Origin of the sequence: Sphaerimonospora cavernae (assembly GCF_042435035.1) — a bacterium.
Taxonomy (GTDB): domain Bacteria; phylum Actinomycetota; class Actinomycetes; order Streptosporangiales; family Streptosporangiaceae; genus Sphaerimonospora; species Sphaerimonospora cavernae.
Genome location: NZ_JBHMQT010000009.1, coordinates 56,640 through 114,310, shown reverse-complemented (window position 1 = coordinate 114,310; position 57,671 = coordinate 56,640). Strand labels below are relative to the sequence as shown.

At 69.0% G+C, this 57,671-nt stretch carries 49 protein-coding genes and 1 tRNA gene (2 of these 50 cut by a window edge); 24 read left to right on the top strand and 26 right to left on the bottom strand.

Features of this window, described 5'->3' with window-relative positions:
* The 4 genes from ACFHYQ_RS06865 to ACFHYQ_RS06850 all read left to right on the top strand — a co-directional run.
* Positions 1–967 carry the 3' portion of a helix-turn-helix domain-containing protein gene (locus tag ACFHYQ_RS06865; RefSeq protein ID WP_394300227.1) on the top strand. It extends 248 nt beyond the left edge of the window, so the window shows 967 of its 1,215 coding nt (coding positions 249–1,215); its start codon lies beyond the left edge, outside the window; the stop codon is at positions 965–967.
* Positions 968–1,122: 155 nt separating this feature from the next.
* Entirely contained in the window at positions 1,123–1,383 is a 261-nt protein-coding gene (locus ACFHYQ_RS06860) for a hypothetical protein (RefSeq protein WP_204013351.1), read from the top strand.
* On the top strand, positions 1,380–1,895 hold the full coding sequence (locus tag ACFHYQ_RS06855) for a hypothetical protein (protein WP_204013349.1): 516 nt from the start codon (positions 1,380–1,382) through the stop codon (positions 1,893–1,895). The genes ACFHYQ_RS06860 and ACFHYQ_RS06855 overlap by 4 nt, the downstream gene beginning before the upstream one ends.
* Positions 1,896–2,775: 880 nt before the next feature.
* Positions 2,776–4,350: a PEP-utilizing enzyme gene (locus ACFHYQ_RS06850; RefSeq protein WP_394300226.1), complete on the top strand. Its 1,575-nt coding sequence runs from the start codon at positions 2,776–2,778 to the stop codon at positions 4,348–4,350.
* Between the two features lie 44 nt (positions 4,351–4,394).
* Here ACFHYQ_RS06850 and ACFHYQ_RS06845 read toward each other — a convergent pair whose 3' ends face one another.
* From ACFHYQ_RS06845 to ACFHYQ_RS06835, 3 genes are all read right to left on the bottom strand, one after another.
* On the bottom strand, positions 4,395–5,792 hold the full coding sequence (locus tag ACFHYQ_RS06845) for a class II fumarate hydratase (protein WP_394300225.1): 1,398 nt from the start codon (positions 5,790–5,792) through the stop codon (positions 4,395–4,397).
* Positions 5,793–5,870: 78 nt separating this feature from the next.
* On the bottom strand, positions 5,871–7,877 hold the full coding sequence (locus ACFHYQ_RS06840; RefSeq protein WP_394300224.1) for a glycosyltransferase family 2 protein: 2,007 nt from the start codon (positions 7,875–7,877) through the stop codon (positions 5,871–5,873).
* 345 nt (positions 7,878–8,222) lie between these two features.
* Positions 8,223–8,828 (bottom strand): aggregation-promoting factor C-terminal-like domain-containing protein, encoded by a 606-nt coding sequence (locus tag ACFHYQ_RS06835; protein WP_394300223.1) that lies wholly within the window; start codon positions 8,826–8,828, stop codon positions 8,223–8,225.
* A 418-nt stretch (positions 8,829–9,246) separates the two neighbouring features.
* Between ACFHYQ_RS06835 and ACFHYQ_RS06830 the strand changes: the two genes are divergently transcribed.
* From ACFHYQ_RS06830 to ACFHYQ_RS06820, 3 genes are read left to right on the top strand one after another with little or no spacing between them, the layout of a single operon-like run.
* The gene (locus ACFHYQ_RS06830) at positions 9,247–9,921 is read left to right on the top strand and encodes a response regulator (protein ID WP_394300222.1); all 675 of its coding nucleotides are present in this window, start codon (positions 9,247–9,249) and stop codon (positions 9,919–9,921) included.
* Entirely contained in the window at positions 9,918–11,363 is a 1,446-nt protein-coding gene (locus tag ACFHYQ_RS06825) for a sensor histidine kinase (RefSeq protein WP_394300221.1), read from the top strand. Before ACFHYQ_RS06830 ends, ACFHYQ_RS06825 begins: the two co-directional genes overlap by 4 nt.
* The gene (locus ACFHYQ_RS06820; RefSeq protein WP_394300220.1) at positions 11,360–11,923 is read left to right on the top strand and encodes a hypothetical protein; all 564 of its coding nucleotides are present in this window, start codon (positions 11,360–11,362) and stop codon (positions 11,921–11,923) included. The genes ACFHYQ_RS06825 and ACFHYQ_RS06820 overlap by 4 nt, the downstream gene beginning before the upstream one ends.
* 28 nt (positions 11,924–11,951) lie before the next feature.
* On the opposite strand, the gene phoH2 is transcribed toward ACFHYQ_RS06820, so the two are convergent.
* The 4 genes from phoH2 to abmR all read right to left on the bottom strand — a co-directional run bounded on the left by phoH2 (position 11,952) and on the right by abmR (position 17,079).
* Positions 11,952–13,262, bottom strand: a complete 1,311-nt coding sequence (gene phoH2 / locus ACFHYQ_RS06815; protein WP_394300219.1) for an RNA 5'-3' helicase PhoH2 — start codon at positions 13,260–13,262, stop codon at positions 11,952–11,954.
* Between the two features lie 245 nt (positions 13,263–13,507).
* Positions 13,508–14,269, bottom strand: a complete 762-nt coding sequence (locus ACFHYQ_RS06810) for an isoprenyl transferase (RefSeq protein ID WP_204013324.1) — start codon at positions 14,267–14,269, stop codon at positions 13,508–13,510.
* Positions 14,270–14,436: 167 nt separating this feature from the next.
* Positions 14,437–16,242, bottom strand: coding sequence for a phosphoenolpyruvate carboxykinase (GTP) (locus ACFHYQ_RS06805; RefSeq protein ID WP_394300218.1), 1,806 nt, complete (start codon positions 16,240–16,242; stop codon positions 14,437–14,439).
* A gap of 300 nt (positions 16,243–16,542) precedes the next feature.
* Positions 16,543–17,079: an ATP-binding transcription factor AbmR gene (abmR, locus tag ACFHYQ_RS06800; RefSeq protein WP_394300217.1), complete on the bottom strand. Its 537-nt coding sequence runs from the start codon at positions 17,077–17,079 to the stop codon at positions 16,543–16,545.
* 122 nt (positions 17,080–17,201) lie between these two features.
* Between abmR and ACFHYQ_RS06795 the strand changes: the two genes are divergently transcribed.
* Positions 17,202–18,779 (top strand): ABC transporter substrate-binding protein, encoded by a 1,578-nt coding sequence (locus ACFHYQ_RS06795; protein WP_394300216.1) that lies wholly within the window; start codon positions 17,202–17,204, stop codon positions 18,777–18,779.
* A 27-nt stretch (positions 18,780–18,806) separates the two neighbouring features.
* Here ACFHYQ_RS06795 and ACFHYQ_RS06790 read toward each other — a convergent pair whose 3' ends face one another.
* From ACFHYQ_RS06790 to ACFHYQ_RS06780, 3 genes are all read right to left on the bottom strand, one after another.
* Positions 18,807–20,135 (bottom strand): C40 family peptidase, encoded by a 1,329-nt coding sequence (locus ACFHYQ_RS06790; RefSeq protein WP_394300215.1) that lies wholly within the window; start codon positions 20,133–20,135, stop codon positions 18,807–18,809.
* A 153-nt stretch (positions 20,136–20,288) separates the two neighbouring features.
* Positions 20,289–20,789, bottom strand: a complete 501-nt coding sequence (gene greA / locus ACFHYQ_RS06785) for a transcription elongation factor GreA (RefSeq protein ID WP_204013318.1) — start codon at positions 20,787–20,789, stop codon at positions 20,289–20,291.
* Positions 20,790–20,887: 98 nt separating this feature from the next.
* The gene (locus tag ACFHYQ_RS06780) at positions 20,888–21,343 is read right to left on the bottom strand and encodes a DUF4307 domain-containing protein (RefSeq protein WP_394300214.1); all 456 of its coding nucleotides are present in this window, start codon (positions 21,341–21,343) and stop codon (positions 20,888–20,890) included.
* Positions 21,344–21,493: 150 nt separating this feature from the next.
* Between ACFHYQ_RS06780 and mca the strand changes: the two genes are divergently transcribed.
* From mca to ACFHYQ_RS06765, 3 genes are read left to right on the top strand one after another with little or no spacing between them, the layout of a single operon-like run.
* Positions 21,494–22,375: a mycothiol conjugate amidase Mca gene (mca, locus tag ACFHYQ_RS06775; RefSeq protein ID WP_394300213.1), complete on the top strand. Its 882-nt coding sequence runs from the start codon at positions 21,494–21,496 to the stop codon at positions 22,373–22,375.
* A 9-nt stretch (positions 22,376–22,384) separates the two neighbouring features.
* Positions 22,385–22,552 carry a hypothetical protein gene (locus tag ACFHYQ_RS06770; protein ID WP_394300212.1) on the top strand — a complete coding sequence of 56 codons (168 nt, stop codon included), beginning with the start codon at positions 22,385–22,387 and terminating at the stop codon, positions 22,550–22,552.
* Positions 22,549–22,848, top strand: coding sequence for a GNAT family N-acetyltransferase (locus ACFHYQ_RS06765; protein WP_394300211.1), 300 nt, complete (start codon positions 22,549–22,551; stop codon positions 22,846–22,848). Before ACFHYQ_RS06770 ends, ACFHYQ_RS06765 begins: the two co-directional genes overlap by 4 nt.
* 17 nt (positions 22,849–22,865) lie before the next feature.
* Here ACFHYQ_RS06765 and ACFHYQ_RS06760 read toward each other — a convergent pair whose 3' ends face one another.
* Positions 22,866–24,044, bottom strand: coding sequence for a hypothetical protein (locus ACFHYQ_RS06760; RefSeq protein ID WP_394300210.1), 1,179 nt, complete (start codon positions 24,042–24,044; stop codon positions 22,866–22,868).
* A gap of 153 nt (positions 24,045–24,197) precedes the next feature.
* Here ACFHYQ_RS06760 and ACFHYQ_RS06755 point away from each other — a divergent pair, with 153 nt between their 5' ends.
* Together ACFHYQ_RS06755 and ACFHYQ_RS06750 are read left to right on the top strand one after the other, a co-directional pair.
* The gene (locus ACFHYQ_RS06755; RefSeq protein ID WP_394300209.1) at positions 24,198–26,261 is read left to right on the top strand and encodes a thioredoxin domain-containing protein; all 2,064 of its coding nucleotides are present in this window, start codon (positions 24,198–24,200) and stop codon (positions 26,259–26,261) included.
* Between the two features lie 80 nt (positions 26,262–26,341).
* A complete protein-coding gene (locus tag ACFHYQ_RS06750) occupies positions 26,342–27,268 on the top strand; it encodes an RpnC/YadD family protein (RefSeq protein WP_394300208.1) in 927 nt (308 codons plus the stop codon).
* Positions 27,269–27,314: 46 nt separating this feature from the next.
* Here ACFHYQ_RS06750 and ACFHYQ_RS06745 read toward each other — a convergent pair whose 3' ends face one another.
* From ACFHYQ_RS06745 to ACFHYQ_RS06735, 3 genes are all read right to left on the bottom strand, one after another.
* Complete coding sequence (locus ACFHYQ_RS06745; protein ID WP_394300207.1) at positions 27,315–28,085, bottom strand: Fic family protein; 771 nt, start codon at positions 28,083–28,085, stop codon at positions 27,315–27,317.
* A 216-nt stretch (positions 28,086–28,301) separates the two neighbouring features.
* Positions 28,302–30,683, bottom strand: a complete 2,382-nt coding sequence (locus tag ACFHYQ_RS06740; RefSeq protein ID WP_394300206.1) for a transglycosylase domain-containing protein — start codon at positions 30,681–30,683, stop codon at positions 28,302–28,304.
* 111 nt (positions 30,684–30,794) lie between these two features.
* On the bottom strand, positions 30,795–31,262 hold the full coding sequence (locus tag ACFHYQ_RS06735) for an Lrp/AsnC family transcriptional regulator (protein ID WP_204018586.1): 468 nt from the start codon (positions 31,260–31,262) through the stop codon (positions 30,795–30,797).
* 96 nt (positions 31,263–31,358) lie between these two features.
* On the opposite strand from ACFHYQ_RS06735, the gene hppD reads away from it, so the two are divergent.
* Both hppD and ACFHYQ_RS06725 read left to right on the top strand, forming a co-directional pair.
* Positions 31,359–32,462 (top strand): 4-hydroxyphenylpyruvate dioxygenase, encoded by a 1,104-nt coding sequence (gene hppD, locus ACFHYQ_RS06730; RefSeq protein WP_394300205.1) that lies wholly within the window; start codon positions 31,359–31,361, stop codon positions 32,460–32,462.
* 181 nt (positions 32,463–32,643) lie between these two features.
* Positions 32,644–34,134, top strand: coding sequence for a M1 family metallopeptidase (locus ACFHYQ_RS06725; RefSeq protein ID WP_394300204.1), 1,491 nt, complete (start codon positions 32,644–32,646; stop codon positions 34,132–34,134).
* 17 nt (positions 34,135–34,151) lie between these two features.
* On the opposite strand, the gene ilvA is transcribed toward ACFHYQ_RS06725, so the two are convergent.
* Positions 34,152–35,366 (bottom strand): threonine ammonia-lyase, encoded by a 1,215-nt coding sequence (gene ilvA / locus ACFHYQ_RS06720; protein ID WP_394300203.1) that lies wholly within the window; start codon positions 35,364–35,366, stop codon positions 34,152–34,154.
* A 203-nt stretch (positions 35,367–35,569) separates the two neighbouring features.
* Between ilvA and ACFHYQ_RS06715 the strand changes: the two genes are divergently transcribed.
* Complete coding sequence (locus ACFHYQ_RS06715) at positions 35,570–36,451, top strand: hypothetical protein (protein ID WP_394300202.1); 882 nt, start codon at positions 35,570–35,572, stop codon at positions 36,449–36,451.
* An 85-nt stretch (positions 36,452–36,536) separates the two neighbouring features.
* Here ACFHYQ_RS06715 and ACFHYQ_RS06710 read toward each other — a convergent pair whose 3' ends face one another.
* Positions 36,537–37,586, bottom strand: a complete 1,050-nt coding sequence (locus ACFHYQ_RS06710; protein WP_394300201.1) for an ROK family protein — start codon at positions 37,584–37,586, stop codon at positions 36,537–36,539.
* Between the two features lie 75 nt (positions 37,587–37,661).
* Positions 37,662–38,858 (bottom strand): FIST signal transduction protein, encoded by a 1,197-nt coding sequence (locus tag ACFHYQ_RS06705; protein ID WP_394300200.1) that lies wholly within the window; start codon positions 38,856–38,858, stop codon positions 37,662–37,664.
* A 138-nt stretch (positions 38,859–38,996) separates the two neighbouring features.
* On the opposite strand from ACFHYQ_RS06705, the gene ACFHYQ_RS06700 reads away from it, so the two are divergent.
* The 4 genes from ACFHYQ_RS06700 (at position 38,997) to ACFHYQ_RS06685 (ending at position 44,236) form a co-directional block, all read left to right on the top strand.
* Positions 38,997–40,406, top strand: a complete 1,410-nt coding sequence (locus ACFHYQ_RS06700) for a sigma 54-interacting transcriptional regulator (RefSeq protein ID WP_394300199.1) — start codon at positions 38,997–38,999, stop codon at positions 40,404–40,406.
* The gene (locus ACFHYQ_RS06695) at positions 40,403–42,346 is read left to right on the top strand and encodes a vWA domain-containing protein (protein WP_394300198.1); all 1,944 of its coding nucleotides are present in this window, start codon (positions 40,403–40,405) and stop codon (positions 42,344–42,346) included. Before ACFHYQ_RS06700 ends, ACFHYQ_RS06695 begins: the two co-directional genes overlap by 4 nt.
* A gap of 176 nt (positions 42,347–42,522) precedes the next feature.
* Positions 42,523–42,951: a hypothetical protein gene (locus ACFHYQ_RS06690; protein WP_394300197.1), complete on the top strand. Its 429-nt coding sequence runs from the start codon at positions 42,523–42,525 to the stop codon at positions 42,949–42,951.
* 67 nt (positions 42,952–43,018) lie between these two features.
* On the top strand, positions 43,019–44,236 hold the full coding sequence (locus tag ACFHYQ_RS06685) for an MFS transporter (RefSeq protein WP_394300196.1): 1,218 nt from the start codon (positions 43,019–43,021) through the stop codon (positions 44,234–44,236).
* A 12-nt stretch (positions 44,237–44,248) separates the two neighbouring features.
* Here ACFHYQ_RS06685 and ACFHYQ_RS06680 read toward each other — a convergent pair whose 3' ends face one another.
* Together ACFHYQ_RS06680 and ACFHYQ_RS06675 are read right to left on the bottom strand one after the other, a co-directional pair.
* Positions 44,249–45,388: a cystathionine gamma-synthase gene (locus ACFHYQ_RS06680; protein WP_394300195.1), complete on the bottom strand. Its 1,140-nt coding sequence runs from the start codon at positions 45,386–45,388 to the stop codon at positions 44,249–44,251.
* Between the two features lie 265 nt (positions 45,389–45,653).
* Positions 45,654–47,024 carry a cystathionine beta-synthase gene (locus ACFHYQ_RS06675; RefSeq protein ID WP_394300194.1) on the bottom strand — a complete coding sequence of 457 codons (1,371 nt, stop codon included), beginning with the start codon at positions 47,022–47,024 and terminating at the stop codon, positions 45,654–45,656.
* 120 nt (positions 47,025–47,144) lie between these two features.
* Between ACFHYQ_RS06675 and ACFHYQ_RS06670 the strand changes: the two genes are divergently transcribed.
* The 3 genes from ACFHYQ_RS06670 to ACFHYQ_RS06660 all read left to right on the top strand — a co-directional run bounded on the left by ACFHYQ_RS06670 (position 47,145) and on the right by ACFHYQ_RS06660 (position 50,882).
* Complete coding sequence (locus ACFHYQ_RS06670; RefSeq protein WP_394300193.1) at positions 47,145–48,128, top strand: SGNH/GDSL hydrolase family protein; 984 nt, start codon at positions 47,145–47,147, stop codon at positions 48,126–48,128.
* Positions 48,129–48,188: 60 nt separating this feature from the next.
* Positions 48,189–49,574, top strand: a complete 1,386-nt coding sequence (locus ACFHYQ_RS06665; protein ID WP_394300192.1) for a PQQ-binding-like beta-propeller repeat protein — start codon at positions 48,189–48,191, stop codon at positions 49,572–49,574.
* An 87-nt stretch (positions 49,575–49,661) separates the two neighbouring features.
* Positions 49,662–50,882, top strand: a complete 1,221-nt coding sequence (locus ACFHYQ_RS06660; RefSeq protein ID WP_394300191.1) for an acetyl-CoA C-acetyltransferase — start codon at positions 49,662–49,664, stop codon at positions 50,880–50,882.
* 11 nt (positions 50,883–50,893) lie between these two features.
* Here the strand turns inward: ACFHYQ_RS06660 and ACFHYQ_RS06655 are convergent, their stop codons facing one another.
* The 3 genes from ACFHYQ_RS06655 to ACFHYQ_RS06645 all read right to left on the bottom strand — a co-directional run bounded on the left by ACFHYQ_RS06655 (position 50,894) and on the right by ACFHYQ_RS06645 (position 52,558).
* Positions 50,894–51,304, bottom strand: coding sequence for a PPOX class F420-dependent oxidoreductase (locus ACFHYQ_RS06655; RefSeq protein ID WP_394300190.1), 411 nt, complete (start codon positions 51,302–51,304; stop codon positions 50,894–50,896).
* 81 nt (positions 51,305–51,385) lie between these two features.
* Positions 51,386–51,604, bottom strand: coding sequence for a DUF4287 domain-containing protein (locus ACFHYQ_RS06650; RefSeq protein WP_204018609.1), 219 nt, complete (start codon positions 51,602–51,604; stop codon positions 51,386–51,388).
* Positions 51,605–51,769: 165 nt separating this feature from the next.
* Positions 51,770–52,558 (bottom strand): Bax inhibitor-1/YccA family protein, encoded by a 789-nt coding sequence (locus ACFHYQ_RS06645; protein WP_394300189.1) that lies wholly within the window; start codon positions 52,556–52,558, stop codon positions 51,770–51,772.
* 622 nt (positions 52,559–53,180) lie between these two features.
* On the opposite strand from ACFHYQ_RS06645, the gene ACFHYQ_RS06640 reads away from it, so the two are divergent.
* The gene (locus tag ACFHYQ_RS06640; RefSeq protein WP_394300188.1) at positions 53,181–54,299 is read left to right on the top strand and encodes a sensor histidine kinase; all 1,119 of its coding nucleotides are present in this window, start codon (positions 53,181–53,183) and stop codon (positions 54,297–54,299) included.
* A 92-nt stretch (positions 54,300–54,391) separates the two neighbouring features.
* On the opposite strand, the gene ACFHYQ_RS06635 is transcribed toward ACFHYQ_RS06640, so the two are convergent.
* The 4 genes from ACFHYQ_RS06635 to ACFHYQ_RS06620 all read right to left on the bottom strand — a co-directional run.
* Positions 54,392–54,464: transfer RNA gene (locus ACFHYQ_RS06635), tRNA-Leu, on the bottom strand.
* 158 nt (positions 54,465–54,622) lie between these two features.
* A complete protein-coding gene (locus tag ACFHYQ_RS06630; protein WP_394300187.1) occupies positions 54,623–55,975 on the bottom strand; it encodes an NAD(P)/FAD-dependent oxidoreductase in 1,353 nt (450 codons plus the stop codon).
* A 178-nt stretch (positions 55,976–56,153) separates the two neighbouring features.
* Positions 56,154–56,960, bottom strand: coding sequence for a uracil-DNA glycosylase (locus ACFHYQ_RS06625; protein ID WP_394300186.1), 807 nt, complete (start codon positions 56,958–56,960; stop codon positions 56,154–56,156).
* A 56-nt stretch (positions 56,961–57,016) separates the two neighbouring features.
* A protein-coding gene (locus ACFHYQ_RS06620) for an ATP-binding protein (RefSeq protein WP_394300185.1) crosses the window boundary here: on the bottom strand, positions 57,017–57,671 show its 3' portion. 593 nt of this gene lie beyond the right edge of the window; 655 of the gene's 1,248 nt are visible here — the last part of the coding sequence; the start codon falls outside the window, past its right edge — the gene reads right to left on this strand; the stop codon is at positions 57,017–57,019.

Sequence of the window (57,671 nt, the reverse complement as noted above, 5' to 3'; positions counted from 1 at the left end):
CCGGCGGGCGATGATGGGCTATGACGGCCTTGCCTCATTGATCGACCCGCGCCATGTGGAAGGTGCGCCGGAAAGCCTCGCATGGCTTCGCCACGAGGTCCGTAAGGTCAACTGGCTCTACCAGGCCACGCGGTACGACGAGACAGGCAGGCGACTGCCGCGGCTTATCGTCGCGACCGAACTGGGCAGCCGTCACGCACCCGCCGCGCGACGAAGGGCATATCACACGCTCCGCGCGCTGACCTACCATTGCACTGCCACGACCTTGCGAAGGGTTGGGGAGGCCGAACTCGCCTGGATGGCCGCCGACCGCTCCCTGTCAGCCGCCCAAGACGCCGAACGATCGCTCCTAGCCGCCGTCAGCGCCTACCGGCTCGGTTATGTGTTCGTCCGGCTCGGCGAGGCGGATAAGGCGATGCACTTGGTCCAACGAGCGGCAGACGCCCTCGGACTTTCGACCAAGAAGTCGGACCCACGGGCCTTGTCGATCATCGGGGCGCTTCACCTGGGAGCCGTCACCGCTGCCGCCTCCCGATACGACCACGCGGCGGTGGCGTCCTTCCTGGCAAAGGCCCGCAATATCGCCGCAATCATCGGGGACGATCGCAACGACTTCTGGACGGCCTTCGGGCCAGCCAACGTCATCATCCACGAGGTGTCGGCAGCCGTGGAGTACGGCGACGCGCGACAGGCTATCAGCAGAGGCGAGAGTCTCAACATCGCCGTTCTCGCGCCCGGCCTGGTCGGGCGCCGCGCCCAAATCCATCTCGATATGGCGCGGGCGTACGCATTGCAGCGCAAAGACGCCGCCTCGGTCAACATGCTGCTCCAAGCTGAGCGGCTCTCCTCCCAGCTCGTGCGGTACGGCGCACGGCCTCGCGATCTGCTGACGCAGCTTCTCAAACGCGAGCATCGGGCGAGCACCCCCGAACTCCGGGGCCTGGCCCGCCGGGCCGGGATCACCTGACCCGCATTCCAGTACGGGTTCTTTACCTTCACAGCCGTACGGCACCCGCGTTCGCAAACTTCCTACGGTTCCCCTTGCTGTCATCAGCAGTTCCGCTGGCGGGAAGGGGAATCCAAGCGATGCCAGGCAACGTGACGGTCGGCAGGAGTGCCGCGGTGAGTGCTGAGACGTTCGGCTCTCCTGGTTCTGAGGCGGGGAGCGGCGGACAGAGCCGATCCGCCGACACGACGCCGCCCTGCCAGGAAGGGTGGAAGGTCTGGCACAGCGATGCCGGTCGGCTGTGGGCGACGCGCACACGCCCCTTCAGACCGGACGAGGAGCGGGCCGGGGCCTACCGAACCGTCGATGCCGACACCGACGAGCAGTTGGCCGCGCTGATCACCGAGCAAGAGCGTCGTGCGGAGTCGGTCCAGTGAGCCGACTGATGATCGGCCCACTGAGCGGCGAGATCCTCGGTCGACCCGGTCTGGAGGCGGGGGAACGGCGGGCGGAGGCGATCCAGTGCATCCTGGCCGGGACGACGATAGCCGAGGTGCGCACGGCGCTCGGTCTGGACGCCGCCGACGAGCGCGCGGTGGCCGATCATGTGCGGAAGGCGAGCCCGTGGATGGCGGTGGTCACGCTCGACCCCGGTGATCCCGACGACTGGGGCGACTGCCCCGGCATCTCCCCACATCCCGGCCCGCCGCTGCCGGGCCGTACCGAACTGTTCTGGTGCGGTGAGGTCCCCGGGCTGGGGCGGGTGGTGGAGCACACCTGCCTCTGCATCATGACCGAATACGAACTGCTTTCCTACGGCGGCACCTACCGCATCCGCCGCACCACCATCCCTCGGGCCGGGGTGCCGACGGTGTCGTTTACCGGCGGATGGCGGCGGCCGGAGGCCTACGAGTGGTGGTTCCGCCTGCTGACCGGGCAGGCCCGATGAGCCGCCCTGCCGGTTGTCGTTGGCCACGGCCGGCAGGGGCAGGCGGGCCACCCACCCGGCACCGAGGCTTGACGGCACGCACCGCATAACCCGGGTGCCTGCCTGCCTTCCCCGTCAGACTGGCAACAGGTAAGGAGAGTAGTGCTGATGAAATTGAGTGATCTTCTCGCCGGATACGGCACCGGGTGCTGCAAGGCGACCCAAGGTCGGCCGACATCAGAGCCGGCATCGCGTATGACTCGCGGCGTACCACTGGACGCCGTGGCCGCCACCCTCCGTGAACTTGTCCAACTCACCGGCCGGTCAGCGCTGGACGTGGAGTTCGCCGTCAGCGCAGGGCGGCTGTATCTACTCCAGGTCCGCCCCCTGTCAGGTGTCGCACGCGACCATTCCGACGTTGACGCCCGAGCGGCCGCCGAGATCGCCGAGGTCAAGGACTTCCTTCGGGTACGCAATCGTCCCCGTCATGGCCTCCACGGTTCCTACAGCGTTTACAGCAACATGGCGGACTGGAACCGTTCCTCAAGACTGTGTATGAATGACATTCACAGCCGCACGCCCCGAACGGTGCTGGGCGCACTGGTCGGCCGCTTTCGCAACCGGGCGGCGACGCGGATCACGTCCGCGGTCCAGTCCCGGAAGGGCGGCGTCCCTCACGACCCGCCCGCCGGAGAGCGGTCAAAGGGCGACGGGGAGGCCCTGAACCATCGCTCTGGTGGAGCAGGGGCCCCGCATACCCGGCACCACTTCCCGGCGTCACGGAACGTACAGGAATGGTAACCGAATGGCTGTGGGTGTGCAATCCGTACGGCAGGCCACACGAACACGGTGATGCACACTCATGCGATCTCACCTCCCAACAGTTGAGAACCCCGCTGAGATGATCGGCGCTCACCCCCGCCCCCTGGCGCTGTCCCTATACCAACGACTGATCACCCGTGACGTGTGGCGCGACGCGCGGCGGCGTCTCGGCTACCGCGACCCCGCCCCGCACCACCTCATGGTCACCCTGGCGGGCCGACCGTATGTGGACCTTCGGTCGGACTTCAACTCTTATCTCCCCGCAGACCTGGACGATCAGCTCTGCCATAAGCTGGTCGACTGCTACCTTGATCTGCTCAGTCGTCGCCCTGAGGCACATGACAAGGTCGAGTTCCTCATCTGTCCCAGCGCCCTGGCCTTCGATTTTCCGCAACACACTGACGCTCTGGCCGCCGCCGGGCTCACCCCTGGCGAGATCGACCAGCTACGCGCCAGCCTGTTGCGCCTGACCCGGAGCGTGGTGCTCGACCACGAAGGCCAGCTCGCCCGGATGCACCAGCGCATCAGTCAACTCCCTATCAGCCGTGCCCGTCTCCTGGCCCGCGCGCATGAAGAACATCCACTGTTCCTCGCCGATGCCCTGTTGGACGATGCGCTCCATCACGGCACCCTCCCGTTCGCCGTCGCCGTACGCGCCACGTTCATCGGCACCGCCCTGTGGCGATCCCTGCTTATCACCGGTGTCATCGACCGCGCTCAACACGATGCGTTTCTCGCCGGTATCCAGACCGTGGCCACCCGATTCGCCGGCGATCTGACGGCGTACCAGCGCGGCAAGATGCCTCACGAGGACTTCCTCGCCCGCTATGGACATCTCAGGCCAGGCACCTATGACATCACAACACCCAGTTACGCCTTGGCGCCCCACCTGTATCTTGACCGCTCCCGCGTCAGTCCAATGCGGCGACTCCCCTTCGCCGCGCAGAACCTTCCCGTCAGCACCATACGGGCCATCGACGCCCAGCTCACCCGCATCGGCCTTGACTTCACTGGCCAAGATCTATTGGATTTCATTCGCGTGACCCAGGCTCGCCGTGAGGCGTACAAGTTCGAGTTCACCGCGAACATCAGCCACGCGCTCGACTTCATTGCGGCCTTCGGCCGACGCCATGGACTGGACACCGAGTGCCTGTCCTATCTCACTGCGGAAGACCTGCTCGCCTACACCGATGCCACCATCACGATCCACGACATCGACCGGCTCCGGCATCTGGCAGAAGACCGACGGCGAACGTACACGGCCCAAGCCTGTGTGCACCTGCCCGACGTGATCATCAACACCCATGACATCGACATCATCACCAGTCAGCACACAGCGAACTTCATCACCGACCAGAAGGTCACAGCCCCCGCCGTCCACGTCACCCGGTCTCAGCCAGCCGGATCCATCGACCTGGCCGGGCGCATCGTCCTGACTACGAACGCCGATCCGGGCTTCGAGTACCTGTTCTGCCGGGGCATCGCCGGTCTCGTTACCCAATACGGCGGAATAGCCTCTCACATGTCGATCAGGTGCATGGAAACGGGCACCCCGGCGGCGATCGGGTGCGGGCCGGACACGTTCGCCCACCTGTCCCGCGCACACACCATCACCCTCGACTGCGCACAGCAATTGATCACCCCCGTAGGCTGAGGTCGGCCATGACCTGAGACCGGCCAGTGTGGATCCCCTCCCGCTCATGTGGGCCGGGGCCTGGTCATGGACAGCACATTGAGGATCTCGTCGAGTTGCTCCTCGGTCAGCGTGCCGTCGGCGACGTGACCTCGCTCAATCACAACCTCCTTGATCGTCTTCCGCTCGCGCAGCGCCTGCTTGGCGATTTCCGCCGCCTCCTCGTAGCCCACATAACGGTTCAACGGGGTGACGATGGCCGGCGACGACTCCGCGTACTCCCGCATCCGGTCCTCATTGGCCGTGACCCCGGCCACGCATCTGTCGGCGAGCAGCCGAGAGACGTTCGCCAGCAGCCGGATCGACTCCAGCAGGTTGCGCGCCATCACCGGCAGCATCACGTTGAGCTCGAACGCGCCGCCCGCCCCAGCCATGGTGATCGCCGCATCATTGCCCACCACCTGCGCGACCACCATCGTGACGGCCTCCGGGATCACCGGGTTGACCTTTCCCGGCATGATCGACGACCCCGGCTGGAGGTCGGGGAGGTTGATCTCGGCGAGCCCGGCGCGCGGCCCCGACCCCATCCACCGTAGATCATTAGCGATCTTGTTCATCGACACCGCGATCACCTTCAGCATCCCGGACAGCTCCACCAGGCCGTCTCGCGCGCCCTGCGCCTCGAAGTGGTCGCGCGCCTCGGTGAACGGCAGGCCGGTCGTGCGGCTCAGCTCCGCCACGACCGCCGCCGCCCAGTCTGGCCCCGGCACGTTGACGCCCGTGCCCACGGCCGTACCGCCCAGCGGCAGTTCGGCCAGGCGCGGCAGCGCCGCCTGGAGCCGTTCGATGCCCAGTTCGATCTGCGCGGCGTACCCGCCGAACTCCTGGCCCAGTGTGACGGGCGTCGCGTCCATCAGGTGGGTCCGGCCCGCCTTGACCACGTCGGCGAAATCGGAGGCCTTCTCCGCCAGCGTGGTCGCCAGGTGTTCGAGCGCGGGGGTGAGATCGTGCGTGACCGCCAACGTGGCCGCCACGTGAATCGAGGATGGGAACACATCGTTGGACGACTGGGCGGCGTTGACGTGATCGTTCGGGTGGACCGGGCGGCCGAGCCGTTCCTCGGCGAGCGTCGCGATCACCTCGTTGACGTTCATGTTGGACGAGGTGCCCGAGCCCGTCTGGAAGACGTCCACCGGGAACTGGTCGTCCCACCGCCCCTCGACGATCTCGCCGGCGGCGTCCCGTACGGCCCGGGCCAGCTCGGCGTCGATGACGCCGTAGTCGGCGTTGACCTTCGCGCAGGCGGCCTTGATCCGGGCGAGGGCGGCGATGTGCGCGGGTTCCAGTCCCCGGCCGGACACCGGGAAGTTCTCCACCGCCCGCTGGGTCTGCGCCCGCCACTTGGCGCGGGCGGGAACCCGCACCTCGCCCATGGAGTCATGTTCAACACGGAATTCGCCCATGAACCACTCCTATCAAGAGCCGACGCCGAGGACACCGACGCCCGGCCCGAATGGGGCACGACCCGAGGAAGGTCTGTCTCAGTGCCGACGGGTGGCGACCACCCGGCGAAGCCGTACCGCGAGCCGCCTGAGCTTCGACGGCGCGGCGCCGCGAACGTGCCCGGCGCGGAGCACGTCCACCTGACCTGCGCGGCTCACCGCCAGGCAGAACCGCAGGTCCGCCTCCTTCTGGTCGATCCGCAGGCTGGGCCGCCAGGCCCCGGGCCCGAGGCAGTCCTCACCCCCGACCCGGCTCACGGGCACCTTCGCGATGAGCTGGCCGGCGACCCGCCCCGGGATCCCGGGCTCGACGAGCGCGGGCACCGCCATGGTCCGGCCACGTCCGTCCTGCTCGTGGAGGACCAACTCCACCGTGGGCCCTCCGCTCGGCGGCACGTACGGCACGGGCACGACCACGAAGGCATGCCCGCCCTGCCGCGCCACCGCCGCCCTGGACGAGACCAGCGCGACGGACTCGGAGAACGAACCCGGTTGCACGCGGACGCCCAACTCGCCCCGTTCGGACCAGCATGGCGTCACCAACCTCCTGGGCTCGTCGGCGAGCACGCCCGCGCAGGTCATCACCGCGTCGGGGCGGGCGATCCGGGCGCGGCCGGGATGGACGCCGCGCATCCGCACGTGAACCTCCCACATGCCCGGCGGCAGCGGCCGACCCATGGCGGCCGACCCCACGTCGAGCCGCGCCTCCCCACTCGCCCAGACCCGCGCCCGGCCCTTGACCGAAGCACGCCCGACCGTGCTCGCCGCCGGAAGGAGGTACGTCACGCCGGTCTCGGGGTCGCGGATGTAGACCTCCATGCGGACCCTGCCCACCGCCCCGGTGACGTCCACGAGGTCGGGAGCGGTCAGCCCCTTGATCGGCGCCGGAGGCGTCCACAGCAGGCGGTCATCCTGCTCACGGAACCACATGGGGCCGCCGTCGGCCTGGAGGATCTCCACGCTCAGGTCGAGCACGAGCGTGCCGCGGTCCCAGCGCAGGTCCCGCAGCTCGGCGCTCAGCCGGGTGCCATGCGATGCCTCGGCGAGTTCGACGAGCGACTCCGGCCGGTCCTGGCGCAGCAGCGCCACCCGTGCCCGCGGACGCACCGGCAGATGCGCGTCGAGGTTCTCCGGGATCCGGTCCAGGGTCAGGCGCCGCAGGAACGAGAACAGGATCGCCCGCTCGTCCGGGGCGGCGGTGAGGAAGCGGGTCCCGCCGAGGCGGCGCAGCCCCAGCACGCGGTACCAGTGCGCGTAGATCCGGTCACGCTGCGCCCCCGGCTCGGTGTGTGCGTCGACGACGTCGAAGACCGCGTTGAGGCCTTCGAACAGCGCCTCGGCGTCCAGCGTCTCCTCCTCGGCGGGGTCCACGTGGCAGCAGACCTCTTCGGCGAGCACCGCGATCACCTTCGCCGACAGGTAGGCCCTGGTCGTGAAGAGCTGATCCGACAGCGGCCGGTCGAGGAAGCGCAGTTGCTGGGATTCCAGGAATTCACGACTGAGCAGCTTGTGCGCCGTCGGCAGCGCGAGGAGATGGTCGCGCAGGATGTCGGCACGCAACCGGTTCGCCGCGAAAGCCGACTGCGGCGGACGGTCGCGCGAGCCGTTGCGCGGGGCGTTGCCTGGGTCGCCGCGTAGGGCGTTGCGTGGGGCGTTGCGTGGGGCGTCGGCCAGCCTGCCGATCAGCACATCGGCGTCGGCGTCCACCGCCATGTCGTGCATCCGCTCCAGCGCGTACGGCTCCAGCCTGTCGCACTGGTTCATCAGGTAGACGTACTCGCCCCGCGCGACTGACAGTCCCACGTTGCGGCCCCGTACGGGCGAGCCGCTGTGATCGAGGTGCAGGACGCGGACGTTCGACCGGTGCTCGGCGACCGCGTCCAGCCGCCGCCGTGTCCCGTCCGTGGAACCGTCGTCCGCGAAGATCACCTCATAGTCTTCCGGCGGCAGCGACTGCTCCAGGAGCGAACGCACGCACGCGCCGAAGGCGTCGTTCTCGAGCCCGGGATTGGACACGGGCACTACCACGCTGACCTTCACACCCATGAGGCCAAGCGTGCAGTGCGGACCGCTGAGATCCTGTCAGCTTGCCGAAAGGACGAACAACCCTGACCAGAGTTTCGCGCGCCAGCCCATACCCCGTGATCTTGTAGTTTCTCGCAAGCCGTCCCCCTGACCTGCGTGAATCCCATTCGTGATCTTGTAGATAATCGCAGAAGTGCCATCTGACCTGCACTTTACATGTTCATGATCTTGCAGTCGTGAATGCAAGATCATGAACAGTGTTTTCGCTGCTCAGAGTACGCATCTGCAAGAAACTGCAAGATCATAAAATGTAAACAAGCTGGTGAGACGGGTCGCCTGCGAGAATTCGCAAGATCACGTCGGGGGTTAGTACCAGCCGACGCGCTGGGAGTGGGCCCAGGCTCCGCAGGGCGTCTTGTAGCGACCGGCGATGTAGCCGAGGCCCCATTTGATCTGGGTGGCGGCACTTGTCTGCCAGTCCGACCCGGCGCTGGCCATCTTGCTGCCGGGGAGCGCCTGGGGGATGCCGTACGCACCGCTGTAGCGGTTCATCGCCCGCTCGTTCCAGTGGCTCTCCCTGTCCCAGAGCTTCTCCAGGCAGCCCCACTCGCCGCCCCATCCGCGGGCCTCGACCAGTTGCCGGCCGAGCGCCTTGTTGCTGCCCGGGTCCGGAGTCGAGCCGGGCGGGAAGTCCGCCGGCTCGAATCCCCCTCCGCCCGGCGCCTTCGGCGCGATCTTCACGGGGTCGAGGCCGCCGTCGGTGTGCTCGCTCCGCAGTTCCTTCTGCCGTTGCTTTCTGAGCGCCTGTGCGGCCGCCGCCTTGAGCGCGTCGTTCTCCGGGTTGGGCGCATAGGGGTCGGCGGCCAGGAGGTCCTGGGGGGTGAGCGGCGTATGGGGGGCGTTGGCGTTCTCGATGGCCGTACGGACGAGGAAGACGGTGCCGCCGGTGACGCACGCGACCGTGAGACCCATGATGATCAGCCGTTTGGGGGTGAGCCAGCTCCCACCCGAGCCACTGGAACGTCCGCCACGGCCCAGGCCGTCGGAGCCGCCCCTCCGGCCTGCCGCACGCCGCGAACGGGCGCGAGACGGTCGGGTGGGTTCCTTCAGGCGCTGACCAGAGCTCACGGCCTATGAGCTTGCCCTGTCTTGGGAGGTGTCGCGACCCGAACCTGGTAACCGTTTGGTGTTTCCTTGACCCTGTCCCCGCCTTACATGGACTTTCGGGAAACTGTGAGATTCCTCACATCACCGGCACACGCCCCAGCTCCGGTCGTTGGCCACACTCCCGACAACAGCGTGGTCCATGTTCGTACCGTTGGTATACAGACTGCTTTACAAGTTCGGGACAACTTGGGAAAAACAACCCCAAGCGCACCATAATGACCGCGTGGCAGGCATCCTCCTGGTCGAAGACGACCCCTCGGTCCGAGCCGGGCTCGAGCTGGCGCTCACCCGGCAGGGGCACTCGATCACCGCGTACGCCACGGGCGAGGAGGCGCTCGAGCACATCCGGGCCCGGCGGCCCGAAATCGTCATCCTCGACGTCATGCTGCCGGGCATCGACGGCGTCGAGGTCTGCCGCCGGATCCGGCGGATCGACTCCTTGCCGGTCATCCTGCTCACCGCGCGGGGCGACGATCTCGACGTGGTCGTGGGCCTGGAGGCGGGCGCCGACGACTACGTCGTCAAACCGGTGGAACCGCGGGTCCTGGACGCCCGCATCCGGGCGGTGCTGCGCCGTCTGGAGTTCGCCTCCGCCGACCGGGTCAGCTTCGGCGACCTCGTGATCGACCGCGGGGCGCTCAAGGTGAGCCTGGCCGGACGGGAGGTCCACCTCACCCCGACCGAGCTGCGCCTACTGCTCGAACTCGTCCGCCATCCCGGCCAGGTGCTGAGCCGGCGTTACCTACTGCGCGCGGTGTGGGATCACACGCACGTGGGCGACTCGCGGCTGGTGGACGCCTGCGTCCAACGGGTACGCGCCAAGATCGAGCCCGTACCGGCCGATCCCGTCTTCATCCACACCGCACGCGGCTTCGGATACCGCTTCAGCCCGCCGTGACCTGGCTGCCGACCGGTCTCCGCGCCCGATTGGTGATCACTTTCACCCTGGTGGCGGTCACGGCCTCCTTCATGGTCGCGGGGCTCGGATATCAGCTCGTCCGGCGCGAGATCCTCGACCGGGCCGAGCGCGTCGCCGTGGCCGGGGTGCGTGAGACGCTCTCCAAGACCACGCTGGTCGGCATCGGCGACGTCGTATGGCCGGACGGGCCCTCCGTGACCGGCGACGACCTGGCCGATCTGGTGTCCGCGCTGGCGGTCCCCGACCGTACGGCGATCATCACCTACGGCGCCCTGCGCCGCTCAAGCCCCGGCGCCCGGTTCACCATGGCCGACATGCCCGGCCCTTTGATCATGCAGGCCACCCAGCGGATGGCCCACCAGCGGGTCCGGCTGCGGAACGAACCCTGGTTGATCATCGCCACCCAGCTCCAGCGGACCGGCCACAGCGGGGTCCCGTGGCCGACCGGGCTGACGGCCTACGTGTTCGTGCCGCTGGCCGACGAGGAGGGCACGCTGCTGCGTCTGCGCACGGCCCTCGCCCAGGCCGGGGGCATCACGCTGACCATCGCGCTGACCGTGGCGCTGCTGTCGGCGCGGGGAGTGCTGCGCCCGGTGCGCAGGCTGGGCGAGGCCGCCAGGGCGCTGGGAGCCGGTGACCTGCGTGTGCGACTTCCCGTACGGGGCGCGGACGAGTTGGCGGAACTGACCGCGACGTTCAACGAGACCGCCGCGGCGCTGGAACAGACCGTCTCGGAACTACGGACGCTGGAGTCGATGTCGAGACGGTTCGTCGCCGACGTCTCCCACGAGCTGCGCACTCCGCTGACCGCCATGACCGCGGTGACCGGGATGCTCGCCGAGGACGCCGACGATCTCCCTGACGACGTCGGCGAGGCCGTACGTATCATCATCCGCGAGACCAACCGGCTGCGCGTGATGGTCGAGCACCTGATCGAGATCAGCCGCTTCGACGCCGGCGCGGCGGTGCTCCGGCGGGAGACCGTGAACGTGGGCGACACGCTGGCCGACTGCCTCGAGGTTCGGGGCTGGACCGACCGGGTGCAGCTCACCGTGCCCGCCGGTCTCGCCTTCTCTCTGGACGCTCGGAGGTTCGACGTGATCGTGGCCAACCTGGCCGGGAACGCGCTGCGCCACGGCGCACCCCCGGTGCTGGTGAACGCCCGCCTCGTGCGGAGCACGCTGGAGATCACGATACGCGATCACGGCGCCGGCATCCCCGAAGAGGCGCTCCCCCACGTGTTCGACCGTTTCTTCAAGGCCGGAGCCGGCCGATCCAGGAGCGACGGCAGCGGACTCGGGCTGGCCATCGCCAAGGCCAACACGGAGCTGCACGACGGCACGATCACGGTGGAGCGATGCGACCCCGGCACGCGTTTCACGGTACGGATACCCCGGCCGCCGAGACCGGTCGTCACATGAGGCGCCTGCGCACCCGGCGGCGTGCCGTCGCCGCCCTGCTCTCGGCACTGCTCACAGCGCCGGTGGCCGCCTGCGGCGTGGAGCCCACGGAAGTCATCGACGCGGGGCCCGCACCCGTGATCAGCAACATGCCCGCCGCCGCCACGATCTACCTGATCCGCGACGGCCGGCTGTGGCCGATGACGGTCGCCACGGAGTCGCCGCAGCCGACCGATGTCATGACGGCCCTGTTCAAAGCGGAACGGCGAATGCCGAAACGCGCGGCCACGGCGCTGTCCGGCCTCACGCTGACGCAGGTCCAGCTCGTGCGCAGCACCCCGGACCCGGACCGTCGCAACGACCCGGACATCATCTACAGCCTGCACATGCGGGTGACCGTGAGCGGCTGGAAGATCTCCAGGATGGCGATGGCCCAGATCACCTGTACGGCTCGGCTCCGGCCGGAGATCTGGGCCGTGGAGATCGTGCACGCCACTCCCGAGAGCACGGGCCGGCCGAAGACCCACACCTGCCGGGAGTTCTGGGATCTGAGCCCCAGGGCCGGCCGCCTTCCACCGTGACGGCCGCCCCGGGGCCGGATGTTACGGATCAGACCGTGATGTCCTCCAGCATCTCGGTCACCAGCGCGGCGATCGGCGACCGCTCGGACCTGGTCAGCGTGATGTGCGCGAAGAGCGGGTGGCCCTTCAGCTTCTCCACCACCGCGACCACACCGTCGTGGCGCCCCACGCGCAGGTTGTCACGCTGGGCGACATCGTGGGTGAGCACGACCCGGGAGTTGGCCCCGATCCGGGACAGCACGGTCAGCAGCACCCCGCGCTCCAGAGATTGGGCCTCGTCCACGATGACGAACGCGTCGTGCAGGGACCGGCCGCGGATGTGGGTCAGCGGGAGCACCTCCAGCATCCCGCGGTCCATGACCTCCTCGATGACCTCCGGACTGGTCACCGCGCCCAGGGTGTCGTAGACGGCCTGCGCCCACGGGCCCATCTTGTCGTTCTCCGTGCCGGGCAGGTAGCCGAGCTCCTGACCGCCGACGGCGAACAGCGGGCGGAAGACGATGACCTTGCGGTGCTGGCGTCGCTCGAGCACGGCCTCCAGTCCGGCGCACAGTGCGAGCGCCGACTTGCCTGTGCCGGCCCGCCCGCCCAGGGACACGATCCCGACCTCGGGATCCATGAGCAGGTCGAGCGCGATCCGCTGCTCGGCCGACCGGCCATGCACGCCGAAGACCTCCCGGTCGCCGCGCACCAGCCGTACGGACTTGTCCGGCAGGACACGGCCGAGCGCGGAACCGCGGCTGGCCAGCAGCCGCAGCCCCGTGTGACAGGGTAGGTCGCGGGCCTCATCCAGCTCGACCGTGCCGTTCTCGAACAGCGCCGCCAGATCCTCGCCGGTGACCTGTAGCTCGGCCATGCCCGTCCAGCCGGACTCGACGACCATTCCCGCGCGGTACTCCTCCGCGGCGAGGCCGATGGAGGCGGCCTTGACCCGCATCGGGAGATCCTTCGAAACCAGCACCACATCCCGGCCTTCGACCGCCAGGTTCTGCGCGACCGTGAGAATGCGGGTGTCGTTGTCGCCCAGGCGGAATCCCGCCGGGAGGATCGACGGATCACTATGGTTGAGCTCGACCCGGATGGTCCCATCGCCGATCGGCATGGGCTCGTCCAGGCGTCCGTATCGCACCCGCATGTCATCGAGGAAACGGAGAGCCTCACGCGCGAAATACCCCAGTTCGGGGTGATGGCGCTTGGCCTCCAACTCAGTGATGACGACGATCGGGATGACGACCTCGTGCTCGTCGAAGCGGTTCATCGCCGCCGGGTCGGCGAGCAGGACCGAGGTGTCCAGAACGTAGGTGCGAGATGCGGACGGATTGCTCGAGGACACTGCCACGCGTTCTCCCCCGGGCGCCAGAGAGCGCCCTGCCTTGACTGGTGGTGAACGGACCGGGCCCGCGGCCTGCCGAGAGGCGGACCGGGATCCCGGCCCTCCTCGCTTTGTCATGGCGCAAGGACGGGCCCTCTCCCGAGGTAAGGGCCACCCATCCGAGCGGTGGCCGCTTACCTACCACGGTACGTAACGAATCCTCCGGACCCAATAGCGAAACGGTGCCCGAAAGGTGCCGTTCACGAAACGTTTCAGGAGCCGTACCGACGGTGACGCGCGGCGTATGAGCGGAGCGCCCGCAGGAAATCGACTCTGCGGAAGTCAGGCCAGTAGGCCTCGCAGAAGTAGAACTCGGAGTGGGCGCTCTGCCAGAGCAGGAATCCGGAGAGCCGCTGCTCTCCCGATGTCCGGATGACGAGGTCCGGGTCGGGGAGGCCGCGCGTGTAGAGATGCTCCGCGATGTGCTCGACATCGAGGACCTCGACGAGCTCCTCGATGCTCGCGCCCTTGCTGGCCTGCTCCTGGAGGAGGGAGCGCACCGCATCAGCGATCTCACGTCTTCCTCCATACCCAACCGCAACGTTCACAATCAGGCCAGGGCGGTGGGATGTGGTCTCTTTCGCCTGCTTGAGCACGCGAGCGGTGTGATCGGGCAGCAGGTCGAGCGAGCCCATCGGCTTGATGTGCCAGCCCTGCTCGACGAGATTCCGTACGAGCCCCTCGATGACCTGGAGCAGGGGTTCGAGCTCCGACCTGTCCCTGGTCAGGTTGTCGGTGGACAGCAGCCACAGCGTCACGTACTCGACGCCGGCCTCCCGGCACCACACCAGCAGCTCTGAAATCTTGTCGGCGCCCTTCTGGTGCCCGCGGCTCACGTCGTCCAGGCCCATGGCGCGGGCCCACCGGCGATTGCCGTCCACGATCACTCCGACGTGCCGGGGGATCTGGGCCGGGGACAGCTTCCGTTCGAGCCTGCGCTCGTACAGCTTGTACACGAGATCGCGCACGCTCATGCCGTCCTCTTCCTCGCGGCCGGCCTCATCGTCGGGGCCGGATCGGCTCGATCATTCAATTATCGGGGCCTCGACGACGTGCCCGTTCCATTGTTCCTGCACAAAGCGCGGGGGCACCCGGCCACGTCCGGCCGGATGCCCCGTCGTTCTCAATGCCGCGAACGTGATCAGCCCTGCTCGCCGAGCCGTTCCACGAGGGCGTGGTACTCGTCCCAGAGCTCCTTGGGCAGGTGGTCGCCGAAGGTCTCGAAGTGGGCCGGGATCAGCGAGGCCTCCTCCCGCCAGACCTCGGGGTCGACGCTGAGCAGGATCTCGAGGTCTTCCGGGGCGACGTCGAGACCCTCGGTGTCCAGTTCCACCGGCAGGTTGCCGATCGCGGTCGGCACGGCCTGCGCCCTGCCGTTGAGCCGGTCGACGATCCATTTGAGCACGCGGCTGTTCTCGCCGAAGCCCGGCCACAGGAACCGGCCGCCGCCGTCCTTGCGGAACCAGTTGACGTAGTAGATCCGCGGCAGCTTCTCCAGGTCGGCCGCCCTGCCGACCTCCAGCCAGTGCCCGAAGTAGTCGCCCATGTTGTAACCGCAGAACGGCAGCATCGCGAACGGGTCGCGGCGCAGCTCGCCGACCTTGCCCTCGGCGGCCGCGGTCTTCTCCGAGGCCACGTTGGCGCCGAGGAACACGCCGTGCTGCCAACTGAACGACTCGGTGACCAGCGGCACCGCGGTCGCCCTGCGGCCGCCGAACAGGATCGCCGAGATCGGCACGCCCGCCGGGTCCTGCCACTCGGGCGCGATGGTTGGGCACTGCTCGGCCGGCGTGGTGAACCGGGCGTTGGGGTGGGCGGCGGGCTCGGGCGAGTCCGGCGTCCAGGACCGGCCCTTCCAGTCGGTCAGGTGGGCGGGCGGCTCGTCGGTCAGGCCCTCCCACCACACGTCACCGTCGTCGGTGAGCGCCACGTTGGTGAAGATGCTGTTGCCCCAGAGCGTCTGGATCGCGTTGGCGTTCGTGGACTGTCCGGTTCCCGGGGCCACCCCGAAGAAGCCGGCCTCGGGGTTGATGGCGTGCAGCCGCCCGTCCGGGCCGAAACGCATCCAGGCGATGTCGTCGCCGATCGTCTCGACCTGCCAGCCCGGGATCGTGGGCTGCAGCATGGCGAGGTTGGTCTTGCCGCAGGCCGACGGGAAGGCCGCCGCGACGTAGCGCGCCTCGCCCTCCGGGGGGGTCAGCTTCAGGATCAGCATGTGCTCGGCCAGCCAGCCCTCGTCGCGGGCCATCACGCTGGCGATCCGCAGCGCGTAGCACTTCTTGCCCAGCAGCGCGTTGCCGCCGTAGCCCGAGCCGTACGACCAGATTTCCCGGGTCTCCGGGAAGTGGCTGATGTACTTGGTCTGGCTGCACGGCCATGGCACATCCGCCTGGCCGGGCTCGAGCGGGGCGCCCACGGAGTGGACCGCCTTGACGAAGTCGCCGCGCTCCTCGATCAGGCGCAGCGCCTCGTCGCCCATCCGCGTCATGATCCGCATCGAGACCGCGACGTACGGCGAGTCCGTGATCTCCACGCCGAGCTGGGAGATTTCGCCACCCAGCGGGCCCATGCAGAAGGGCACCACGTACATCGTCCGGCCGCGCATGCAGCCGTCGAAGAGCGCGTCGAACGTCCGGCGCATCTCGGCGGGAGCGACCCAGTTGTTGGTGGGGCCCGCGTCCTCCTCGCGCTCCGAGCAGATGAACGTCCGGTCCTCGACCCGGGCGACGTCACTGGGGTCGGAGGCCGCGTAGAAACTGTTCGGCCGCTTGGCCAGGCGCTTGAACGTGCCCTGCTCGACGAGCAGGTTGGTCAGGCGGGTCCATTCCGCCTCGGAGCCGTCGCACCAGTGGATCCGGTCGGGCCGGGTGAGCGCGGCGATCTGGTTGACCCAGGCGGCCAGTTCGGCGTGAGCGGTAGGTACGGGTACCTCTGTGGAAATGGACACGGGGCCGGCTCCTCATTCTCGCAGGGCCAAATGATCATCAACGACGAATGGCCGTCCGGTCCAATTGGCGTAGACCATGCACTGCGGCGACACTTTCACACGCTAAATGGACGGCGATCGACGACCGTCCGGCCCGGCGATTCGACCCTGCGACGCTGACCAGGCAGGACGGTGATGTGCGGGAAACCTTACCCACTTTGGCCACCTTCAAAGAAACGTCCCCTTTTCTCTACCCGCCTCCCGGGAGTTACACATTGGTATAGGCCATTGCCAATGGTCTAGGCCTTTTTTGGAATTGGTTTAGTCCAGCACGTCGGGGCCCGAGGCGCGGACCCGGTCCACATGCTGGAGCGCATCTCGCAGGTCAGCGAGCCAGGTGTCGGTGTGTCTGCCCACGAGCCTGACGCACCACGCCAGGGCATCACTGCGGCTGCGGGCGACGCCCGCGGCGACCAGAGTGTCCAGTACCTGGCGCTCCGGCTGACGCAGGCGGGTCATCACCGGCACCGAGAGCGTGGTGAACATCACCCTGTCGCCCTCGGCGACGACGCCCCAGGAGACCTTGCGGCGGAACCGGTGCTCGGCCTCGCGCGCGATGTCGATGCGGCGTTCCCGGGTCTCCTCGCGGAACCGCTCGACGTACCCGCCGATGACGGCGGCACGTTCCAGTTCGCCGATCCCCTCCGCCCCCACCGCCCCCACCGCCACGGCCGTCGGCGGCAGCGTGCCGATGACGGTGATCTCCTCCCGGTCCAGCGAGATCTCCGGCGGCCCGGTGAACCACTCGTCCGGTAGCCGCTCGGCGAACCACCCTCGAAGCTGCTCGACTGCATCCATGTAATCGACATTACAACGCTGCATCACCTGTGGGTATGAGTGCCGATCTGCCGCAAACAATACGAAAGGACGTGTCACTCCCTATGATGATCCCCTTGCGGTGAATCATCCTGGAGGGTCCTGTGTCCAAGCGAACCGCCGCGGCGGCCATCCCCCTGGTCTCCTGCCTCGCGCTGCAAACGGCCGCGGGCCCGGCCCACGCGGCCGCCGGGGATGCGGAGATAACGGTCGCGACCTGCTCGCCCTATCAGACGGTGACTCCCGCGAACGCGGATCGCTGCGGCGGCGACATGCTCGACGCGCTGTTCACCGGCCTGCTCGAGTACGTCCCCGGCACCTCCAAGTCGCGGTACGGCGTGGCGAAGTCGATCACTACCCGGGACAACCGGCGGTTCCGCGTCACGCTGCGCAAGGGATGGAAGTTCCACGACGGGACCCCGGTCAGGGCGCGCAACTTCGTCGAGGCGTGGAACCTGGCGGCCTCCGCCAGGAATGGGGTGAACTCCTTCCTCTTCGAGGAGATCAAGGGATACGGCAAGCGGAGGATGTCCGGCCTGAAGGTGACCGGCGACTACACGTTCACGATCGAGCTGACCAAGCCGTTCGGACCCTTCCTGGCGAAACTGGGCCATGTCGCGTTCTCCCCGCTGCCCGACTCCGCGCTGAAGGAGCCGGCGTCCCTCATCATGAATCCGGCCGGCAGGAAGCCGATCGGCAACGGTCCCTTCCGCGTCGTGAAATGGTCCCCGGGCGGCGAGACCGTGGTCGAGCGGTTCGACGACTACGCCGGTACGGCCAAGCCGTACGTGACGAAGATCACTTATCGGGCGTACCGGGACCACGAGGCCGCGTATCGTGATCTGCTCGCCGGCGACCTGGACTTCCTCGGCACCATCCCGTACTCCAAGGGCGGCCAGTACAAGGAGGACCTGGACGGCCGCGTCATCGCCCGGCCGAACGGCGTCATCTCCGGCATCGGCCTTCCGCCGAAGATCGCGGCGAACCACGACGTCCGCAGGGCGATCTCGATGGCGATCGACCGAGAGGGCATCGCCAAGCGGCTCTGGAACGGCATGCGGGTCCCCGCGCGGTCGTGGGTCCCGCCGACGGCCGAAGGCGCGCGGCGTGACAGCTGTGGGCAGGCCTGCATGTACGACCCCTCCGTCGCGCGCCGGATCCTGGCGCAGGCCAAGGCCAAGGGCGTCAAGCTGCCGGTGACCATCCCCCTCTACTACAGCGCCGACGGCGGCCACCAGGAGACGGTGACCGCGATCGCGGCGAGCGTCAACCGGACGTTCAAGGGCGAGCTGAAGGTTGTACCGAAGGCGAAGCCCACGGTCATCGCGTTCATGAACGCGGCATCGGCGGGAAAGCTGAACGGCATGATCCGGATGAGCTGGCAGCTCGACTTCCCGCACATCCAGAACGTTCTTGGGCCGCTGTACTCGACGGGCAGCCCGTCCAACTACTGGCGCTATCGGAACCCGAGGTTCGACGCGCGGCTGAAGATCGCGGACCGGCAGGTGTCCCCGTCCCGGGCGCTCAAGCACTACATGATGGCCGAGACGATGCTCGCCCACGACCTGCCGTTCATCCCGCTGTGGAACGACCAGGACACGGCGGGCTATTCGAGTCGCGTCACGGCGGCGAAGCTGACGCCTTTCGGCTGGCTCGACCCCGTCTCGGTCAAGGCCGAATAGCGCCCGGCGAGCGGATCAGGAGGCGGGTCAGCGGACGCGGGCGGAGACCGCGGGGCTGACCCGCACCACGCCCGCGAGGTTCTTCGTGTAGATCGGGGCGATCTTGACCACGTCGCCGGTGCGCGGGGCGTGCAGCATCTTCCCATCACCCCAGTAGATCGCCACGTGGGAGATGTAGCGGGGGTTGGTGGGGTCGTTGCGCCAGAACAGCAGGTCACCGGGCCGGGCCTGGGACAGCGAGATCTGCGGCCCCGTCGCCCACTGCTGCGCGGCCACCCTCGGCATCCGCACCCCCGCCTGCCGATAGGCCCACTGCACCAGCCCGGAGCAGTCGAAGCTGTTCGGCCCCTCCGCGCCCCAGGCATAGGGACGGCCGACCTTGCCGACGGCGGCCCGCAGCGCGACCTGGAGTTGCTGCGACGACATGAACGCGCTCGCCGGCCAGGCGGTGCTGCCGCGCGGGGCGACCACCACCGGGTTGATCGTCGCGACCTGGCTGCCCTTGGGCAGGAGCTTCAGCAGCTGTCTGCGCAGCTTCGCCGAGTCGACGTCGGGCGCGCTCACGACCATGGCGTTGCCCTCCGGGATGCCGAGTGACCTGGCGGTCCGCCGGGACACCACCGCGGCGATCGACCCCATCCCGACCGTGGCGTAGGCTCCGACGCGCATCCGCAGCCCGGCTCCGTCCACGGTCGAGCCGAGCTCCACGCCGCCGTCGTGACCCAGCTCGAACGACACCGCCACGTCCCCGGCGGCGACGTTCTGCCACAGCCCGTCGGAGCCCGCCGTCTTCGACGGGGTGTACGCGCGGAAGGTCGAGGGATCGACGCCCATCGTCTGCACCCGCTTGCCGTCGATGTGCACCTCGGCGGCGTCGGTCACCTCCGCCGCCTTCACGCCCTTCTGGCTCCGGACCCCGGCCACCACATCCGGCGCGAGCGGATGGGCGGACACCACGAAGAGATGCGGGCGGATCAGCTGCTTCAGCGGCGCCACCGGGTCGGAGGCGCCACCCCGCCCCGCGGCATCGTCCCCGGACTTCCCGGGCTCTCCGGACGGCTCGGGGGTGCCCGAGGCAAGCCGGTCGCCGGTCGCCCGCTCGGCCGCCGCGACGTACTGGCCGTGCCCGTACGCACGCCGTACGCCCGGTCCACCGGCCCGCGCCATCCCGCCGGGACCGTCCACGCCGTCCAAGCCGTCGAGCCGGATGAGGATCACGACATCGGCCAGCAGGATCGACGCCAGGAGCACGGCGATGAGGGAGATGGTCCTGCGCAGCCCGACGGCCCGGCGCACCGGGTCGGCCGGGGTCCGCCTGGGGCGGACGAGAACTCGCGCTCGGCCGTGGTCGAGCACGAGCTCCCCCCTCTCCGCGGCCCCCGGAGCGTTCCGCCCGGGGTGATCCTGGTTCGTTCCAGGATGAGACTGCCGTAAGAGCCGGGAATCCCGCAATCCACGGGACTCCCGGCTCCTTGTCAGAAAGGGGGGGTTCTCAGTTACCTCAGTGGCTCAGTTGCCGACGTAGGGCACGGCCTCGAGGATCTCCACGGTGTTCTGCCTGCCGTTGGGCAGCGTGTAGGTCGCCTTCTCGCCGAGCTTCTTGCCGTTGATGGCGGATCCAAGGGGGGAGTTGGGCGAGTAGACGTCGATGGGGGAACCGCTCTCCTCGCGTGAGGCCAGCAGGAAGGTGACCTCCTCCTCGTCGCCGTCGAAGCGGACGGTGACGGTCATGCCGGGCCCGACGACGCCTTCGGTGCGGGGTGCCTCTCCGACCTTGGCGCTGTCGAGGATCTGGCGCAGATGGAAGATCCTGGCCTCCATCTTGCCCTGTTCGTCCTTGGCGGCGTGGTAACCGCCGTTCTCCCTGAGATCACCCTCTTCCCGGGCGGCTTCGATCTTCTTGGCGATCTCAATGCGACCCGGGCCCGAAAGCTCTTCGTACTCCTTCTTGAGACGGTCGTACGCCTCTTGCGTCAGCCAGGTGACGTTTTCGTTCTGGGAGACGGCCACGGGCTCTCCTTGTTTCCGTAAGTGACTCGAAAGATGGGTCGTGTCCCCTCTGATACGCGGAGACCCTACCCGTCTTCGAACGCTTCCCAAAGATTCCACTATACGAGATCGCAGTAGTCGACATATACGGCTGTGGCCTGCGCACTCGTCCTCAGTCGTTCCCTGAAGGTCAGTTCTGCCTTACCCGAGGGAACGTCGATCATCCGGCTGCCGACCTCCATGTGCCCGGTGTCCAGCGCGCGCAGACGGCACGTCGCCGCCCGATCGGCGACCTTGTGCACGGTGAACGTTATCTCCGCCGAGTCGGCCGCACTCGCGTCGAAGGAGATCACCTGAGCCTTCACGAGAGGGTTGCCGCTGGCAGACATCATGACGTACCCCCAGCCGCCGGCCATGACGGCGACGATCAGGGCAATGACCAGATAGGTCGCGAAACCTCCGCGGCGCGGCGGGCGCGGCGGGAACTCGTCCGGTGTGCCGAGGATGGGCCGCTCCCCGGCTGCTCCCGCAGCCGCTCCCGTGGCCGTCCCGGCAGCGGCCTTGTCGCTGGGCATCGCGGAATCTCCCTGAAGTCTGTCGGTGTTGTGCGAGACGATCGTCTGGTGAGCCATGGCTGCCGCGGATCGGGCAGGATGCGGATCCGAAGCACAGGGCTCATTAGAAGCTAACCTCTTTTGCGGACCCAGCACACCATGAGGAGAGCCGTGAGTGCACCGTTGAGGCTGATGGCCGTGCACGCGCACCCCGACGACGAGTCGAGCAAGGGCGCGGCGACGATGGCCAGGTACGTCGCGGAGGGCGTGGAGGTCCTCGTCGTGACCTGTACCGGGGGTGAGCGCGGTTCGATCCTGAATCCGAAGATGGACCGGCCCGACATCCTGGAGAACATGGGAGAGGTCCGCCGGCAGGAGATGGCGAAGGCCCGCGAGATCCTCGGCGTCGAGCAGCGCTTCCTCGGTTTCGTCGACTCCGGGCTCCCGGAGGACGAGAACGAGCCGCTCCCCGAGGGCTGTTTCGCACTCCAACCGCTGGAGACCGCGTCGGCCCCCCTCGTCGCCGCCGTACGGGAGTTCCGCCCCCACGTGATCTTGACGTACGACGACAACGGCGGCTATCCGCACCCCGACCACATCCTGACGAACCGGGTGTCGATCGAGGCGTTCGAGGCGGCCGGGGACCCGGACCGCTACCCCGGCACCGGCGAGCCGTGGCAGCCGCTGAAGCTCTACTACCACATGGGCTTCACCCGCGAGCGCTTCGAGGCGCTGCACGACGCGATGACCGCGCGCGGGATCGGGTCGCCGTACGGCGACTGGATCGCCCGATGGGAGGACCGGCCGCAGAAGTGGGACGTCACGACCAAGGTGCCCTGCGCCGCCTACTTCGAGACCAGGGACCGCGCCCTGCTGGCGCACGCCACCCAGGTCGATCCGGACGGGTTCTGGTTCGTCTGCCCCCGCGAGGTCCAGGAGGAGGTCTGGCCGACCGAGGACTACCACCTCGCGAGGTCCCTGGTCGACACCGCGCTGCCCGAGGACGACCTGTTCACGGGGATCCACGCGGAGGTCGCGCCTACCTGCTCGTAAGCTGGACGGGTGGACTACACGAGTTACGGCCCGGGCACTCTCGCGTTCATCATCGTGGCCGGGATCGGTCTGGCCCTGTTCTTCCTGCTCAAGTCGATGAACAGGCAGATCGCCAAGATCCAACCGCCGGATGACGGGCACGAGAACGGCACCCGCGCGAACGGCGGCGACAAGTGACCCGACAAGTGATCGAGGTCGCCGACAATCCCGAGGAATCGCGGTATGAGATCATGGTGGACGGCGTCCTCGCGGGCTTCGCCGACTACCGGTCGAGGCCCGGGAGGATCGTGATCACCCACACGGAGATCGGCGAGGAGTTCGGGGGCAGGGGATTGGGCGGCACGCTCGTCCGCGAAGCCCTCGACTCCGCGCGGGCCGCCGGGCTCACGGTCACCCCGTTGTGCGGTTTCGTGGCCGAATACATCCGGCGTCACCCGGAATATCAGGACCTGGTGGCCGAACCCGCGTCTTGATCAACCGGGCTCTGTCGTCATCGCGTCGACCAGGCTCGCTCGAGGGCCTTGGGCAGCCCCCACCAGCCGAGCGAGGTGAGCACCTCCGCCTTGTCGACGATGCCGAGATGCGCCCACAGCGGTGTGACGGCCGTGAACAGCATCTCCGTCGCCTCCAGATCCTCCGGCTCATCGGGCTCGACGTCGACGTCCTCAGAGTCGGCGATGAACCTGGCGATCCGTTCGGGCGAGGCGAGCACGCCAGGGCCGTACCGGGTCAGCGTGATCACTGCGGCGAGCCAGTCGGCATGGTTGATGGCGCACAGCGAGGCCAGGATCGAGTCCTCGTGGCTGAGCTCACGGTCCAGGTCGAAGAACCGGGCGGCGTCCTCCTCGTCCGGGAGATCGGAGATGGGGGCGGCGATCCCGGCGGCGACGATGAGCCACAGCTCCTCGTCGGAGTCGGGCAGCGCACCCGCATCCGGAATGCCACCCTCCGGCAGATCCTCATCCAGGCCCGCCACCGCGCGCAGGACGTTGCCCGGATAGCCCGGGCGGGTAAGCGTGACGCGCAGCCTCGCCACGGCCGACCGCAGATCGGCCGCCGGGAAGGGCGGCTCCGGCAGATCCTCCAGCACCCGGCGCAGTTCGCTCAGCGCGAAGGCCTCCTCCTCATCCCAGGCGGCGAAGAGCTCCCGGTCCTGCTCGTCGTTGACCACGACGTTCGGCACGCGGCCGTCGGGAAGCGGTGTGCCGAGCCAGCGTTCCTGGAGTTCCTCATACGCGTTCCGAGCCTCCGGTTCTCCGGCTGCCAGCGCGTCCGCGTCGATCTCGCCGGCCGCCAGCCGTTCCTCCAGGAACGCCACGAGCCGCTCGTACATCTCGGTGGCCACCGGACCGCGCTCGTCCTCTTCCGGCCAGAGGAAGTAGCTGCGGGTCAGCATGATCGGCTCGGTCCCGCTGGCCTCCAGCCAGTGCCGCACCTGACCCACCGTGGCGCTACCGGACTCGATCTGCGTGAGGATCGCCTTGGCGGACTCCCAGAACACGACCGACAGCGGGTTGCCCGCCGCGACGAGCTCCCGGCGTAGGTCGGGAAGGGAGACCAGGGCCTGCCCCGAGGGCACGGCCAACAGCGCCCGCGCCACGTCCCGCCGGGTCAGCGCGGACGGCGCACGTCCCGAATGTCTCACGGCGAAGTCCAGATCCAGCCCCACGCTCAGTGAGCCTACGCCCGCCGCCGCCGGAACACATCCCCCCGGTCCCCCCGGACGCCTCTCGCCCTCGTAAGGGAACGATCACCCCCACTTTGCCCTCGGCCGTACGGCTCACGCAGACTGAAGAAGTCACTACCGCGCATGCCGGAGAGGATGACCCGAGTGAACCGGCTGAAGGATGCGACCAGTCCCTATCTGCTGCAGCACGCGGACAATCCGGTCGACTGGTACGCCTGGGGCGAGGAGGCGTTCGAGGAGGCCCGGCGGCGTGACGTCCCGCTGCTGATCAGTGTGGGCTACTCGGCATGCCACTGGTGTCACGTCATGGCGCACGAGTCGTTCGAGGACGAGGCGACGGCTCGGCTGATGAACGAGCTGTTCGTCAACGTGAAGGTCGACCGCGAGGAGCGGCCCGACGTCGACGCCGTCTACATGGCGGCCACGCAGGCGATGACCGGTCAGGGCGGCTGGCCGATGACCGCGTTCGCCACCCCGGACGGACATCCGTTCTACACCGGGACGTACTTCCCCAGGCCGCACTTCCAGCGGCTGCTCCAGGGGGTCGCCCAGGCCTGGCGGGAGGACCGCCAGGGCGTGCTCGCACAGGGCTCCAAGGTGGTGGAGGCCCTCAACGAGCGCTCCGGGCTGCCCTCCGGTCCGCTGCCCGACGCGCGGCTGCTGGGCCTCGCCGTACGGAACCTCACTGAGAGCTTCGACGAGCGGCACGGCGGCTTCGGCGGTGCGCCCAAGTTTCCGCCGTCGATGGTCCTGGAGTTCCTGCTCCGGCACAACACCGACGACGCCACGGCCATGGCCGGCAAGACCATGGATGCGATGGCCAGGGGCGGCGTCTACGACCAGCTCGGCGGCGGCTTCGCACGTTATTCGGTGGACGCCGAGTGGCGTGTCCCGCACTTCGAGAAGATGCTCTACGACAACGCCCTGCTGCTACGGGTCTACGTCCACTGGTGGCGGTCGGCCGGCTCGCCGCTCGCACGGCGGGTCGCGCTGGAGACCGCCGACTGGCTGCTGCGCGAGATGCGCACGCCTGAGGGCGGCTTCGCCTCGGCGCTGGACGCCGACAGCGCCGACCCCGACAGCGCCGGCCCCGACGGCGGACACGGCGAGGGGCTGTTCTACATCTGGACGCCCGGTCAGCTCCGGGAGGTACTCGGGGAGGAGGACGGCGCCTGGGCCGCCGCGCTGTTCGAAGTCACGGCGGCCGGCACGTTCGAGCACGGGACGTCTGTGCTCCAACTCCTCGCCGACCCCGATGACGCCACCCGGTTCGACCGGGTCCGTACGGCGCTGCTCGCGGCACGTGAGCGGCGGCCCCGGCCGGGACGGGACGACAAGGTGGTCGCCGCGTGGAACGGCCTGACGATCGCCGCGCTGGCCGAGGCGGGCGCGCTGTTCGAGCGCCCCGACCTGATCGACGCCGCACGCGGAGCGGCCGAGCTGCTCGCCGAGCTGCACTTCAAGACCGAAAGCGCGGTTTCACGCCACCCGGATCAGGGCTCCGAACACGGCCTGGCGCGAGGAGGGGTGCGGCTGCTGCGGACCTCGCGCGACGGGCGGCCGGGGACCAACGCGGGCGTGCTGGAGGACTACGCGAACGTCGCCGAGGGTTTCATCACCCTCTACGGCGTGACCGGCGGGACGCGGTGGCTCCACGCGGCGGGCGACCTGCTGGAGACCATGCTCACCCGCTTCCCGGACGGTTCGGGGGGCTTCTTCGACGTGCCCGACGACGGTGAGCGACTGTTCCAGCGGCCACAGGACCCGACGGACAACGCCTCACCGTCGGGTCAGTTCGGGGCGGCTGGGGCATTGTTGTCCTACGCCGCGCTGACGGGTTCGGCACGGCACCGGGATGCGGCCGAGGCGGCGCTCGGCGCGGTCTCCGTGCTCGCCGAGAAGTACGCCCGGTTCGCCGGCTGGGGCCTCGCCGTGGCCGAGGCCGCGCGGTACGGCCCGGCCGAGGTCGCGATCGTCGGTCCGTCCGATGATCCGCGGACCGAGGCGCTGCACCGGGCCGCGCTGATGGCGCCCAGCCCCGGCCTGGTGATCGCGGTCGGTGACGGCGCGGTCGACGTTCCGCTCCTGGAGGGACGCGGCATGATCGACGGCGAGCCCGCGGCGTACGTCTGCCGCCGGTTCACCTGCCGCGCCCCCGTCACCTCCCCCGCCGACCTCCGCGCCGAACTCGCCCGCTGAGCACGCGGCGGCGGTGCGACCCGGAGCGGCCCACCAAAGCGTTCATTACTCATTGCGCTTGTAATGTAACGTTCAGTTTTATGCCGTCCCCCCAGCACGACACACTCAACCTCATGTTCCGCAACCGGCCCGAGCTCGCCGTGGAGATGTTGCGCGACCATCTCGGCGTCGAGGTGCCCGGCGGGCTTCCGGTCCAAGTGGTGGGCAACGAGCTCAACGACCGCCTGTCGAAGGACCGGTACGCCGACACGGTGATCACGGTCGGCCCCCGGCATGCGCCCGAGCACGCCATCATCGTGGAGATCCAGCAGAAGAAGGACGAGGAGAAACGCAAGCAGATGCCCCGGTATGCCGCCACGCTGTGGCTGCAGCTGGACTGCCCGGTCACGGTGCTGGTGATCTGCACGGACGCGGGCACCGCCGAGTGGGCGGCCAAGCCGATCGACACCAAGCTGGCGGGCTACACGCTGAGGTGCGCGGTGATCGGCCCCGATCAGATCCCGCCGATCACCGATCCGGCGGAGGCCGCGGCGCATCCGGAGCTGGCCGCGCTGTCGGTGATGACCCACGGGGAGCAGCCGCCGGTGGCAGAGGCGTTCATAGCCGCGCTGGGGCACCTCCCCGCCGAACACGCTCCGCAATACTATGAATACGCCTATCGCTTGGCTTCGCAGGCTGCCCGACTCATGATGGAGAAGATCATGGAATCAGCTTCGGCTACCTGGCCGGTCTACAGCCCCTTCGCCCGTAAGCACTTCGGCGCAGGCAAGACAGAAGGACTCGCGGAAGGCCGCGCGGAAGGCCGCGCGGAAGGCCGCGTCGAGGGTGAGGCCAGAGCGGTGCTGACCATCCTGAAGGTACGGAACATTCCCGTCTCCGACGCCGAGCGCGCCCACATCACCGCCTGCGGAGACCTGGACCGGCTCGATGAATGGGCACGACGCGCCGTCACCGCCACCTCCACCAGCGACCTGTTCACCGATGAACAGGAGCGCTCCGCCGGATAGCCGGGAACCTATTCCAGCTGGCGGGATCGGCATGGCACACCCGCGATCAGGGGAAGCTGAGGTCGGGGTGGCAGGAGGCCAGGAAGGCGAACATCTCGGTGCCGTTCTTGGTCCGGAAGAAGTCGACCATGGCCCTGTTGAACTCGACTCGGCGGGCAGCCGGAACACTGATGGCGTCGATGCCATGGGACACCAGGTGCCCGTTCATCATGTTTCGGGCTGTCCGCTTGTTGCCGTCGAAGTAGAACTGCTGCAGCGCGCCGAAAAGGAAGTAGGCGATGGCCTGCTCGAACGGGTCGTCGGCCTCGTCATCGAGCGCACGGAGTCCCTCCGCGTGAATCTGCCGGAGGTTCTCCCCGCCCGGCACTGTCTGCGGGGGCAGGTAGCGACCGTACTCGCCGAGGCTGACGCCCGGAGTCAGGGTCAGCGAGCCCTCGCCGCGGAAGTGGCCCGCCTCCAGCGCCTCGTCTCTCGCGATGATCTGGTGGAACCGGTCCGATGTCGCCTTGTCGAGACGGAACTCCCCGGACTTCACGACGGTCACCAGTTCTCTGCCGGCCTCCGCCAGGTTGAGGACCTGCCGTTCATCACTGACCTTGTGGCCGCCGACGGTGATGCCCTCCATGAGGGTCTGCACCTCGGGATAGGTGAACGGGTTGCCCTCCAGGACTGCCGCATCCCACACGAACTCGGGCAGCGACCGCTGGTAGCGCCACACCGCCCGGGCCACATCATGGACGGGGATCTCACGGTTGACAGACGAACGATCCCACTGGAACCCCAGAGAGTCGAACAGGCGCGCATCAGCGTCCATCATTTGGCTCCCTGACCGACTCGGCCCCTGCCCGGGGACGCGTCTCGCCCCTCACATGTACGGCAACAGCCGTTTGGGTAGCTTACAGAACTACGGAGGCGCTGCTCCCGACTCACTCTTTGGGATATCAGTAATTGGCATCCCGACGTCACAATTGTTGTTTCAAGGATGGCTGGGGGCGGGTGAGCCATTCGGCTTGACCGAAGCGGACGGTGCCGCTCAGCGGGTGGCGCCGAGCAGGGGGGTGAGGGCGGGTTCGGCTGCGGGAAAGTCACCCGACCGGCCGGCCGTCGGCTGTGAGGCGGGCGTGGCCACCGGGTTGGCGCTCTGGCCGCCGCCCCCTGTCTGGCCGCCCCCTGTCTGGCCGCCCGGGGTTTGATGGCCGCCCGGTGTCTGGTCACCCCGGCTCTGGTCACCCGGTGCCCGGCCCTCCGGACCGGCCTCCGGGACGCCCTGGCCGGCCTGGCCGTACGGACCATCCGTACCGGGCGCGGAGGGGACGGGCGCCGGCGAGCCGGACGGACCGGGGTAGCCAGGGTAGCCGGGGTAACCGAGCTCGACTCCGCGCTCGTCAGGCGTCCGGCCCATGGCGTAGCCGTCCCAGTAGTTGTTGGGATCCCAGGTGACGGGTGGCGGGAACTCCTTGACCGGCTTGCCGTCCATGGCCTCGCTCATGAAGGCATTCCAGATCTGCGCGGGCAGCGTGCCGCCGTACAGTTCACCCCATCCGGGGACCCGCACCGGCTTGTTGTCGTCGCGGAACATGTTCACCGCGACCGCCAGTTGCGGGACATACCCGTTGAACCAGACCGCGACCGACTCGTCGGTGGTCCCGGTCTTCCCGGCGACCGGCCGGTCGGGCAGGGACGCGGCGGTGCCGGTGCCGCCGCGTACGACCTGCTGGAGCGCGTAGGTCACGTCGGCGGCGGTGTTCTCGCTGAACGCCCGCCGCTCCGGCGCGGTGAACTTCCGCGTGTTCCCGGCGGCGTCGGTCACCGCACGGATCACGTGGGCGTCGCGGTGGATGCCGCCGGCCGCGAACGTGGCGAATCCGGACGCCTGCTGGACGGCGCTCACCGACGCGGTGCCGAGGGGGAACGTGGGGTAGGCCTTCTGCTGGGCGATCTGCTCCGCCGGGATCCCGGCCGCCTCCGCCGCCGCCGCGACCTTGTCAAGGCCGACCTTCTGCCCGAGGTCCACGAACGCGGTGTTGACCGAGCTGCGGGTCGCGTCGACCAGCGTGATGGCCGAGCCGTACGACTTGCCGCCGGCGTTGGGGATCTTGTCTTTGCCGATCACGAGTGGCGAGTCGCCGTAGACGCGGGTGTCGAGCCCGAAGCCCGCCTCGAGGGCGGCTGCCAGAGTGTACGGCTTGAACGTCGACCCGGCCTGGACCTTGGCGGAGAACGCGTTGTCGTACTGCGTGGTCTCGAAGTCGCCGCCGTAGAACGCGCGGACCTCGCCGGTCGCCGGGTCGACCGCGGCCAGGCCGGTGCGGATCTTCTTGGGGGTGTCGCCGGGCAGGACCGACTTGACGGCCTTCCTGGCCAGCCGCATGAGCTTCTTGTCGAAGGTCGTGGTGATCTTCAGGCCGCCCTGGTTGATGTCCTCGTCGCTGTAGCCGAGCCGGTTGAGCTCGGCGCGCACCTGGGCCAGCATGTAGCCGTCCTGGCCGGTCGTGGTCAGCGGCGGCTTCTGCGCGGCCAGCGTGGGGAACGTCTGGCGCTCGGCCTCGTCACGGCTGAGCGCGCCGATCTCGACCATGCCGTCGATCACCGACCGCCAGCGCGCCCTGACCGTCTCCAGGACGTCTCCGGTCGGGTTGGCGAACCGGCTGGGCTGCTGGATGACCGCGGCGAGGTAGGCGCCCTGGGCGACGTTCAGGTTCTGCACGTCGGTGTCGAAGTAGGCCCGCGCGGCGGCCTGGACGCCGTGCGCGCCGCGACCGAAGTAGATCGTGTTGAGGTACTGCTCCAGCACCCAGTCCTTCGACTTCGAGCGGTCCACCTTCAGCGCGATCATGATCTCTTTGAGCTTGCGCGAGATGGAACGTTCCTGCCCGAGTCCGCTGTAGTAGTTGCGGACCATCTGCTGGGTGATCGTCGAGCCGCCCTGGAGCTGCTGGCCCGTGAGCGTGGACCAGATGGCGCGGGCGCTACCCGAGACCGATACACCCTTGTCCCGGTAGAACGTGCGGTTCTCTGCCGCGATGACGGCGTCCCGTACCGGCTTCGGCACCTGGGCCAGCGGGACGTTCTCCCGGTTCACCCCCTGCTTGGCGAGGATGGACTTGCCGTTGCGGTAGTAGATGACCGATCCCTCGGCGGTCGCCAGCTTCTGGGTGCTGTCGGGGATCGGGGTGAGTAACCAGACGGCGCCGATGGCCGCCGCCATCACGACGAGCCCCGAGATCATCGCGAGGAGGAGGACGCGCAGCCCCCGCCGGCGCCGCCGAACCTTCGGCGGCGTGGCGTCGCCACTGACCTGCGACCGTGCCGAATCCCCGACCCGCATCGGAACCGTGTCGTGCGTGGGACCGGTGCCGTCGTTGTGGTCCGTGGAGCCACCCCGGCGCATGGGGCCCCTGTCGCCGCTGTCCACGCGTTTCCCCCCGAAACGTCCGCGTACACCTATGAGCTGGGCGGATGAGTTCCACGGTAAACGATGGCCGGCCGTGCTCGACAACGAGCCCCTGGCGACAGGTGGGGAAGCCTATCCGCCGGCGGCGCGTACCAACGGCAGGATCCGGTACGGCACAGGCGTGTCGAGAGCGATCACTGACGATGTCCGTACCACGCCTTGAACGTCCACGATCAGGTCGATGACACGCTGGAGGTCGGCGTTGTTGCGCGCGACCACCCGGCACAGCATGTCGCCGCCGCCGGTGATCGTGTGGGCCTCCAGGATCTCGGGGATCAGGGCGAGCTGGTCGGCGACCGGCACGTGCCCTGCGACCTGCCGGATCTGCAGCGTCACGAACGCGGTCACGTCGAAGCCGAGCGCGGCCGGGTCGATGTCGGGGCCGTACCCCGTGATGACCCCCCGGGCGGCCAGCCGGTCGAGCCGGGCCTGGACCGTGCCCCTTGCCACGCCGAGCCGCCGGGAGCATTCCAGCACGCCGATGCGCGGCTCGGCCCGCAGCAGCGAGACGATCCGCGAATCGAGCTGATCAATCGTCACAACTTCTACCTTCGGTCACGATCCCAGAGTGTACAAAATGTCCACTAATTCAACTCACTCTTGCACAATTTGGCTACCCCGTCTGAGAGTGTGGCTATGAACGATGTCTTTCCGGTGAACGGCATGGATGCGGTCGTCTTCGCGGTCGGCAACGCGAAGCAGGCCGCCCACTACTACTCGACGGCGTTCGGGATGCGGCTGGCGGCCTACCGCGGGCCGGAGAACGGCAGCCCCGACGAGGTGGCGTACGTGCTGGAGTCCGGCTCAGCGCGCTTCGAGCTGCGCGGCTCCGTACGGCCGGGCACGGCGGTCGCCGAGCACGTGGCGGCGCACGGTGACGGCGTCATCGATCTCGCGCTGGACGTTCCGGACGTACCGGCCGCCTACCGTCACGCGCTCGCTCAGGGCGCCCGGGGGCTGGCCGAGCCGTACGTCGTGGAGGACGAGCACGGCAAGGTGATGGTCGCGGCGATCGCGGCCTACGGCGAGACCCGGCACACGCTCGTCGACCGGTCCGGCTACCACGGCCCCTACCTGCCCGGTTACTCGGCGGCCGAGCCCGTCGTCGCGGCCCCGGACGTCAGGAACGGCAGGCTCTTCCAGGCCGTCGACCACTGCGTCGGCAACGTCGAGCGCATGGACGAGTGGGTCGAGTTCTACGAGCGGGTCATGGGCTTCACCAAGATGGCGGAGTTCATCGGCGACGACATCGCGACGAACTACTCGGCGCTGATGTCCAAGGTCGTCGCCGACGGCACCCGCAAGGTCAAGTTCCCGCTGAACGAGCCCGCCGTCGGCAAGCGCAAGTCGCAGATCGACGAGTACCTGGAGTTCTACGGCGGGCCCGGCGTGCAGCACATCGCCCTGGCCACGAACGACATCCTGGCCACGGTGGACTACATGCGGAAGGCCGGCGTGGAGTTCCTCGACACGCCCGACTCCTACTATGACGACCCGGAGTTGCGGGCCCGCATCGGCCAGGTCCGGGCGCCGATCGAGGAGCTCAAGAAGCGGCGGATCCTGGTCGACCGCGACGAGGACGGCTACCTGCTGCAGATCTTCACCAAGCCCGTGGTGGACCGCCCGACGGTGTTCTTCGAGCTCATCGAGCGCCACGGCTCGCTCGGGTTCGGCAAGGGCAACTTCAAGGCCCTGTTCGAAGCCATCGAGCGCGAGCAGGAGCGGCGCGGCAACCTCTGAGCGCACGAGGCCGTGTCTGAGAAATCCCAACCCGACGTATGACGCTATGGGTGATTTGTCAGACACGGCCCAGGGGTCCGCATGGGGATGGGACACTCTTTGCCCTTCTCCGGCTTTGATCGGCGAACGGCGCGGTGATCAAACGAGCCAAGTCCTCCTCCTCACATAAGGTGGCCTGGCCATGTCCGCGCTCCGTAGCCCCACAACACCCTCAGTGACCGCCGCGCTCGCCGCCGCGGTCCTCGCCGTCACCGCCGCGTGTTCGGGCGCGGTGGCCGCACCGACCCCCGCGCCCACCCCGGCCGCCGTACAGGGCGGCGATCCGGGCGGCGGACGGGACGGCCTGTTCGGGGCGATCACCTCGGGCACGATCGGCGCACCGGGCATCGGCGATCCCGCCTTCCCCGGGGACGGCAACGGCGGCTACGACGTACGGCACTACCGGCTGCGACTGTCCTACGACCCGGCGACCAAGCGACTGGCCGGCAGCGCGACGATCCGGGCCAGGGCCGTACAGGACCTGACCTCGTTCAACCTCGACCTGCGCGGGCTCACGGTGAGCCGGGTGGCCGTCGACGGCGCGACCGCCGGGTTCGGCCGCCAGGACGACGAGCTGACCATCCGACCGGCGTACCGGATCTCCAAGGGCGACAGGTTCGAGGTGACGGTCGACTACTCGGGCCTGCCGGAACCGATCCGCGACTACGTCAACCTCGGCACGTACGGCTTCGTGGCGACGGCCGACGGGTCGTTCGTGACCTCCGAGCCGAACGGGGCCAAGACCTGGTTCCCGTCCAACGACCACCCGGCCGACAAGGCCACGTACGACTTCGAGATCACCGTGCCGGCCGGCCTGACCGCGATCGCCAACGGCGAGCTCGACGGCGAGCCCAAGACGGTCGACGGGAAGACCACGTTCGTCTGGCGGGAAAAGCACCCGATGGCCAGCTACCTCGCCACGATGACGACCGGGAAGTTCGAGATCCGCACCGGAAAGAGCGAGAAGGGCCTGCCGGTCTACGCGGCCGTCGCCCCCGCCTTCCACGGCTCGCTCGACAACCTCTACACCGAGACGGCGAAGATCACCGACTACTGGTCGACCGTGTTCGGGCCCTACCCGTTCTCCTCGACAGGCGGCGTGATCGACGACTACTCCTCGGGATACGCGCTGGAGAACCAGACGAAGCCGATCTACGGCGGATTCTCCCCCGAAAGCGGCATCATCGCCCACGAGCTCGCCCACCAGTGGTTCGGCGACAGCGTGAGCATCACCCGGTGGAAAGACCTGTGGCTGAACGAGGGCTTCGCCACCTACGCGGAGTGGCTCTGGGCCGAGCACCGCGGCGAGGCCACGGCCGAGGCGCTGTTCAAGCGCTACTACGCGAACGCCGCCGACCCCATGTGGACCTACCCGCCGGGCGACGCCCGCGCCACCGACCTGTTCAACAACTCCGTCTACGTGCGCGGCGCGATGACGCTGCACGCCCTGCGCAAGGCGATCGGCGACGCCGTGTTCTTCCCGCTGCTCAAGAAGTGGACCACCGAGCACCGGTACGGCAATGTCACGACCGAGCAGTTCGTCGCGCTGGCCGAGCAGATGTCCGGCAAGAAGCTGACCGCTCTCTTCGACGCCTGGCTGTTCCAGCCGCGACGTCCCGCCGTCGTCGCCTGACCGACCAGTCCGCCCGCTCAGGAGAAGAGCAGCTTGTGGCCGTCACGGCGGAGGGCGGCGAGCACCTCGTCGCAGTGCCTGGGCCCCCTGGTCTCCAGCTGGAGCAGGACCTCGACCTCGTCCAGGTGCAGCCGGGAGCCCACCCGCTCGTGCACGACGTCGAGCACGTTGACCCCGAGCTCGGCCAGCCGGTGAAGCAGTGCGGCGAGCGCGCCCGGCCGGTCGGTCAGGCGGATCCGGAAGGCCAGGTAGCGCCCGGCCGCCGCCAGGCCGTGCCGCAGCACCCGGGCGAGCAGCAGCGGGTCGATGTTGCCGCCGGACACCACCGCGACGACCGGCGGATCGAACGCGTGCGGCTGGTCGAGCAGCGCGGCGACCCCGGCGACCCCGGCGGGCTCGACCAGCAGCTTCGACCGCTCCAGGCAGAGCAGCAGCGCCCGTGACAGCGACTCCTCCGAGACCGTGACCACCCGGTCGACCAGATAGTGGATCAGCTCGAACGGCAGTGCGCCCGGCCGTCCGACCGCGATGCCGTCCGCCATCGTCGAGGCCGGTTCGACCATGACCGGATGCCCGGCCGCGAGCGACTCCGGATAGGCGGCGGCCCGCTCCGCCTGCACGCCGATGACCCTGATCCCCGGCCGCAGCGACTTCACCGCGAGCGCGACGCCCGCCGCCAGGCCGCCGCCGCCGATCGGCAGCACGATCGTGGCCGCCTCGGGAAGCTGCTCGAGGACCTCCAGCCCGATCGTCCCCTGCCCGGCCACGACGTCGGAATGGTCAAACGGGTGGATGAACACCGCCCCGGTCCGGTCAGCATGCTCCTGCGCCGCCTGGAGTGCCAGATCGACCGTGTGCCCGGCGAAGACGACGTCAGCGCCGTACGCCCGGGTGGCCTCCACCTTGGGCAGCGGGGCGCCCTCGGGCATGTAGACGGTGGACTTGGCCCCCAGCAGCGTCGAACCGAGCGCGACGCCCTGGGCGTGGTTGCCCGCGCTGGCCGCCACGACGCCCCTGGCCCGCTCGTCGTCGCTGAGCCGCGCGATGCGGACGTAGGCGCCCCGAATCTTGAACGACCCGGCCCGCTGGATGTTCTCGCACTTGAGGTGTACGGGCCCCCCGACCGCCTCGGACAGCACCCGGGAGTGGAGCACGGGCGTCTGTACGGCCACGCCCTTGAGCAGTTCGCGTGCGGCGACGACATCGTCGTACGTCACCTGTGGGACAGCCATGAGTCAATCTTCGCAGGATCGCCCCCCGGAGGTGACGAACCTCCGCACGATGCGGGCGGCTGTCTTTCCCGGCGACAGGACGGCGACCGTGAATCAGGTCGCCGTCAAGGCCGTGGCAACCGGAGTGAAAGCGAGCGCCCGTAAAACATGAGGTGTCACAGCGACCCGGGAAAGCCCGGACCCGAGAATCAACGGAGAAGACGATGCGTACTCCCCACAAGATCATGGCAGCCGTCACGCTGGCCCTGGCCGCTGTTTCGGTGGCCTCCCCGTCGGCCTCGGCGGACAGCTCCCAGGCCGCCACCGCCGCCGCCACCGCCGCCGCCACCACCACCACCACCACCGCCTATCAGTACCGCGGTTACCACGGCCTGAGCTCCATTCTCAATATCACCCCGGGGATGAGGAGCGCGGGGTTGCGTCCCGTGGCCGTCTCAATCGGGCTGCAGGCGTCACAGGAAAAGTTCGCTGGATTCTGGGACAACAAGCCCGGTCCCGCCTACCTGCTTCAGAAGTGGATCGACGCCGACCGGTATCAGAAACTGTTCGACGAAAGCACCGGGGACGGCTACCAGCCCACCGTGGTGAGTGCGACGGGCAGCGGATCGCAAGCCTCATTCACCGCCCTCTTCCAGAAGAAGACGGGCAGGTTCTTCTCCCGTCACAACATCGGCACCAGCGAATTCGGCGGGGCCAACCTCTACGCGCGGCAGAACGGCTACATCCCCGTCTCGGTCAATGTGTACGGCACGGCGTCCAACCCGCGCTACGTAGCGGTCTGGGCGGACAATCCGTCCAGCATCACCTGGAGCCTCACGACTGCCACGCCCGCATCCCAGTACCAGCGTCTCTTCGATGCCCAGGTCCAGGCCGGATACCGGCCGTCCGCCATCGCGGTCGGTCCCGACGGGAAGTCCTACACGACGGTCTGGCGCAAGGACACGATCGGCACCTGGTACGCCTTCCACGGGTTGAGCGCCGCGCAGTACCAGGCGCGGTTCGACGAGATGACGGCCAAGGGCCTGTACCCGACCTGGATCGACATGGAGAACGGCGTCTACGCCGCCGTCTTCACCACCAGATGACAGGCCCTGTCCGGGCGGGTCACCGCCTCGCACCCAGCGCCGGCCCGCGTCCGACCACACCGGACGCGGGCCGGCGAGTCATGGGTCACCTGCGGTTTCCGGACGCCCGGGAGGCGTCGGCCGACCAGTAGGAACCGGCGGCGAGGATGAGGGCGGCCGCGCCGACGAGACCGGTGTCCTGGCCGAGCTCGGCCGGGACGACACGGACCCGGGAGGCGAACTCCATGCGGGTGTGCTCGCGCAGCGCCTCCCGAAGCGGATCGAAGAGCAGCGGTCCCGCCTGGGACAGCCCACCGCCGACGGTCACCACGTCGAGGTCGCAGAGGTTGGTCGCCGAGGCGATCGCGATGCCGAGGGCCCGCCCGGCGCGTGCCATCGCGGCCAGCGCGATCTCGTCGCCGGCCGCCGCGTCGGCGGCCAGCCGTCGCCCGGTCGCGGCGCCTGCCTCGCTGTATCCTCCGCTGTATCCGCCCGTCCGTGGCTCGCCCTTGCCCGGCTCCCCCGTGCCCGGCTCCGGCAGGCCTCCCGGTGACCAGCCGCGGGCCACCGCCCAGGCGGCGAGGCCCGGCCCCCGGGCGACCGCCTCCAGGCAGCCGAGCGCGCCGCACCCGCACAGCACCCCGCCGGGCTCGACCACCACGTGCCCGATGTGCCCGGCGTTGCCGGTGCCGCCGTCGATCAGCCGGCCGCCCAGGATCAGCCCGCCGCCGACGCCGGTGGACACGACCATGCCCAGCATGTTGTCGCTCCCCCGCCCGGCGCCGCGCCAGTGCTCGGCGACCGCGAGGCAGACGGCGTCGTTGTGGATCCGTACCGGAAGACCGGGAAAGCGCCGAGCCAGCCGCTCCCGGAGCGGGAAGCCCCGCCAGCCCGGGATGTTGAGCGGCGACACCTCGCCGGCCGGCCAGGTCATCGGGCCGCCGCAGCCGGCCCCCACTCCGGCCAGGCCCTCGGGGGCGCCCACATCGTCGATCAAATGGTCGATCAGCCCGGCCAGCGCCTCCCACAGGGTCTCCGCGTCACCGCCGGGCGGGGTCGCCGTGCGCCTGGCCGCGACCACCTGTCCGTCCGGCCCGACCAGACCCACCGCGAGCTTCGTGCCGCCGATGTCGGCGGCCAGCACAGATCCCGTCACGTGCCCATCCCAGTGCCCGTCGCGGGGTGGGGTCAAGCAGGATCGCGGCCGAGGCGCCCGTCACCCGGGCGTCCGTCACCTGAGCATCTGGCCGGGAGCCGGACCGGCGGAGAAGACCAGGAGGGATGCGGTGAAGCCGTGTACGTGGTTGTGGCCGCTGACCGGGCCCATCTCTCCGGCGGCGAAGAATCCCGCCACCCCGATCGGGCCGAGCATGTCCCGTACGGCGAGCGCGTCATGATCGGCCGACCCGAACATCGCCGAACCCCGGCCGTTACAGGAGAACAGCAGCGCGCCGTCGATCCGGCCGGCTCGCTGCACATGCGCGTCGAGCAGCGAGTAGAGATCCTCGTCGGCGGTCTCGGCATCCCTGACCTGGAAGCGTACGGTCCTGCCGATGTCCAGCACGTCGCCGACCGCGACGGCCTCGCGCTCGGGATCGATGCCGATGACGCCCCGGATGAGGAAGTCGCCCCGCTCGTGCCGCTCGGCGTACTCGTCCATGACCACGCCGATCTGTAACCCCGAGGCGACCAGTTCGCGGTCCTCCTCGTCGAGGGCGCTCACGATGTCCTCCAGGCGGCCCAGCGCGGGCTGGCCGGCCAGTTCGAGCAGCAGGTTCTCCTCGGCACGCGTGACCACCATGGAGGGCCCGATCGGGCGGCAGCCCTGGCTCACCACGGCGCCGACGTTCACCGGACCGCTGAGAACGACCCCGATCGCGCCTTCGGTGTGCACCTCGCCGTCGACGAACAGCCGTACCGAGCCCCGGCCGCCCAGCCCGTTGGCCAGGCCGCCGACGATCGGCAGGTCGCCCAGCACATCGCCCGAGTGCTCGATGAACGCGTCGGCGGGAAAGGTGTACGGATCCGCCAGCAGGATCGCCGCCCGGTCACCGGGGCCGCGCTCGGGCAGCCCCACGACCACGAACCTGTCCGCGGTCCGCAACGTGTCCAGGGCGAACGTGGCCACCCCGCCACCGCCGAATGACGCGGCCCAGGCACTGACGGACGGCTGGAGCTCGACTCCCTGGGCGTCTCCGATCACGCCGGTCGCGCTGCAGCCGATCACCCGGGCCTCCGGCGCCATGGCCATCGCCCGCAGCCCCGCCCGGGTCACTTCGTCGGGATCCTCTCCGCAGATGAAGAAGCACACCAGGTCAGGCGGGCCCGACAGGCCGGCCAGCGCCCGGCGGACGGCCGCCTCCGCCGTCTCCACCAGGTTGGCGCCAACGGCGAGACCGTCGGCGAAGCGGCTCGTGATTACCGCCATAGTCTCGCCCCTCTCAATCAACAGTCAGAGTCTTCTTGGCCATTTCTCCCCACTGAAAGGGCATCGACGCACGCAACCCTCATGGGATTACGGGAGATCGGGCTGCCGGATCACGACGTGGCGACGTAGTCTCATCAGGTGCACAAATCGCCCACGCCTGCTTCCGGCACTCTGCGCGAACTCCGTGACAGCGGCCACCGGCACCGCACGGTCAAGGCCGAGATCAGGGAGAACCTCCTGGCCCGGCTACGCTCGGGCGAGCCGCGGTTCCCCGGCATCGTCGGCTTCGACGAGACCGTGCTGCCCCACCTGGAACGGGCCCTGATCGCGGGGCACGACCTGGTGCTCCTCGGCGAGCGCGGTCAGGGCAAGACCCGGCTCATCCGCACGATCGTCGATCTGCTCGACGAGTGGTCGCCGGTCGTGGCCGGCTGCGAGATCAACGATCATCCGTACGCGCCGGTCTGCGCGCGGTGCCTGCGGCTCGCCGCCGAACTCGGCGGCGACCTGCCCGTCGCCTGGCGCCGCCGGGAGGACCGGTACGGCGAGAAGCTGGCCACGCCGGACACCTCCGTCGGCGACCTGATCGGCGACGTCGACCCCATGAAGATCGCCGAGGGACGCACGCTGGGCGATCCGGAGACCGTCCACTACGGCCTGGTGCCGCGCACGAACCGCGGCGTGTTCTCGGTCAACGAGCTGCCCGACCTGGCCGAGCGGATCCAGGTCGCGCTGCTCAACGTGCTGGAGGAGCGGGACATCCAGGTCCGGGGTTACAACCTGCGGCTGCCGCTCGACATCCTGTTGGTCGCCAGCGCCAACCCGGAGGACTACACCAACCGCGGCCGGATCATCACCCCGCTGAAGGACCGGTTCGGCGCGGAGATCCGCACCCACTATCCCCGGACCATCGACGACGAGCTGGCCCTGATCCGCCAGGAGGCCGCCCTCGGGGAGCTCGGCGCCGACCTCCCCGATCACCTGCTGGAGGTGATCGCCAGGTTCACCCGGCTGGTCCGCGAGTCGACCGCCGTCGACACCCGTTCCGGCGTGTCCGCCCGGTTCTCCATCGCCGCCGCCGAGACCGCCGCCGCCTCGGCCGTACGGCGGACCGCGCTGACCGGGGAGGAACGGCCGGTCACCCGGGTCTGCGACCTGCCGCAGGTGGTGCACACGCTGCGCGGAAAGGTCGAGTTCGAGGTCAGCGAGGAGGGCCGGGAGACCGAGGTGCTCGCCCACCTGCTGCGCCGGGCGACCGCCGAGACGTTCCGGGTCACGATCGGCGGGGCCGACCTGACGCCGCTGCTGGACAGGTTCGGCGAGGGCGCCCAGGTCGAGTCGGGCGAACTGGTGCCGGCGCACGAACTGCTGCGCCGGATCGGGCGGATCGACGGACTCTCGAAGATCATGGCCGGGCTGGGCATGGGTGAGGGCGACGAGTCGCCGGGCCACGCCGCGGCGGCCCTGGAGTTCGCCCTGGAGGGGCTGTACCTGATGCGCCGGCTGTCCAAGGACGAGGTGGCCGGGGGATCGGTCTACCGGACATGACCGGGTCGTACGCCTACCGGCGATACAGCGCCGGGCCGGACCCGCTGGCTCCGCCGTACGACGTGCGCTCGGCGCTCGACGACATGGGCGACGCGATCCTGTCGGGGTCCACGCCGCTCGACGCGCTGCGCGACCTGCTCCGGCGCGGCCTTCCCGGCGCCTCTGACCGGCGCGGGCTGGACGATCTCCTCCGGGCCGTACGGCGCCGCCGCGGCGAACTGCGGGAGAACACGCGACTCGACGGCACCCTGGAGCGGGTTCGCGCGCTGCTGGACAGGGCGATCGGTCAGGAACGGGCGGAACTGTCGCCGGATGAGGACGGCCGGTTCCGGGAGGCGCTCCTCGACGCGCTGCCGTCCGATCCCGCCCGCGCGATCCGGGAGCTGGCCGGCTACGGCTGGCGCTCGGCCGCCGCCCGGCGGACCTTCGAGGAGCTGCGCGACCTGCTGCGCCGGGAGGTGCTCGACAGCCGGTTCCGCGGCATGCGCGAGGCGCTGGCCGACCCGGATCCGGCGGCGATGGAGCGCGTCCGCCAGATGACGTCCGAACTGAGCGACATGCTGGACCGGGACGCGCGGGGCGAGCACACCCAGGAGGACTTTGACCAGTTCATGCGGAAATACGGGGACATGTTCCCTGAAAACCCGCGGAACTTGGAGGAGCTGGTCGACCAGCTCGCCCGCCGCGCCGCCGCCGCGCAGCGGCTGCTCGCCTCGCTGACCCCGCGGCAGCGCGCCGAACTGGCGGCGCTCATGGAGCAGACGCTGGAACAGGCCGGCCTGGCCGAGCAGATGCGCCGTCTCGGCGACGCCCTCCAGGCCCGCCGCCCCGACATCGGCTGGGGGGCGCCGGAGCAGGTCTCCGGCCATCAGCCGATGGACATGGGCGACGCGGTGAGCGCCCTGGAGGAGCTCGCCGACCTGGGCGACCTGGAGACCACGCTCCGGCAGGTCTACCCCGGCGCGCGGCTCGACGACATCGACGAGGAGGCGGTCCGCCGGGCACTCGGCCGGTCGGCCGTGGACGATCTGGAGGCCCTGCGGCGGGTCGAACGGGAGCTGGAGGCCCAGGGTTACCTTCGGCGGCATCGCGGCAAGCTCGAGCTCACCCCGAAGGCCGTGCGCCGGCTGGGCGAGACCGCGCTGCGCCGGGTGTTCTCGTCACTGGAGTCGGGCCGCCGCGGCGATCACGACCAGCGTGACGCCGGCACGGCCGGAGAGCCGACCGGGTCCAGCCGGCCCTGGCGGTTCGGTGACGAGCAGCCCATCGACGTCGTGCGCACGGTCGTCAACGCCGTACGGCGCGGCGGCCGGTCCCCGGTGACCCTGTCCGTGGACGACTTCGAGGTGGCCGAGACCGAGCGCAGAAGCGCCGCGGCGGTGTGCCTGCTGGTCGACCTGAGCTATTCGATGGCCCTGCGCGGCACCTGGGCGGCGGCCAAGCAGACGGCGCTCGCGCTCCAGGCGCTGGTGGCCGCCAAGTTCCCCCAGGACGCCGTGCAGATCATCGGGTTCTCGAACTACGCGCGGGTGCTGCGGGCCGACGAGCTCGCCGCGCTGGAGTGGGACATGGTGCAGGGCACCAACCTGCATCACGCACTGCTGATCGCGGGCCGCCACCTCGACCGGCACCCCGATTTCGAACCGGTCGTCCTGGTGGTCACCGACGGCGAGCCGACCGCGCACCTCATGCCGAGCGGCGTGCCGCGGTTCGACTGGCCGCCGTCGCCGGAGACCCTGACGCTGACCCTCGCCGAAGTCGACAAGATGACCAGGCGGCGGGCCACCATCAACATCTTCATGCTCGCCCCCGACGACCGGCTGCGCGATTTCGTCGACGAGATCGCCCGGCGCAACGGCGGCCGGGTCTTCTCCCCCGACGCCGACCGCCTCGGCGAATACGTGGTGAGTGATTTCCTCCGCGCCCGCACCCGCCGCTGACGCACCGCCAGGCGGTCACCCCGGCGAATCTCGCGAGGCATTTACCCTCGCCGGATCCTCCGCCGCAGCTTTCCTCACCCATCCAGAGGGCAGATCATCGCCCGCCGCGGGGACGCCGAACGCCGACGACGCCGTTCGGGACGATCGGGCCGATCGAAGGGCGATAACCTCGGCACATGTCGTTCTCTGACCTGCTGCTGTGGCTGCACGTGGGATTCGCGATCTTCGCGATCGGGCCGCTCACGGCGGTGACAAGCGTCACCCCTCGCTACATCCGCGCACGCGACCTCAACGTGCTGCGCTACCTCAACCGCTCCACCCGGCTGTTCGGGCTGCTGACGCTGGGCGTGTTCCTCTTCGGCATGCTGCTGGGCAGTGGCGTACTGGGCCGACCCTACCTGTCCGCGTCGATGACGCTGTTCGTCGTGGCGGCGGTGCTATTGATGATCATTGAGCGTGATCAGCGCACCGCGATTCAGGCGCTGTCCACCGAGACCACGGAGGACGACGCCAAGGTGCAGACCGGGCGGATCGCCGCGCTCTCCGGCATCACCGCCCTGATCTGGCTGGTCATCCTCGCCCTCATGGTCTTCTTCAACCCGTAAACGATTCCCGCTTTCCCTCTGTGTCCGGTAGAACGTTTTTGGCCGAAAACGGGGGAAAGAGGATCGGGTGCACCTTACGTCGCGACGCCGTGCGACCTGGGCGCTGGTCGCCCTCGCCGTCGGCGCCTTCACCTATGTCACCGCCGAACTGCTGCCCATCGGACTGCTGACGGTGATGGCCGCCGACCTGCACCGGTCGCAGGCCGAAACGGGCCTGCTCGTCACCGGGTACGCCGCGGTGGTGGTGCTGGCGTCGCTGCCGCTCACCCGGCTCACCCACCGGGTGCCGCGGCGCACGCTGCTGATCGTCACCCTGGGCGTGTTCGTCGCCGGGACGCTGCTGACCGCGGTGGCGCCGAACTATCCGGTGCTGCTCGGCGGGCGGCTGCTGGTCGCGGCCACCCAGGCGCTCTTCTGGTCGGTCGCGACCCCGGCCGCGGCCGCGATGTTCCCCCCGGAGTTCCAGGGGCGGGCCATCGCCCGGATGTCGATCGGCAGCGCCCTCGCCCCCGTCCTCGGCGTGCCGACCGGCACCTGGCTCGGCCAGCAGTTCGGCTGGCGCACCGCGCTGGTCCTGACCGCCGCGGTCGGCCTCGTCACCTGCGTCACCATCGCGACGCTGATGCCCGGCGGCCGGCGAGCGGGAGCGGGTGCGGACGGCCACGGGCCGGACCGGGGGGTGACCCCGGACGTCCGCCGCTACGCCCTCCTCATCGTCGCCACCGTGATCGGGGTGGGCGGGTACCTCACCGCATTCACCTACATCACTCCGTTCCTGCTGGAGTTCAGCGGCTTCGCCCCGGCCGCGCTCAGCCCGCTGCTGCTCGCGTCCGGGATCGCCGGCGTCGGCGGGACGATCGCGATCGGCCGGCTGATCGACACCAGGCCCCGTACGGCGCTGCTCGCACCGCTGACCCTCATCACCGGCGCGCTGCTCACCCTGTACGCCTTCGGGGCCGTACGCCCGGTGGCGGTGGCGGCCCTCTGCGTCACGGGCCTGTCGTTCAGCGCGCTGGCCGCCGCCATCGCGAGCCGCGGGCTGCAGGTGGCCCCGGGCAGCACGGACATGGCCTCCGCCGGCACCGGGTCGGCCTTCAACGTCGGCATCGCGGGCGGCTCGCTGCTCGGCGGCGCACTCATCGACCACACGGGCGTCCGGAGTGTGACCGTGGCCGCCGCCGTGCTGACCGCGGCGGCGCTCGCCGTCCTGCTGTGCGAACGGTGGCTGCCCGCCGCCGGTTCCGCCGCGCCGGGCCGTGCCGCCCCGGCGCGGAGCGGAAGCTAGCGCCCTGGCGCCTCAGCCCAGGGCTTCGGAGAGGTCGGCGAGGAGGTCGTCGACGGTCTCGATGCCGACGGACAGCCGGACGAGATCGGCGGGGACCTCCAGCGGCGACCCGGCGGCCGACGCGTGGGTCATCCGGCCGGGGTGCTCGATCAGCGACTCGACACCGCCGAGCGACTCTCCGAGCGTGAAGAGCCTGGTCCGGTCGCAGATCTCGACCGCGGCCTCCTCGCCGCCGGCGACACGGAACGACACCATGCCGCCGAACCGCCGCATCTGCTTGGCCGCGACCTCATGCCCGGGGTGATCCGGCAGCCCCGGATACAGCACCTGGGTCACCTTCGGATGCGACAGCAGCAGGTCGGCCACCCGCTCGGCGTTGTCGCAGTGCCGGTCCATCCGTACGCCCAGGGTCTTCAGGCCGCGCAGGGTCAGCCACGCGTCGAACGGCCCGGCCACCGCGCCCATCGCGTTCTGGTGGTAGGCGAGCCGCTCCCCCAACTCGGCCGAACCGGCGACCAGCGCGCCGCCGACCACGTCGGAGTGGCCCCCGACGTACTTGGTCGTCGAGTGGACCACCACGTCGGCACCGAGCGCCAGCGGCTGCTGTAGGTACGGCGAGGCGAACGTGTTGTCCACCAGCAGCAGCGCATCCACGTCGTGGGCGACCTCCGCCAGCGCGGCGATGTCCGCGATGCCCAGCAGCGGGTTGGTGGGGGTCTCCACCCAGATCGCCTTGGTCTCCGGCCGTACGGCCGCGCGCACGGCGTCGACGTCGCCGACCGGGACCGGGTCGAAGGACAGGCCCCAGCCCTCCAGCACCTTGGCGAACAGCCGGTAGGTGCCGCCGTACGCGTCGTCGGGGATCAGGACATGGTCGCCGGGCCGGCACACCGTGCGAAGCAGCGTGTCCTCGGCCGCCAGGCCGGACGCGAACGCGAGACCGCGGACACCGCCCTCCACGGCGGCGATCGCCTCCTCCAGCGCGGTCCGGGTCGGGTTCGCCGATCGGCTGTATTCGTATCCGGCCCGCAGCCCGCCCACGCCGTCCTGCTTGTAGGTCGAGACGGCGTAGATGGGCGGCACAACGGCACCGGTGTGCGGGTCAGCCTCCTGGCCTGCGTGGATGGCCAGCGTTTCGAAGCCATGGTTCATGCCGTCGAGACTAGCCACCGCAGAAGCCCCCCCGTACCCGTGATCTTGCAGTTTCTCGCAGGCGAGCCACCTGAACTGCGAAAATGCCGTTCATGATCTTGCACTAGCGAGTGCAAGATCATGAACGGCATTTTCGCTGCTCAGTGCATAGGATTGCGAGAAACTGCAAGATCACGAAAGGGGGATGCCCTGATCAGGGCCCCGTGTGCAAGTATTCGCAAGATCACGGCATGGGGGTGGGGGGGTGGGGGGTGGCGAAGGGGGCTTAGTGGATGGCCAGGAAGGCGAGGAGGTCCTGCCGGGTGATCAGGCCGACGGGCTTGCCGTCGTCGAGCACCACGGCCGCGTCGGCCTTCTGCAGCGCCTCGACCGCCCGGGCCACCGGCTCCCCAGAACCGATCATGGGCAGCGGCGCGGACATGTGGTCGTCGAGACGGTCCTCCGAACGCACCTTGCCGCGGTAGAGGCCCTCCAGAAGGTCCCGCTCGACGATCGAGCCGACGACCTCGGCCGCCATTACCGGGGGCTCCTCCTTCATCACCGGCAACTGGGACACCCCGTACTCACGCATGATCGAGATGGCGGTGCCGACCGACTCGTGCGGGTGCACGTGGACGAACTGCGGCAGCCCCGACTTCTTGCGGCCGAGTACGTCACCGACCAGCCCCTCCTCGCTCGAGGTGGTGAGGAACCCGTAGTCGGCCATCCACTCGTCATTGAAGATCTTCGACAGGTATCCGCGCCCGCCGTCCGGCAGCAGCACCACGACGACGTCGTCCGGCCCGGCCTTCTGCGCCACCCGCAGCGCCGCCACGACGGCCATCCCGCACGATCCGCCGACGAGCAGCGCCTCCTCCCGGGCCAGTCGGCGCGTCATGAGGAAGGAGTCCCGGTCGGAGACCGCGATGACCTCGTCGCAGATCGTCGCGTCGTAGGTGGCCGGCCAGATGTCCTCGCCGACACCCTCCACGAGGTAGGGACGGCCGGTGCCACCGGAGTAGACCGACCCCTCCGGGTCCGCACCGATGATCTTCACCTTGCCGCCGGAGACCTCCTTGAGGTACTTCCCGGTGCCGCTGATCGTGCCGCCGGTCCCGATGCCGGCGACGAAGTGGGTGATCCTTCCCTCGGTCTGCTCCCAGATCTCCGGGCCCGTCGAGTGATAGTGACTCGCCGGGTTGTCGGGGTTGGAGTACTGGTCCGGCTTCCAGGCGTTCGGCGTCTCCCTGGCCAGCCGGTCGGAGACCGAGTAGTACGAGTCCGGATGGTCGGGCGAGACGGCGGTCGGGCACACCACGACCTCGGCCCCGTACGCGCGCAGCACGGCGATCTTGTCCTGGGCCACCTTGTCCGGGCACACGAACAGGCAGCGGTAGCCCTTCTCCTGCGCGACGATGGCCAGCCCGACGCCCGTGTTGCCGGAGGTCGGCTCGACGATCGTCCCGCCGGGCCTGAGCGCGCCGCTCCGCTCGGCGGCCTCGATCATCCGCAGCGCGATCCGGTCCTTGACCGAACCGCCCGGGTTGAAGTACTCCACCTTGGCCAGCACCTGGGCGGGCGCGCCGGCCGCCACCTTGCGCAGCCGGACGAGCGGCGTGTTGCCCATCAGCTCGACCAGCGAGTCGTGTACGCGCACCGAGAAGACCACCTTGATTACCGAAGCTTTGTCAGCCTGCCCGCCGCCGAAGTCCCGTAGGGGTGGCCGGGGCTCGGCTAATTTCTCTCCCAAACCGTACCGCCAGCCGAGGGGAGAACCGTGTTCTGGACGTCGGGAGCGGCCCGTGCCGCACGGCGCATCGCCACCGCCGCCGCACTGGGGGGTGGCGGCCTGACCGCACTCGGCGCGCTCACGTACGGGCTGCTCATCGCGGAGGCGATGGTCGCCCGCAAGATCGTCGGCCGTCCGCACGGCGAGACCGGCCCCGCCTCGGACGGCGTCTACGGGCCGCTCCCCGGCGACGCCGCCCCCGGGGAGCCGATCAGCATGGTCATGCTCGGCGACTCCACCGCCGTCGGCCTGGGATTGACCGACCCGGCCGACACCCCCGCCGTCAACATCGCGCTCGGCCTCGCCACCGTCGCCGAGCGCCCCGTGCGGCTGCACGTGTACGGCGAGTCCGGCGCCGAGTCGGTCCATCTGGACGGGCAGATCGACCGGGCCATCGAGGAAGGCCCCGACATCGCCGTCGTCTTCATCGGCGCCAACGACGTGACGAGCGCGACTTCGCCGGCCCGTGCCGTACGGCACCTGCAGGCGGCGGTGCGGCGGCTACGCGAGGCCGGCGCGGAGGTGGTCGTCGGGACCTGCCCCGACCTGGGCACGATCCGCCCGATCGCCCAGCCGCTGCGCTGGGTGACCCGGCGCTGGTCCCGTCTGCTCGCGGCCGCCCAGACAGTCGCCGTCATCGAGGCGGGCGGCCGGACCGTGGCCTTCGCCGACCTCCTGGGGCCCGAGTTCGAGGCCAACCCGGCCGAGATGTTCGGACCTGATCGTTATCATCCATCTGCCCAAGGTTACCTACAATCCGCGTACGCGGTGCTACCGTCTGTATGCGCCGCGTTGGGGTTGTGGCCCGAGTCAGAACCCCTGCGCGGTAAAGGATCGCAACTGGCGGCAATGGCCGTAGAGGAACCCGGCACCGAGGTCACCGCGACCCGGGGCGCCGGCGAGGCGGTCGGCCCCCCTGGACGACGGGCCGCCCTGCTGCGCCGACGGTCTGGGCCGCTGTCGAACGGCTGAGTCCGACTACTTTCCGCGGCCAGGCCATGACCCCCTGTGGCACCCCTCTGTAGGAGCGATATGACCCGGCCCCACCCGAGACCCGTTCTGACCCTCACCACCACCGTCCTGCTGGCAACCGGGGCGCTGGCAGGCTGTTCCGGCGGTGACGCGGAAACGGACCACCCCACCTGGGATAACGCGCAGGTGAACGCCGTCAGCCGCGCCACGATGGGAGCCGGCGTGGCGGCGGCCACCTCGATGAAGTCCGACGGCATGCTGGAGACCGTGGTCCTCGACCTGGCCAGCGGCCGGAAGCTGTGGGCCCAGCCGACGACGATGACCGGCCGCCTGCCGGGGATGGGGGTGCAGGCCCCCGCCACCGTCGAGATCGGCGGCGGCCGGGCCGTGGTCGTCGCCCTCACCCCCTCAAGCGACCAGAACAGCCAGAACAACAAGGACAAACAGAGCAAGCAGCGGGCCACCCTCACCGCCAGGGACGCGCGCACCGGACGCCAACTGTGGACCCGGCCCATCCACTCGACCTTCGGCCCCCAACGCTGCGGGCCGTACGTCTGCCTCTCGGAGGACACCGAACTCTCGTCGGCCCGCATGGTCGTCCTGGAGCCCCAGACCGGTAAGACACTGTGGCGGCTGCCCGGCATCTCGGAGGTCGAGTGGTCGGACCGCAACCGCGTCGTGCTGCTGCGGCTCGCGTCCCACCCGGTGGTCGAGGCGCACGAACTGAAGGACGGCAAGGCGGTCTGGCAGCTCCCGATCGAGCAGGCCCTCGGCCCGGGGGTCGACCTGTCCGGCGGCTGGGCCTTCGGCGCGACCGGCGACAAGCTCGTCGGCTACGTCGCCCCCTACACCAATCCGCAGACCAAGGAGACCTCGACGTTCGGGCTGTTCTCCGTACGGCTCGCGAACGGCGTGGTCGACTGGATGCGGCCGTCGGTGGTCCGCGTCTACCCCAGCGGCAACCCGGCGTTCGCGCCGGTGGTCCGTCCGGTGGACGAGCAGGGGCAGTACGGCGGCTTCGCCCGGCTCGACGCGGAGACGGGGCGGGTGCTCGGCCAGATCACCCCGGGTCAGGTGCCGGGCTCGGGCTGGTGGCTGGCGTTCCCCCAGGGCATGGACAAGCTGGGCTTCCTCAAGCGGGACAAGGCCGGCTCGGTCTTCGATCTCTCCAGCGGGGAACCGACCCCGGTGAAGGGGGCCAGCGGGTGGTCGTTCTGCGTGACCGACCCCAAACCGCTGCCGCTACGCGGGATGACCCCCGGGTTCTACTCGATCGCCGCGCTGTGCGAGTTCGACCTCGCCACCGGCAAGCGGATCACCTCGTCGACCGCGCCGCCCGCGTGGTTCACCGGCAGCCAGGGCGGCTGGCGGTTGTGGCGGGACGAGAAGGGCGCGATACACGCCGTCAAGGACGGCACCGCCACCACTCCCGGCATGTACGGGTGACCACCCGAAGATTGTTCCGGACCAAAGGGTAACCTCCTGCCAAGAAGGCCACCGGAACCGGTGGCGTAGAAGCAAGGGGAGGGCCACATGCCCGAGGCAGTCATCGTGGCGACCGCGCGGTCGCCGATCGGCCGCGCGTTCAAGGGGTCGCTCAAGGACGTCCGTCCCGACGACCTGACCGTCCAGATGATCCAGGCCGCGCTGGCCAAGGTGCCACAGCTCGACCCGCGTGACGTGGACGACCTGATGCTCGGGTGCGGCCTGCCCGGCGGCGAGCAGGGCTACAACATGGCACGTGTGGTGGCGGTGCTGCTCGGCCTCGACGGTGTGCCGGGCACCACCATCACCCGTTACTGCTCGTCCTCGCTGCAGACGACCCGGATGGCGTTCCACGCGATCAAGGCAGGCGAGGGCGACGTGTTCATCTCGGCCGGGGTTGAGATGGTCTCCCGGTTCGTGAAGGGCAACTCGGACTCACTCGAAGACACCAAGAACCCGGTCTTCGAAGAGGCGCAGGCGCGGACGGAAGAGGCCAAGAAGGGCGGCGTCCCGGTGTGGCACGACCCGCGCGAGGACGGCATCCTGCCCGACATCTACATCGCGATGGGGCAGACCGCGGAGAACGTGGCGGCGCTGAAGGGGGTGTCGCGGCAGGACCAGGACGAGTTCGGCGTACGGTCGCAGAACCTCGCGGAGAAGGCGATCGCGAACGGCTTCTGGGCCGGCGACATCACCCCGGTCACGCTTCCCGACGGGAGCGTGGCCAGCAAGGACGACGGCCCGCGCGCCGGGACGACGTACGAGGCGGTCTCCCAGCTCAAGCCGGTCTTCCGTCCCGATGGCACGATCACGGCCGGCAACTGCTGCCCGCTGAACGACGGGGCGGCCGCGGTGATCGTGATGAGCGACACCAAGGCAGCGGAGCTGGGGATCACGCCGCTGGCACGGATCGTCTCGACCGGCGTCACCGGGCTCTCCCCCGAGATCATGGGTCTCGGGCCGATCGAGGCCTCCCGGCAGGCCCTCGCCCGGGCCGGGATGTCCATCGGCGACGTGGACCTCGTCGAGATCAACGAGGCGTTCGCCGCCCAGGTCATCCCGTCGTACCGGGAGCTCGGCATCGACATCGACCGCCTCAACGTGAACGGCGGAGCCATCGCGGTCGGGCACCCGTTCGGCATGACGGGCGCCCGACTCACTTCCACATTGATCAACAGCCTCCGTTTCCACGACAAGACCATCGGTCTCGAGACGATGTGCGTGGGCGGCGGCCAGGGCATGGCGATGGTCCTGGAGCGGCTCGCCTGATCGGTGTTCTGTCAGCCGTGGTGGTCCGGGCCGGCGCGGGTGGGCGTGATTCGAATGATCACCCGCTTCTCCCGGACCATCGCGGAACGGTAGTCGTCCCAGTCGGGGTGCTCCCCGCTGACGCGCCGGTAGTAGTCGACCAGATGGTCCATCGCCTCCGGCAGCGAGATGATCTCGACGGTGCCCTCGACCTGGATCCACGGACCGTAGAAGGCGTCCGTCATCACGGTGAGGAACGTCTGCGGATGCTTGCGGAGGTTGCGGGTCTTGATCGCGGTCTCGCGGCTGCTGACCACGATGTACCCGTCCTCGTCGCAGCCGACAGTGACCGGTGACATCTGCGGCCGGCCGTCAGGGTACTGGGTGAGCATGACGGCCCGGTGGTTGGTCCGGGTGAATTCACGAGCCTTGTCTAGATCCATAACACAATGATGCACTCGCACCGGTGATGGTGCGAGCGCATCATGTTCGAGCTGGGGTCGCGGTCCGTTCCCTAGGACTCCCTAGGCCCTCCGCCGGCGCTCGTGCTCCTTGACGATCGCCGCCGCGTAGCCGTGGCTGATCCCGTGTTCGTCGGCCAGCCACTTCGCCCGTTCTTCACAGCGTAGGAATGATGGACCGTTGTCAATGGTTTGGAACCACTCCGGGAGGTCGCGTCCGGTGATGGACGAGACGCGGGCGATCAGCTTGGTCTGTGTCTCCGGCGAGTGGTTCAGCGACATGGGCACCTCCACGAAAACGCTGCTTTGTGTCACCCTGCATCACCGACTCTCGCTTGACAAGACCCTGACGTCATCGATTTGTTACAGGATGTTGATCGAAGGTGCCGATGCCTTCCAGCTCGTCCTGGTATGACGCCATCTGCTGTGGCGCCTGGGGCGGGGAGGTCAATCGCTGCTGGTGAAGTAGCTGATGAAGCGGAGGATCTCCAGGTAGAGCCAGACCAGGCTCAGCGTCAGGCCGAACGCCATCAGCCAGGAGCAGCGCTCAGGCACGCCGGCCCGCACGCTCTGCTCGATGTCGCTGAAGTCGAGGAGGAGGAAGAAGCAGCCGAGCAGGATCATCGCCACGCTGAAGATCCAGCCCATCGGGGTGTCGGTGCGCAGGCCGAGGCCTCCGCTGACGAAGATGCTCGCAATCCAGTTGAGAAGCATGAGGCCGACCGCGGCGAAGCCGGCGGCGATCACGAACTTGGTGAACTTCGGCGTGGGCCGGAAGATCTTGAGCGCGTAGACGGCCAGGGTGCCGCCGAAGGCCACCATTGTGCCGAGGACCGCCTGCAGGACGATCCCGTTGTAGACCATCTCGTAGGCGTGGCTCACAACACCGATCGCGACGCCGTAGCAGACCGCGTAGCCGAGGATGAGTGCCGGGTTCGTGCTCTGCTTGAACGAGACGATCAGCGCGAGGATCACGCCGACCAGGGCCGCCGGCATGGCGATGGCCAGGGACAGGTTGAAGTACCATGCCAGCGCCGCCGTGACGACCAGCGTGCCCAGCGTCATGAAACCGCGCACGACGACGTCGTCGATCGTCATCGTCCGCTCGGCGGTCGGCGGAGCGTACGACGGAGCGCCGTACATGGCGTTCAACTGCTCGACGCTCGGCGCGGGGGTGGACCAGGTCCGCTGACCGCCCGCCCCACGTCGGCTGAATATGGGGTTCCTGCTCTGCATCGCTGCTTGCCTCCAGGACGCGATTCGCTGATCAGCCTCTCGCACGGCTTTATCTGGGGATGTTGCCCGGGGAACGACACGCGCACAAGTCCTGCCACTCCACCACGTCGTCCAACGGTCAGCATCCGCTTCCGGTTCCCGGGCCGTCGCCCACACTATGGCAGAGGTAGCGAAAGATGGCCCATTCTTTTGCCTGAGGCAGTCCTGGCCGGTGCCGGCTTCCCATCAGTGGCCTCAGGAAACCACTGCCCGCCAGCGGAAACGCCCGCCGATCCCGCGCGCGGCCACCGCTTCGGCCGACGGTCAAACTAGGATGCTTCCTTTACTTGATGAATTCAAGTCTAGTGCTAGCGTGACGATTAAAGATGGAGAGATGAGGCACCAGGCTAGGAAAAAACACGCAACGGAAACGCCGTCCCGATCTCGTCATGGAGCGCAGCGGCCGAACCGCCGGCAAGATCGTCGCTCCCGGCCCGAATTCCGGGTAGGTCCAGGTCGAGTCGCACCGGCGAGGCGGTAGGCGTCGAGCATGTCCCGGCCTGTCACAACCGGCATCGTCGGGATAGCGAGCACACCGTCGGGAGGACGTCGGATGCGAGTCATCCAATCACCATCGGAGCATATGCGGTTATCTGTCCGCCACATGCGCCCGCAGTCCCTCCGCGGCCATATCACGGCCTTCGCCACCTTGCTGGCGGCGGTGCTGATGATCCCGGCCGCCGTGCTCGGAACAATCGTGACCCACCATGCGTTGTTCTTCGCTACTCAGGCAGTCATCGTGATCGCGTTGATGGGCTGGGGTGTGTGGAAGGTGGCCGGCCGCGTCCTCCGGCCGATGGAGACCATCCGCGCCGATCTCGCCGCCATCAACGTACATGACCTGAGCACGCGGGTACCCGAACCATCGGGGGAGGACGAGATCGCCAAGCTCGCCCGCACCGTGAACAGCACGCTGAGCCGCATCGAGCAGGCCGAGGAGATCACCATGCGCACACTCCAGTCTCAGCGACAGTTCGCCGCCGACGCCTCCCACGAGTTGCGTACCCCCCTGGCCGGGCTGCGGGCGCAGCTCGAAGAGGCGAGGCTCCATCCGGACCAGACCGACGTGCGGGAGATGGCCGAGCTCGCCCTGCGCGACGTCGAGCGACTACAGGCGATCATTTCCGACCTGCTCCTGCTGGCCCGGGTGTCGACAAGCGGGCCCGCCGAGCGACGGCCCGTCGATCTGACCGAACTGGTGCAGGACGAGGTCTGTCAGCGAGGAGGCCGGATCCAGCCACGGCTGGATCTCGAGGAGGATGTCATGGTCAGTGCCGTCCCCGGTTACCTCGGCCGGCTGCTGGGCAATCTGCTGGACAACGCCCAGCGGCATGCGACGAACGCCATCGAGGTGACGCTGCGCAAGGAGGGTCCCGACGCGGAACTGATCGTCCGCGACGACGGCGAGGGCATCCCTTCGGAGGAGCACGAACGCGTCTTCGAGCGTTTCATGCGGCTCGACACCGCACGCAGCCGGGACCGCGGCGGCACCGGACTGGGCCTCGCCATCGCCCGCGACATCGCCGTCTCGCATGGCGGGAAGTTACATGCGGAAGACTCACCACTCGGCGGTGCCGAATTCGTGCTCCGCCTTCCCCTCATGGCACCGCCTCTCGGGCCGTACTCCACCGTCGACAGCGCCACGCCCCGCTGCGACAGCCGTACGCGAGGGCCCGGCCGACCTCACCGGGCCCATCCCTGACCAGTACGGCACCGAACCATCTGAGCACCCCCGAACGAGCCCGTGATCTCGCCGCCGAGGTCACGGGCTCTTCCTGGGAGCGTCAACGCGAGTGCCCCCGGTGGGACTCGAACCCACACCACAGCCCTTTTAAGGGGCTTGCCTCTGCCATTGGGCTACGGGGGCGTCGCGATCATATGTCAAGGATCAGTCATGTGTAACCGGTGGTGGCTTAGGTCGTGTTTCAAAAGCCATACCTTGCTCACGCGTCCCGGCCGGGACCGCGCCCCGTGCTCGTCACGCGGGCCCGCCGGAACGTTGCGAAGCAGCCCATGGGAGCACTTCTAGGACGTCTTCACCTGGGCGGCCTGTCCCCCCTTCCTGGCCGCGGCGGCCCGGAACACGTCGCGCGGGTGCTCGATCTCGCCCAGCGAGATGGTCTCCCTCTTGAAGAACAGCGCGAGCGTCCAATCTGCCACTACCCGGACCTTTCGGTTTAAGGTTGGCACTCGCGACAGATGGTACGTTCTGTGCATAAACCAGGCAGGAAAGCCACGAAGCTTCATGCCGTAGACGTTCGCGACACCCCGGTACAGGCCGAGACCTGCGACCGATCCGGCGTACTTGTGCCGATAGTCCTTCAGCTTCCGACCGCGCAGGTATGCCGTGATGTTGTCGCCGAGAACCCGGGCCTGCCGTACGGCGTGCTGGGCGTTGGGCGCGCAGTAGCGGCCGGCGTTGGTGATGTCGGGTACGCCGGCGATGTCACCGGCCGCGAAGGCCCCCTTGACCCCGGCGATGGTCAGCCGGGCGGTCGTCTTGATCCGTCCGCGCTCGTCGAGAGGCAGGTCGGTGGAGTCGACGACCGGGCTGGGCTTCACCCCGGCGGTCCACACGATCGTCGCCGACTCGAACTCGTCGCCGTCGGAGGTCTTGACGAGGCCGCCCACGCAGGAGTTCAGCCGGGTCTCCATCTTCAGCTCGATGCCGCGTTCGCGGAGCTGCTCGGCCGTCCACTCGCCCATTTCCGGGCCGACCTCGGGCAGGATGCGGTCGCTGGCCTCGATGAGGACCCAGCGCAGATCGCTCTTCTGGATGGCCGGGTAGTACTTGATCGAGTCCTCGGTCATGTCCTCGAGCTCGGCGAGGGCCTCGATGCCCGCGAAACCGCCGCCGACCACGACGAAGGTGAGTGCGCGGCGGCGCACGTCCGGGTCGTCGGTCGAGTCGGCGCGGTCGAGCAGGGCGAGGACCCGGTTGCGCAGCGCGATGGCCTCGCCGATGGTCTTGAAGCCGATCGCGGCGTCGGCCAGGCCGGGGATGGGCAACGTGCGCGAGATCGAGCCGGCCGCCATGACGATGACGTCGTACTCGATGTCCCGCGAGTGGCCGACGGCCGGTTCGAAGACCAGCGTCCTGGCCGCGTGGTGCACCTTGGCGACTCTGCCGTTCAGGACGCGGACCTTGGGCAGCACCCGGCGGAGCGGGGCCACGACGTGGCGCGGGGAGATGTTGCCCGCCGCCGCCTCGGGGAGGAACGGCTGGTAGGTCATGTAGGACTGCGGGTCGATCAGCGTGATCCGCACGCTCCCATCGCGGAGCTCCGCGCGCAGCGTGCGCTGGAGGCGCAGGCCGGTGTAAAGGCCCACGTATCCACCGCCGACGATGACGATGTGCTTCGGCTTGCGGTTCACCATGCTCCCGCCCTCCCTTGTGAATCTATTCACAAGCTTAGGTCACGAATTGACATCCGCGCCAGCCCGCCTTGAGGGAAGTTGTGTGATTTTTCTGATAAGCGGGCATGATGTCGGGTTTTAGCAGGTAGAAGAACTATAGAACTTCCGGCCGTGACCGATTTCACACTCGTGAAGCAGTTCACAAGCTCGGCTTTCCGGCGATCTGGACGGCCCTGGCGAACACCGCGTCGAGCATCTCCGCCGTGACCCGGCCGGTGAACGTGTTCTGCTGACTGGGGTGATAGCAGCCGAGCAGCGTCACCGAGGCCGTGCCGTACGAGATGGGGACCTCCACCCCGTGCCCGAAGCGCGGCCGGCGCGGCGGCAGCGTGAAGCCGGCCTCCCGTAGCGCGGGCCAGACCGCCTGCCAGGCGAAGCCGCCGAGCGCCACGATGACCCGGGTCGACTCGGCCGTCATCGCCAGCTCCCGGGCCAGCCAGGGGAAGCAGGCGTCCCGCTCCTGCGGGGTCGGCTTGTTCGCGGGCGGCGCGCATCGGACCGCCGCCATCATCCGCGCCCCGACCAGCCGCTGGCCGTCACCCGCGTGGGTGCTCGTCTCCTGGGCCGCGAGGCCGGTGCGGTAGAGCGAGGCGAACAGCCAGTCACCGCTGCGGTCCCCGGTGAAGATCCGGCCCGTACGGTTCCCACCGTGCGCTGCCGGGGCGAGCCCGACGATGAGCGTGTGCGGCCGGTCGTCGCCCCAGCCGGGGATCGGGCGGCCCCAGTAGGTCTCGGTGGCGAACGCCCGCCGTTTCGTGTCGGCGACGGCCTCCCGCCACTCCACCAGCCGGGGGCAGGCCCGGCAGACCGACTGGCGGGCGGTCAGCTCCGCGACCGTACGGCTCTCGCCGGCGAGCTTGGCCACCTCGAGGGCGTCATGGGCGACGGGGGTGTCGGGCCCGGCGGGGTCGTCCGGCCAGCCGGATCCGGGAGGAACAGCACTCATGCCATCGATCGTGCCAGGTCACCAGCCATGCCCAGGACGAGAACCTCAGGAGCAGCTCAGCCCGCCTCCCACAGGTAGGAGAGCGGGATGGAGGTGAGCCGGTCACCGAACGGCAGCGGCGTCTCGCCGAAGCCGACAACGAACCCGTGGACGAACGCGTCCCCGAGCTTGTCACGGAGATCAGCCAGATGCCGGAAGGCGCCCCCGTCGACGGTCAGGCCCGATTTGATCTCGATCGCGACGACGCGCGCATCGGGCGTCTCGAGGATGACGTCGATCTCACGATTGTGATCACGGAAGTGCAGCAGCTCTGCCCGCGCACTCGACCAGGTCAGCTGCTTGCGTAGTTCGTTCACCACGAAGGTCTCCGTCAAGGGTCCACGCCGCCGGTCTTCGGGCCGCAGGAGGGCGTCGGCGTCGGCTCCGAGCAGGTGGCTCACCATTCCGGTGTCCGTCAGATGGATCTTCCGCCGCCGTTTGGCGCGGGTCGCATGACTCGTCGCCCATGGCGGCACCTCACGGATGAGGTTCGTCATCCTGAGAAACCCGATGTAGTCCTCGGTGGTGTGCCTGGCCAGCCCGAAGTCGGCGTTGATCTGGGACACGACGAGTTCGCTCGCGGTGCGGGCGGCCAGGATCGCCAGCAGGCGGGGTAGTTCGGCGGCGCGTCTGGCTCCGGTCAGGTCCGCGACGTCCCGCTGGGTGATCGTC

What these genes read in the sequence shown, in the direction of transcription:
- ACFHYQ_RS06625 (WP_394300186.1), bottom strand. Translation starts at nt 56,960, where the DNA reads ATGAGTGCTGTTCCTCCCGGATCCGGCTGGCCGGACGACCCCGCCGGG.
- ACFHYQ_RS06645 (WP_394300189.1), bottom strand. Translation starts at nt 52,558, where the DNA reads ATGCAGAGCAGGAACCCCATATTCAGCCGACGTGGGGCGGGCGGTCAG.
- ACFHYQ_RS06755 (WP_394300209.1), top strand. Translation starts at nt 24,198, where the DNA reads ATGACCCGAGTGAACCGGCTGAAGGATGCGACCAGTCCCTATCTGCTG.
- ACFHYQ_RS06820 (WP_394300220.1), top strand. Translation starts at nt 11,360, where the DNA reads ATGAGGCGCCTGCGCACCCGGCGGCGTGCCGTCGCCGCCCTGCTCTCG.
- ACFHYQ_RS06715 (WP_394300202.1), top strand. Translation starts at nt 35,570, where the DNA reads ATGCGTACTCCCCACAAGATCATGGCAGCCGTCACGCTGGCCCTGGCC.
- ACFHYQ_RS06690 (WP_394300197.1), top strand. Translation starts at nt 42,523, where the DNA reads ATGTCGTTCTCTGACCTGCTGCTGTGGCTGCACGTGGGATTCGCGATC.
- ACFHYQ_RS06650 (WP_204018609.1), bottom strand. Translation starts at nt 51,604, where the DNA reads ATGTCGCTGAACCACTCGCCGGAGACACAGACCAAGCTGATCGCCCGC.
- ACFHYQ_RS06725 (WP_394300204.1), top strand. Translation starts at nt 32,644, where the DNA reads ATGTCCGCGCTCCGTAGCCCCACAACACCCTCAGTGACCGCCGCGCTC.
- ACFHYQ_RS06750 (WP_394300208.1), top strand. Translation starts at nt 26,342, where the DNA reads ATGCCGTCCCCCCAGCACGACACACTCAACCTCATGTTCCGCAACCGG.
- ACFHYQ_RS06840 (WP_394300224.1), bottom strand. Translation starts at nt 7,877, where the DNA reads ATGGGTGTGAAGGTCAGCGTGGTAGTGCCCGTGTCCAATCCCGGGCTC.
- hppD (WP_394300205.1), top strand. Translation starts at nt 31,359, where the DNA reads ATGAACGATGTCTTTCCGGTGAACGGCATGGATGCGGTCGTCTTCGCG.
- ACFHYQ_RS06845 (WP_394300225.1), bottom strand. Translation starts at nt 5,792, where the DNA reads ATGGGCGAATTCCGTGTTGAACATGACTCCATGGGCGAGGTGCGGGTT.
- ACFHYQ_RS06850 (WP_394300226.1), top strand. Translation starts at nt 2,776, where the DNA reads ATGATCGGCGCTCACCCCCGCCCCCTGGCGCTGTCCCTATACCAACGA.
- ACFHYQ_RS06835 (WP_394300223.1), bottom strand. Translation starts at nt 8,828, where the DNA reads ATGGGTCTCACGGTCGCGTGCGTCACCGGCGGCACCGTCTTCCTCGTC.
- ACFHYQ_RS06745 (WP_394300207.1), bottom strand. Translation starts at nt 28,085, where the DNA reads ATGATGGACGCTGATGCGCGCCTGTTCGACTCTCTGGGGTTCCAGTGG.
- ilvA (WP_394300203.1), bottom strand. Translation starts at nt 35,366, where the DNA reads ATGGCTGTCCCACAGGTGACGTACGACGATGTCGTCGCCGCACGCGAA.
- ACFHYQ_RS06780 (WP_394300214.1), bottom strand. Translation starts at nt 21,343, where the DNA reads ATGCCCAGCGACAAGGCCGCTGCCGGGACGGCCACGGGAGCGGCTGCG.
- ACFHYQ_RS06665 (WP_394300192.1), top strand. Translation starts at nt 48,189, where the DNA reads ATGACCCGGCCCCACCCGAGACCCGTTCTGACCCTCACCACCACCGTC.
- ACFHYQ_RS06705 (WP_394300200.1), bottom strand. Translation starts at nt 38,858, where the DNA reads ATGGCGGTAATCACGAGCCGCTTCGCCGACGGTCTCGCCGTTGGCGCC.
- abmR (WP_394300217.1), bottom strand. Translation starts at nt 17,079, where the DNA reads ATGGATGCAGTCGAGCAGCTTCGAGGGTGGTTCGCCGAGCGGCTACCG.
- ACFHYQ_RS06630 (WP_394300187.1), bottom strand. Translation starts at nt 55,975, where the DNA reads ATGGTGAACCGCAAGCCGAAGCACATCGTCATCGTCGGCGGTGGATAC.
- ACFHYQ_RS06655 (WP_394300190.1), bottom strand. Translation starts at nt 51,304, where the DNA reads ATGGATCTAGACAAGGCTCGTGAATTCACCCGGACCAACCACCGGGCC.
- ACFHYQ_RS06810 (WP_204013324.1), bottom strand. Translation starts at nt 14,269, where the DNA reads ATGAGCGTGCGCGATCTCGTGTACAAGCTGTACGAGCGCAGGCTCGAA.
- ACFHYQ_RS06695 (WP_394300198.1), top strand. Translation starts at nt 40,403, where the DNA reads ATGACCGGGTCGTACGCCTACCGGCGATACAGCGCCGGGCCGGACCCG.
- ACFHYQ_RS06660 (WP_394300191.1), top strand. Translation starts at nt 49,662, where the DNA reads ATGCCCGAGGCAGTCATCGTGGCGACCGCGCGGTCGCCGATCGGCCGC.
- ACFHYQ_RS06680 (WP_394300195.1), bottom strand. Translation starts at nt 45,388, where the DNA reads ATGAACCATGGCTTCGAAACGCTGGCCATCCACGCAGGCCAGGAGGCT.
- ACFHYQ_RS06640 (WP_394300188.1), top strand. Translation starts at nt 53,181, where the DNA reads ATGCGGTTATCTGTCCGCCACATGCGCCCGCAGTCCCTCCGCGGCCAT.